Genomic DNA, 50,267 nt, shown 5'->3' with positions numbered 1-50,267 from the left:
CCCCCCAAGTGGGGGAGATGTCCGGCAGGACAGAGGGGGGCGCTGTCCCTCCAGCCTCTCCTCAAAATGGCGACGCTAAGCGACCTCAATGCTTGATCCTATCCCGCATCGCGTACCACAGCATTCCCAGCACATAGAGCGGGCCGCGCAGCGCCGTTCCACCCGGGAACGGCATCGGCGTGAGCATCGAAAACAGGTCGAGCCGCGAGGCGTCGCCGGTGATCGCTTCGGCGAGCAGCTTGCCCGACAGCGTCGACAGGATGACGCCCTTGCCAGAATAGCCGTGCGCGAAATAGACCTCGCCATAGTGCCCGACATGCGGCAGGCGCGATGTCGTCACCGACACCAGTCCGCCCCAGGCATGATCGATGCGGCAGCCCTTGAGCTGCGGAAAGGTGCCTTCCACATGCGGCCGCACGAAGCCGGCAATGTCGGCCGGCGGTGACGGCGTATAACGCTCGCCGCCGCCGAACAGCAGGCGGCCGTCCGCCGACATGCGGTAATAGTTGACGACAAAGCGCGTGTCGGACACCGCGACGTTGGCCGGGATGACGTTGCGCTTGCCTTCCAGCGGCTCGGTGGCGACGATGTAGTTTCCGACCGGCATGATGCGGCTGTTGACGCGCGGCTCCAGCCCGTGGAGCAACGCGTCGCCCGCCAGCACGACATGTTTTGCGCGCACCGAGCCGTTTGCTGTCGAGACCCGGATCGAAGGCTCACGCTCCAGTTTCACCGCCACGGAATTTTCATGGATGGTGACGCCGGCGGTCACCGCCGCGCGGGCAAGGCCGAGCGTAAAGTTCAACGGATGCATGTGGCCGCCAAGCGGCTCGTACATCGCGCCATGATAGGGTGTGTCGACCTTGGCCCGAGCTTCCGCCGCCGACAATATCTCGACGTCGCGGAATTTCATCACGCTCTCGAGGCACCCGGCCTCCTCTTCCAAATCCCTGAGATCGGAGCCGTTGACGGCGCCGACCAGATGGCCGGTCAGCCTGAGGTCGCAATCGATGGCGTTGCGCTCGATGATGTCGAGCACCAGCCCGCGCGCCTCGAAGGCCAGGTCGAACAGCATCTTCGCCCGCTCTGGCCCGTAGAGCTTGACCAGGCCCTTAGCGCCCTTGCGCAGGCCGGGGATCATCTGGCCGCCATTGCGCCCCGACGCCCCCCAGCCGATCTTGCCGCCTTCGAGCAGCATCACTTTCAGGCCGCGCTCGGCGGCGTGAAGGGCGGCGGACAGGCCGGTGCAGCCGCCGCCGACGACGACCAGGTCGGCGTCGACATCGCCCACGAGCGCTGCATGATCCGGCGCCGGATTGGCGGTGGCGACATAGTAGGATTTGCCGATATCGAGACCGGAATTGAAACCCGTCGAAGATGCCATGATCACACCTTCAACAGCAGGTGGTCGCGTTCCCAGCTCGTCACCACGCTCTGGAACAGGTCGAGCTCGACGCTCTTGACGCGCAGATAGGTCTGGAAGAAATCCTCGCCGAGCAGCGTCCGCACCGGCTCGCAAGCCGTGAAGCGGTCGAGCGCCTCCTCCATGGTCTTCGGCAGCGTGCTCTTGATCTTGTAGGCATTGCCCGACGCCTCGGCCGAGCGCGCCAGTTTCTGTTCGACGCCGAGATAGCCGGCGAGCAGCGAACCGGCGATCGCCAGATAGGGATTGCAATCCGCGCCCGGCAGGCGGTTCTCGACTCGCCGCGCGGCACGGCCACCGGCGGGCACGCGCAAGCCGCAGGAGCGGTTGTCATGCGACCACTCGATGTTGGCTGGCGCGCTGTGGTTCGGCCGGATGCGGCGATACGAATTCACGTTCGGCGCGAACAGCGGCATGATTTCGGGGACATATTTCTGCAGCCCGCCGATGAAGTGTCCGAACATCTCGGTGTCGGCGTCATCGGTGCCGGCAAACAGCGCGTTGCCAACCTCGTCGACGATCGACATGTGCAGGTGCATCGAGCTTCCTGCCTGCGCGGCGATCGGCTTGGCCATGAAGGTGGCGTGCATGCCGCATTGCTGCGCGGCCTGGCGCGTCAGCCGCTTGAACAGCAGCACCTGGTCGGCCAGCGGCAGCGCGTCGCCATGCAGCAGGTTGATCTCCAGCTGCGCCGTGCCCGATTCGTGGATCAGCGTGTCGAGCGGCAGCCCGGCGGCCGCGGCATAGTCATAGACGCGCCTGATCACCGGCTCGAACTCCTCGAGTGCCGCCATGTCATAGGGGTGCTGCACGCCCTCGGCGCGGCCATTGGCGCCGACCGGGGCGGTCAGCGGTTTGTCCGGATCGGGATTGGGCGCGGTGAGGTAGAATTCAAGCTCCGGCGCCACGACGGCCCGCCAGCCACGCTGCCGGTAGAGGTCGAGCACGGCCCTGAGCACATGGCGCGGCGAGGCCATCCATGGCCTGCCATCCATGTGGAAGGCGTCGGCGAAGACATAGGCCTTGCCAGGCCCGGCGCCGGGCGCCAGGCACAGCGTCGAGACATCGGGCACCATGCGCATGTCCGGGTCCGAATAGGCGAAACCCTCGTCGATCGAGCCGGAATAGCGGCCGTCGATGCTGACCAGGAAGGCGCTGCTCGGCAGATAGAGCGCGCGGTCCTCCAGCGCCTTCAGGAATTTCGCCGTCGGCAGCGCCTTGCCGCGCAGCACGCCGTTCATGTCGGGCACCAGGCATTCGACTTCATTGATGCCATGCTGCGCCAGCCAGGCCTTGGGATCGTTGCCGCCGGAGAGCGAGGTGTTGGTGTTCTTGTCAAGCATTTCGTTCAATTCCGTATCAGAGAGAGTATGGCTTGCGCGGCCAAATCCGTTCCGGGTTCCAGCGCCATCCGGGCTGCATTGTCCCTCAGGGGCGCGCATGGCGTCGTCGGCCAGGAGGCCGACAATGGCTCTCTCCATACTCCTTCTGTCCAGCCGTCACGGCCGATATGGTCGCCGACGCCGGTCTCTCCGGCGCGCCACGCATTGTCATGGCCGTCCCTGCAATAGAGCATGATCAGCGACGGCATGCCGAAGCGTAGCGCCTCGCAAAAGCGCGCGCCCCGCGCACGCAACGACCGCGCAATGCCGACGCAATTCAACGCCGCGCCGAAACTGGCTTCGGGAAACAGCGCGATGGTCGGACTGGCTTTGCGCGTCAATTATTTCCTCTTCAATCGGGCCGGCTGATCATGCCGAACAGCGCGGGGGCGCCGCGGCTGGCCGCTTGCGATCGCTGGCTGCGGGAGAGCCGCAGGTGGATACGAAGCAGATCGGCAGCCATCTCATACTGCCGGTTTTCGAGATGGTCGAGTATGTTCAGGTGTTCGCGCAAAGATTGCTTCAGGCGGAACACATTGACCCCGGCATAATGCCCGGCAGCCGGCGCAACCTTAGATGATCCGACAGCGCATCGGTGAGGAAACGATTGGCACAGCCCTCGGCGATCATGCCGTGAAAATCGATGTCCAGCCACTGGAATTCGCGCATCGAACGCGGCGTCCGGCAGCGCGGCCTGCGCCTCCACGCCCTGGCGCAACGCCACGGCCCGCGTCCCGCCCAGCCGGAAGCCGGGCGTCAGGATCGCCGCCGCCTCGAGGAGCAGGCGGAACTCATAGCTTGGGCTTCCGGATCGTCTGGTGCGCGGCGGAACAGCCAGGATTGCCCGGCGCGCGGTCGAGCAGATTCTCCTCCGTCAGTCTGTTAATCCCCTGATCGACAATGACGCGCTACCCCTCGGCGACTGGAAAGCATCCGGACTCGGCCATGAACTCGGCCGCCAGGGCTGGATGCCTTCCGCCGCCCGAAGGTGGTGATCGAGCACAAGCCGGCGATCCAGGAATGGTGGTATCCCTATCCCGACAGCTGGCTCCGCGCGACCGGCGGCCGCAAGCACGTCCAGGCCACACCGGCTTTCCTTTCGAAGGCAAGCAACAGGAACCTCGGCCAGCGAGGATGGTTGTTCCGTTGGTCGACACGGGGCTGGCGGTCTTACAATCGGAGCGACGAGATGGACGGCAGGATTGAAACGGGCGCCTGTTTTTGCGGGGCAATTGCCGCCGAGATGCGAGGCGAGCCGTTCTGGGTCTGCACCGACCATGACGACGATTGCCGCCGGGCAATCGGCAGCCCATTGACCGTATGGGTCGGCTACCGTCCGCATCAGGTGCGGCTCACTCGTGGCCGGCCGAAGGAATTCTCCAAGACCAAGGGCATTGTGCGAACATTCTGCGGAGATTGCGGTTCCTCGATCGCCTATCGCGATGAAGGGCTGAGCGACGAAGTCTACGTCACGATAGGCTTTTTCGACCATCCGGAGCGGTTCAGTCCGCAAGCGCACGCCTATTGGCGCCTGAGACTGCCTTGGGTGGAATTCTCGGACGACCTGCCGCGTATCGATACCTATTCGCGGCCACGCGATCCCGCGTTCGGAAATCCTGCCGACCGTAAATAAGTGTCCTTTTACGCCTGGATCGCTTCGATCAAAGCGCGCGAGACGGAAGCAATAGGCCGTCGCTGAGAGCGAGGCGGCGATGCAAATCGTTGGAAACGAGCTCAGCCCGCCGCGCCACCGTCCCAGGAGCCGGTTTCGGCCATTCGCTTCAGCAGCGGCGCAGGCTCGAAAACTGGCCCGCCGGTCCGCTGGTGCCAGTACTCAAGCCTTTCGACGATCCGCGCCGGCCCTTCTAGCCCGGCCCAGAACATCGGGCCGCCCTTGCCGACAGGGAAGCCGTAGCCGTTAATCCAGACGACATCGATATCGGAGGCGCGGGCCGCGATCCCTTCCTCCAGAATTTTCGCTCCCTCGTTGACCAGGGGATAGAGCGTGCGCTCGATGATTTCTTCGGCGCTTATCGCACGCGGCGCAATGCCTTGCTCGGCCGCCTTGCCGCGGATCAACGCCTCCACTTCGGGGTCGGCAACGCCCGCCCGTGCGCCGGCCTCGTAGAGGTAGAAGCCACGGCCGGTCTTCTGGCCGAAACGGCCCCGTTCGCACAGCGTGTCGGCGATCACGGCCGTCTGGCCGCGCGCCTTGCGATTGCGCCAGCCGATGTCGAGGCCGGCGAGATCGCCCATCTGGAACGGCCCCATCGGCCAGCCGAAATCGGTGAAGGCCTTGTCGATCTGGCTGGGTGTCGCGCCTTCCAGCAGAAGCGCTTCGGATTCCGAGCCACGCGCGGCCAGCATGCGGTTGCCGACGAAACCATGGCAGACGCCGACGACGACAGCCACCTTGCCGATCCGCCGTGCCAGATCGACGGATGTCGCCAGCGCGTCGGGCGCGGTCTTTTCCGCCCGCACGATTTCCAAGAGCTTCATCACATTGGCCGGCGAGAAGAAATGCAGGCCGAGCACATCGTGCGGGCGCGAGATCGAGGCGGCGATTTCGTTGATGTCGAGATAGGAGGTGTTGGTGGCGAGAATCGCGCCCGCCTTGGCCACCGCGTCGAGCTTGCCGAAGATTTCTTTCTTGACCGCCATGTCTTCGAACGCCGCCTCGATGATCAGGTCGCAATCGGCGAGATCGGCGTAGTCGGTGGAACCCTTGAACTGGGCGAGGCGCTGCCGCTTGGCCTCTTCACTCAGCGAACCACGCGAGACGGAGACGGTGTAGTTCTTCTCGATCGTGCCCAAGCCGCGCTGCAAGGCTTCATGGCTGGCTTCCAGCAAGGTGACGGGAAAACCGCCATTGGCGAAGGCCATGGCGATGCCGCCGCCCATCGTGCCGGCGCCGATGACACCGACGCGGGCAATCCTGCGCTTGACGATGTCCTTGCCCGGAAGCTTTGCCGCCTCGCGTTCGGCGAAGAACAGATGGCGCTGCGCCCGCGACTGGTCGCTCGCCACGAGTTTTACGAACAGCGCCCGCTCCGCCGCAAGCGCCTCGTCGAAGGACAACGTGACGGCATTGCGCACCGCCTGCGCGCAGGCGACCGGCGCTTCCAGACCCCGCGCTTTCCTGGCGAGGTTCGCCGCCTCGGTATCGAATGTCGCCAAGTCGGTTTCCCTGAGCAGATCATCGCGATCGCGCACCGGCGTGAACGGACCACCCTTGCGGGCGATTTCCCGGGCGAAATTCACCGCATGCGTGGTCAGGTCACCTTCGAAGACCGCATCGACGAGACCGGCGGCATGCGCCTCATCGGCACCGATCGGCGTACCGGAAACGATCATCCCCAGCGCCTTCACCGCCCCGACCAGCCGCGGCAGCCGCACCGTGCCGCCGCCGCCCGGGAGCAGGCCGAGCTTCACTTCGGGAAGGCCAAGCTTGGACCCAGCGTCGGCGACACGGAAATGGCAGCCGAGCGCGAGTTCCAGCCCGCCGCCGAGCGCGGTGCCGTGGATGGCGGCGACCGTCGGTTTGGCGATGGTTTCTAGCAAGGCCACGATGGCGCGCAGGTCTGGTTGCTGCAGCGGCTTGCCGAATTCGGTAATGTCGGCGCCGGCTACGAAAGTCCGCCCGGCGCAGGCGAGCACGATCGCGGCAACCGAAGCGTCGTCGCGCAAGGCAACCAACGCCTGCATCAGCGGCTCGCGGACATGAAAACTCAGCGCGTTGACCGGCGGGTTGTCGATGGTGACGATCGCGACATCGCCGTCGCGGCTGACCTTCAGGGAATCGGACACGCAAAAACCTCCCAGCAACGGTGAGCGGCTGGCCGCCGCTTGAACGGGATTTATAGCGCCATGACGCGGATGGGAACCGGCCTCCAGTCTGGCACAACGATTAGTGCCGACCGGCGGCCTCCGTTGCCATCATCTCCGGCATGGCGTCGCTGGCGGTGCGCCCGCCGCGCCAAGAGGCAAAAGCCGCGACCAGATAGAGGATCGCCGAGAAGGTGAAGGCGAAGACCAGCCCGTGCTTAAATGGTCCCGACATCAGCTCCGGGAAGAAGGCGTGGCCGGTCAGCGTGTCGATGCTCTGCTGCGGCAGCGCATGCAGCACATCGGCCGGGATCAGCTCGCCCATCGGATTGTAGCCCAGGAAAGCGGCAAACAGGCTGGCGACCGGCGGCATGTTGGCGATCTGGTGCGCCACCGCCTCCGGCACATGCTGCGCCAGAAGGCCGGCTTCCATGCTCTGCGGCAGGCTGGCGGCAAGGCCCAGGATCATCAGGCTGAAGAACAGGCCGATCGACAGCACTTGTCCGGCATTCGTCGTCGTCGCACGCATGCCCGAGGCCTGGCCACGTTCGCGCGCCGGCACGGAATTCATGATCTGCGTAGAGTTCGGCGCCACGAACAGGCCGGAGCCAAGGCCGTTGAGGAACAGGAGCGCGGCAAAGACCGTATAGGAGAAGTCGGCCGGCAAGGCCATCAACGCGATAAAACTCGCCGCGCCCACGACCATGCCGCCGACCGCGAAGGGCACGCCGCCGACCCGGTCGGAGAAATAGCCGGACACCGGGCCGGCGATGAGGAAGCCGACCGTCAGCGGCAGCATGAAGATCGCCGACCACAGCGGCGTCTCCTCGAAGGAATAGCCATGCAGCGGCAGCCAGATGCCCTGCAGCCAGACGATCAGCATGAACTGCAGCCCGCCGCGCGCGATGCCCGAGGCGAGGTTGGCGATGTTGCCATAGGCGAAGCCTGGAATGCGGAACAGCTTCAGGTCGAGCATGGGCTTCGTCACACGCTGCTCGATGAAGATGAAGGCGATCAGCGAGATCAAGCCGATGGCAAACAGGACAAGCACTTTCGGGCTGGTCCAGGCCATTACCTGGTCGCCATAGGGTTGCAGCCCATAGGTGATGGCGGTGAGGATGAGCACCAGGCCGAGGCCGAAGCTGATATTGCCGAGCCAGTCGATCGTATGCGTCGAGCGGTTGGGCGCGTCGTGCAGCTTCATGTACGCCCAGATCGTGCCGACGAGGCCGAACGGCACGTTGATCCAGAACACCAGCCGCCAGTCCGTGTCGGCCAGAAGGCCGCCGATCAGCAGACCGACGAACTGGCCGCCAATGGCCGCCACCACATTGATGCCGAGCGCGAAACCGCGTTCGTTTTCCGGAAAGGCATCGGTGAGCAGCGCCGTGGAGTTGGCCATGATCAGCGCGCCGCCTATGCCTTGGATGATGCGCACGGATATCAGGTACATCGCGGCGAAGTCGCCCTGGCCGGGCAGCAGGCTGAGCGCGATCGAGGCGGCGGTGAAGATGGCGAAGCCGAGATTGTACATCCTCGCCCGGCCGAACTGGTCGCCAAGCCGGCCGAAGGCAACGACCAGCACCGCCGTGGCGATCATGTAGCCGATGATCGCCCACAGGAGGTAATTGATGTTGCCCGGGTCGAGCGCCTTGAGGCCGATGCCGCGAAACACCGCCGGCAGGCTGATCAGCAGAATCGACCCGTTGATGGCGGCGGCGAGCATGCCGAGCGTGGTGTTGCTCAGAACCATCCATTTGTGGCTCTGCGGGCGCCTGTCAACGGTGGTATTCATGATGGTAACTCTCGACGGTGCTGGCGCGGTTGCCGCCAGTGCTATATATGAGGATAGTCTCAGGTTTGGAAATATGAGGATGGCCTCGGAAAAAGCAAGAGCCTTATGCATGTCGCCCAAAAGTGAGCTCGGTTTTGGGATAACGACATGCATCAAAACAAAGACCGGAAGCGCGTTGCATGAATTCGGGTAGACGCGACGCGCTTTCGGTCGCGAATCCGCGTGCACCGCAGCAAAAAAGAGGGCGCGAACGGGTCGCGGCACTGATGGCGAGCGCGGCAGCGCTGTTCGTCGAGAAGGGTTTCGACGCCACGACGATGACCGAGATTGCCGCACGCGCGGGCGCGGCCATCGGCACGCTCTATCTGTTCTTCCCGACCAAGGAGGCCCTGGCGCAAGCCATTCTGGCCGAGAACGCGGAAAGCCTGTCCACGCAGCTTGACGCCTTGCAGGAACGCGCCATGGGCCTGGCGCCGGCAGCCATCGCCGATGCGCTGTTCGAATTGCTTGGCGATTTTCTCGCCACGCACCCGGCCTATTCCGCGCTGCTCGATCTTCCCGGCGACGAAGCCTGGCGGCGCAAGATGCGGGCCCGTCGGCGTGAGCAGATCGCCGCCCTGTTCGCGCAGGCCGAACCGCCGCTCCCCTTGGGTCAGGCCGAGCGGCTCGCCGTCATCGTGCCGCAGTTGATGCGCATCCCGCTGGCACTGGTTGGCGAAAAAAGACTGCGTGACGGCGTGCTGGAGGAATTGCGGCTAATGCTGGCGCGGCATTTGCGGGTGAGCGGTGAAGTGTGAGCAGTTCGATACGTTGCCGTTTTGCCGAACCTCCCATACTTCGTCATCCTAGGGCGGAGCAAGGAGCGCAGCGACGCGGCGTAGACCCTAGGATCCATGCCGCGACCTCAAGGCGTCACGGCGCTGCAGAGTTTTGTTCCGCTGCGTTCCGTAGCGATGTAGCCGCATGGATCCTCGGGTCAAGCCCGAGGATGACGAAGGCGCGGTTCAGCGCACCGCCTTCTCGCCACCTGCCACCGTTATGACGCCGACGATGATCAGCCCCGTCAGTAGCAGCCGCACGCCGGCACTCACGCCGAACGTGTTGAGCATTGTGAGCAGCAGCACCAGGAACAGTGCGGCGCCCCAGACCCCGGGCACGTTGGCCTTGCCACCCGCCACCGACGTGCCGCCGATGACGACGACGGCGATCGAGGCGAGCAGGTACTCATTGCCGATATCGACATTGGCGCCGCGGAAATAGCCGGCGAGCAGCGCGCCATCGATGCCGCCGAGCGCGCCCGACAGAGTGTAGGTGAGGAAGCGGATGCGGCCGACATTGATGCCGGCCAGCCAGGCGGCGCGGATATTCTGCCCGATCGCCAGCACGGAGCGACCATAGATCATGCGCTGCAAAGCTATGCCGGCGCCGATGGTGAACAGCACGGTCAGCATTGCCAGCACCGGAATGCCGAGAATTTGCCAATTGGTGAAATCGGCGAAGCCTGGCGGCGGCTTGATCTGCAGCCCGCGCCCATAGCTGATGTCGACCGACTGGATGATGAAGCTGGCCGACAGCGTGGCGATGATCGGCGGGATGCGCAACGCCCAGATCAACAGGTAGTTCACCGCGCCGATTGCGGCACCGCAAGCCAGCGCGGCAATCAGCCCGACCACGATCATGGAATCGCTGCCGCCCATCACCTTCATGGCGACGGCACTGGCAAGGCCGATATTGGCCGGCAGCGACAGGTCGACATTGCCCGGCCCGAGCGTGATGACGAACATCTGGCCAATGCCGACGATGACCGTGAACACGGCAAGCGACAGGGCAGCCGTGACCATGCCGCCGGCGCCATAGCCGCCGGTGAAGGCGATCGTCGCCAGCCACACCAGCAGCGCGCCGAGAAAGGACCAGATCCAGGGCTTGGCGGCCAGCGACTTCACCAATGTCATCGCTCACCTCTCCCTGCGGCTGATCAGCACCCGCGCCGCCAGCACGATGATGAGGATGGCGCCGTTTGCGGCCACTTGCCAGTCGGGTGGGATGTGCATGAAGGTGAGCAGCGGAGATGCGGCCAACGCCAGCGTCAGCGCACCGATCACGGCACCGATCGGCGAGACCCGGCCGCCGACGAATTCACCGCCGCCGAGGATGACGCCGGCGATCGAAAGCAGCGTGTAGCCATTGCCGATATTGGCGTCGGCCGACGTGGTGATGCCGATCAGCGCCATGCCGGACAGCACACCGAACGCGCCGGCGAGCGCAAACAGCACGACCTTGGTCTTGAGCAGCGACCAGCCGGCGCGCCGAAGGGCTGCCGCATTGCCGCCGGAGCCGCGCAGGATCACACCGTAGGAGGTACGCATCAGGTCGAAATGGACGATGAGCCCAATCAGCAGCGCGGCGATGATCGGGAAAGGAACGAAGGGCGGTTTGAACGACAGGATCGCCAGCAGCCAATCCGGCGCCTTTCCGCCTGGTTTGGGCAGCACCAGGATCGCCAACCCTTGCCAGACGAAGCTCATGCCCAGCGTCACCACGATCGACGGCAGATTGCGTAGATGGATCAACGCGCCGAGCAGCGCATAGATGCCGATCGACCCGAGCAGGATGGCGACACCTATCAGCGGCGCGTCCTTCAGCCATGTCGCGGTGACACAGCCGGCAAATCCGACGAAGGTGCCGATCGACAGGTCGAGTTCGTTGCCGGCGATGACGAACATCTGCGCTATCGTTGCCAGCGCGATCGGGATCGCCAGGTTCAGCATCAGGCTGAAGCCGAAATAGCTGATCGCACGCGGGTTGAGCCAGGCGATGGCGAGCAGCACAAGCACCAGCGACAGCGCTGGCAGAAGCCCGCGCAGCAGTCGGGCACGTGCCGCGCTCCCGCGCGCCGCGGATGGTTTGAGACCGGTTTCCACAGTTGCCGCCGTCATCTCAGGCCGCGTCGCCGAAGGAGGACTGGATGATCTTCTCTTCGCTCAGTTCGTCGCGCGTGAGATTGGCGACGATGCGGCCGTTCTTGAAGACATAGATGTGGTCGCAATTGTCCAGCTCTTCGGTTTCCGTTGTGTACCAGAGGAAGGTGCGGCCGCGCCGGGCTTCCTCGCGCACCAGATCGTAGACTTCGAGCTTGGTGCCGATGTCGACGCCGCGCATCGGATCGTCCATCAGCACGATCCCGGCATCGGAGCCCAGCGCGCGCGCGAACAGCGCCTTCTGCTGGTTGCCGCCCGAAAGCGAAAAGATGTTGTTGTTCATGTCTGGCGTACGGATGCCGATCTTCTTCTGCCACGACGCGGCGAGCTCGGCCTCGCGTCGCGGCGAGATCAGCAGCCCGTTGCGCAGGCGGGCCAGCGAGCGGATGCCGATGTTCTGCGCGATCGACCATTGCGGGAAGATGCCGTCCGACTGGCGATCGCCGGCGACCAGCGCCACTGGTGCCGTTACCTCGACGCCGGCCCTGGCGTGTGATGCGGCATTGAAGATCGCCAGCAGCAGGTCGGTCTGGCCGTGGCCGGCCAGCCCGGCAAGGCCGATGATCTCGCCGGCGCGGGCTACGAGGTCAACGCCGTCCTTCTGCACGGCGGGACGCGCCCGAACCCGCAGCGGACCGGCCCCTGGCTTGGCCACTATTTCGGCCGCCATCTTCTGGCGGGCTTCCGCCCCGCCCATGACCGCCACCAGCCGGTCGCGGTCGAAGGCACCCGCGGCTTCCGACGCCACCACCTTGCCGTCGCGCATCACCACGATGCGGTCGGCATTTCTCAATACCTCGCCCAGCACGTGCGAGATGAGAATGCAGCTTTTGCCGCTGGCGACGAAGCGGCGCACGAAGGCCAGAAGTTGGCCAGCGGTATGGGCGTCGAGAGACGACGTCGGCTCGTCGAGGATGACGAGGTCGAGCCGGTCCTGCGTGACCGTGAAGGCGCGCGCCACCTCGACCATCTGGCGCCGACCGATCGAAAGGTCGCCGACAATGTCGGACGCGGAGATGCCGTGGCCGGGAAAGATCTCGTCGAGCTTGCCGGCGATCAGCTCCGCCGCCCTGCGGCGCCAGCCGAAGCCGGCGAGTGAGGCGTGGTTGATGCGCGTGTTTTCGGCGACGTCGAGATTGGGGCACAGCGACAGTTCCTGGAATACGCAGCGTATGCCGAGCTGCTGTGCCCTCGACACCGAGTAGTTCTCCTCGATGCCGCCATGCACGCCGATCCTGCCGCTGTCGGGCGTCGAGGTGCCGGCCACCATGTGCATCAAGGTCGACTTGCCGGCGCCGTTGTGGCCGACAAGGCCGACGCACTCGCCAAGGCCGACATGGAAATCCACCCCGCTGAGCGCCCTGACGGCGCCGAAATGCTTTTCGGCACCGTCAAGTCTTACAATGTCAATATTGGCGGCGCCGAAATGTTTTTCGGCGCCGTTCAGTCTGATGATGTCGGCGTTGCTTTCGGCCATGCTCAACGATATCCGCTCGGCGATATGGACGGCAACGCTGCCGCGATTTCACTTGATGTTGGCCTTGATGGCCGCGATGGCGTCTTCCTGGCTGTATTCGTGGGTGGCGACGCCGCCCTCCTTGATCTTCGGCAGGGCTGCCTCGAAATCGTCCTGGGTGAAGGCCAGATACGGCACCAGAAGGTCATGCGGAATGTCCTTGCGGCCGTCGAGCACCTGTTGTGCCACCCAGAAGGCGAGCGACGACACGCCGGGCGCGATGGATGCCGACCAGGTTTTGTAGCCGTCCTTGTCCTTCTGCTCCTTCCACCACTTCAGCTCGTCCTGCCTGTTGCCCATGATGATGGTCGGGCGCGGCTTGCCGGCTGCGGCGAAGGCCTGTGCGGCGCCATAGCCGTCGCCCCCCTGGTCGACGATGCCGACGACGTCGGGCAGCGACGGCAGGACGGTCGCCACCGCCTTCTGGGCGGTGGTCTGGTCCCAGTCGCCGGTGACCGAACCGACAATCTTGAATTCGGGATGAGCGGCGACACCTTCGAGGATGCCGGCGTGAATGGCATCGTCGATCGAAGTGCCGGCAAGGCCACGGATTTCAAGCAGGTTGCCGCCCTTCGGCTGGAACTTGGCCATGTGCTCGACTTCCTGCTTGCCCATGTCCTTGAAGTCGACGACGACGCGGTAGGCGCAGGGTTCGGTGACGATGCCATCAAAAGAGACGACCACGATGCCGGCATCGCAGGCCTGCTTGATGGCGCCGTTGAGCGCGTCCGGCGAGGCGGCGTTGATGACGATGGCGTCATAGCCCTGCAGGATCAGGTTCTGCACCTGTGCCGCCTGCGTCGGCACTTCCTTGTCGGCGGTGGTGAAGACATCGGCGGCAGCGACGATCTTGTCGTCCACCGCCTTCTTGGTGACGATGCCATAGCTGTCGAGCATCGCCTGCCGCCATGAATTGCCGGCATAATTGTTGGAGAATGCGATTTTCTTGCCGCTGGTATCGGCCAAAGCCGTACCGGCTGCGAGCACCGCTGCCAGGGTGCCCAAGACGAACAGTTTCTTCATGTCATGCTCCTCCCAAGGTTTGTGGTCGTGGCTGATTTCGATGACGTCGTGCCTGCGTTCCTGTTTTTTATCTATTGTCAGACAAATGTAGTTGGGCGCGCTTGTCAACTGCGATCGGTAGCTGTCTGGCGATCAACTTGCGGTGCGGCGGTTGAAAAGGCTTCGGCGGATGGCTAGTCCTGCATGCATGAGGGTGAAAGCATGACGCCGACCGTCCCCCCGGGCGCACCGGGAATCCCGGCGCGCTGGACGTCCAGCGCCAAGAGCGGTGTCGGGTCGGCGCTTTCCCGGGACAGCCAAGTCTGGTTCACCATCAGCCATGGCGTCCTGAACGAGATCTACTATCCGCGCCTCGACAGCGCCTGCACGCGCGACCTTGGCCTGATCGTCACTCGCCCCGGCGGCTATTTCTGTGAAGAAAAGCGCGACGCCACGCACGCCATCGAACCGTTCGAGGCCGGCGTGCCGGCCTACAGGCTGGTCAACACGGCTAGTGACGGCGCCTGCCGCATCGAGAAGCGCATCCTTGCCGATCCGGCCCGCCCGACCTTGCTGCAGGAGATCACTTTCATCCCGCTCAAGGGCGCTGTCGCCGACTACCGGGTCTACGTCCTCCTGGCGCCGCATCTGGTCAATGCCGGCATGGGCAACACCGCTTGGGTCGGCGACCATGAGGGGAAGCCCGTGCTGTTCGCCACGGGACGTGGCACCAGCCTGGCGCTGGCCTCGTCGCTGTCGTGGCGAGACTGTTCGGCCGGCTATGTCGGCTTCTCCGATGGCTGGGAGCAGCTTCACAACACCGGCGCACTCGATCCGGCCTGCCAGCGCGCCGAGGACGGCAATGTCGCGCTGACCGGCGAGATCGGTTTTACCGCTGCCAGGACAAAGGCCGTGCTGGCCTTGGGATTTGGCGCAACACCCGAAGAGGCCGCCGAAAATGCCTTCGGCAGCCTGAAGCGGGGCTTTGAGCCCGCGGCGAAATCCTGCGTCAAGACGTGGCGTAAATGGCAGGCGGGACTGCTGCCGCTGGACCGGCATGGCGAGGTCAACAGCTATCGCGTCTCCACAGCTGTCCTGGCAACGCACCGCTCGATCGCCATTCCGGGTGCGGCGGTCGCCAGCCTCTCCATCCCCTGGGGCTTCAACAAGGGCGATGACGATCTTGGCGGCTATCATCTGGTCTGGCCGCGCGATCTGGTCGAGACGGCGGGCGGCTTCCTTGCCGCCGGCGATGCCGCTTCGGCGTTGCAGATCCTCGGCTATCTCCGCTCCATCCAACAGCCCGACGGCCACTGGCCGCAAAATGCCTGGCTCGACGGGTCGGCCTACTGGCCCGGCATCCAGATGGATGAATGCGCCTTTCCGCTGCTGCTCGCCGACGCCTTGCATCGCGCCGGCCACTTGCCGCGCGCCAGGCTGAAAACCTTCCTGCCGATGATCGAAAGCGCCGCCGCTTACGTCGTGCGCAACGGACCGGTCACTGGCGAGGATCGCTGGGAAGAGGACGCCGGCTACAGCCCGTTCACACTGGCCGTCGAGATCGCCGCCCTGCTTGCCGGCGCCGACCTGGTCGACGCCTGCGGCGAGAAGGCGGCCGCCGCCTATCTGCGCGAGACCGCCGATGGCTGGAACGACCAGGTCGAGCGCTGGACCTATGTCACCGCCACGGGCATCTGCAAGGCGGTCGGCGTCGAAGGCTACTACGTCCGCATCGCACCGCCCGACAGCGCCGATGCCGGTTCGCCGAAGGACGGCTATGTGCCAATCAAGAACCGGCCGCCAGGCGACACCGACAGGCCCGCCCAGGAAATCGTCAGCCCGGACGCGCTGGCGTTGGTGCGCTTTGGCCTGAGGGCCGCCGACGATCCCCGCATCGTCGATACGGTCAAGGTCATCGACGCGCGATTGCGCTGCGAGCTGCCGCAAGGGCCGCTCTGGTACCGCTACACCAGCGACGGCTATGGCGAGCACGAAGATGGCGCGCCCTTCGACGGCACCGGACAGGGCCGCCCCTGGCCGCTTCTGGCCGGCGAACGCGCCCATTACGAGCTGGCGGCAAGGCGCAAGGACAAAGCGGCCGAGCTGCTGGCGGCAATGGAACGATCGGCCGGGCCAGGCGGCCTGTTGCCGGAGCAGGTCTGGGACGGCACCGACCTGCCCGAGCGCGAATTGCTGCGTGGTGGCCCCTCGGGCAGCGCCATGCCCCTGGTCTGGGCGCATTCCGAGCACATCAAGCTTCTGCGCTCGCTACGCGACGGGGCGGTCTTCGACATGCCGCCGCAAGGCGTGAAGCGCTACATCGAGGACGAGACCGTATCGCCGTTCCGGACCTGGCGCTTCAACAACAAGATCCGCGCGCTGTCCGCCGGCAAGACGCTGCGCGTCGAATTGCTGGCAGCCGCGACCGTCCGCTGGAGCACCGACAATTGGGCAACCGCCCGTGACAGCCAGACAGCGGAAAATGCTTTCGGCATCCATCTTGTCGATCTGCCCACGGCAAGCCTACCCAACGGCAGCATGCTGATCTTCACTTTTTTCTGGCCCGGGACCGGCGATTGGGAGAATGTCGATTTCTCCGTCATGTCAGGCGCTCAGGGCAGCCAATAGACCCTTCCTCGATAAATCCAGCAAATCCTCCAAGAAACAGGGACGAAAACCATGCAGATCGGAATGATGGGACTGGGCCGGATGGGCGCCAACATGGTCCGGCGCCTGATGCGCGACGGCCATGAATGCATCGTCTACGACATCAACCCGGCCAGCGTCGCCGCCCTGGTGGCCGACGGCGCCTTGGGAGCGGCATCCCTGACGGAATTCGTCGGCAAACTCGCCAAGCCGCGCTGTGTGTGGCTGATGCTGCCGGCAGCGATCACCGGCAAGGTCATCGATCAGGTCGCGGCCCTGATGGAGCCCGGCGACATCGTCATCGACGGTGGCAATTCCTACTATCACAACGCCGTCGACCAGGCCGCGAAACTCGCCCCCAAGGGTATCCATCTCGTCGATGTCGGCACCAGTGGCGGTGTCTGGGGGCTGGATCGCGGCTACTGCCTGATGATCGGCGGTCCCGACGTGGCGGTGCAGCACCTGGATTCGGTCTTTGCCACGCTGGCGCCGGGCGCCGATGCCGGTTCCAATCCGCCCAAGGATACCGGCACCGCGCCCTTCGGCTACCTGCATTGCGGGCCGAGCGGGGCCGGCCACTTCGTCAAGATGGTGCACAACGGCATCGAATATGGCGTCATGGCCGCCTATGCCGAAGGCATGAACATCCTGAAATCGGCCAATGCCGGCAAGCGGCAGCGCACGGCGGACGCCGAGACCAGCCCGCTGGAAAATCCGCAATACTACCAGTTCGACATCGACCTTCCCCAGGTGGCCGAGGTCTGGCGGCATGGCAGCGTCATCGGCTCCTGGCTGCTCGACCTCACCGCCGGCGCGCTGAAGAGCGACCCGGCGCTGGCGCAGTTCGGCGGCCGGGTTTCGGATTCCGGCGAAGGCCGCTGGACACTGAAGGCGGCGATCGACACCGGCGTGCCGGCGCCGGTTCTGTCCTCGGCCCTGTTCGACCGCTTCTCCTCGCAGGGCGAATCCGAATTCGCCGACAAGCTGTTGTCGGCCATGCGCTACGCGTTCGGCGGCCACGTCGAGAAGCCGAAGGCAGGCAAGTGACGCCAAAGCGGGAGACGCACGCATGAGTCAGGAACGATCCGATACGCTGGTGCTCTTCGGGGCGACCGGCGACCTCGCCCACAAGAAGATATTTCCAGCCCTTTACCAGATGGTCGCCAAGGGTACGCTCACCGAGCCGGTGATCGGCGTTGCCTTCGACGCCTGGGACTTGAAGCAGTTGCAGGACCGCGCCCGCGACGGCATCGTCAACACGCTGGGCAAGGTCGACGAGAGGGTGTTCGCCAAGCTGGCGTCGCTGCTGCGCTATGTCAGCGGCGATTATCGCGATCCGGCGACGTTCGAGAAGCTGAAGACGGCGCTCGGCAGCGCCCAGCGGCCGCTGCACTACATGGCCGTTCCGCCGACGATGTTCGAGACTGTCGTGCAAGGGCTTGAACAATCCGGCACCGCACATGGCGCCCGACTGATGGTGGAAAAGCCGTTCGGCCACGATTTGCAGTCGGCGCGCTGGCTGAACCGGGTGCTCCATCTTGTATTCGACGAACAGTCGATCTTCCGCATCGATCACTATCTCGGCAAGGAAGCGATCCAGAACCTGCTCTATTTTCGCTTCGCCAATTCCCTGCTCGAGCCGATCTGGAACCGAAATTTCGTCGAGAGCGTGCAGATCACCATGGCCGAGGATTTCGGCATCGAGGGGCGGGGCCGCTTCTATGACGATGTCGGTGCCATCCGCGACGTGATCGAGAACCATCTGCTCAACATCCTGCTGCTGTTGGCCATGGAGCCGCCGGTCGGCCGCTCCGCCGACGACCTCATCGACGAGAAAGTGCAGGTGCTGCGGGCGATCCGGACCTTGACCAGGGACGATGTCGTGCGCGGCCAGTTCAAGGGTTATCTTGCCGAGCCCGGCGTCAAGCCGAACTCGCCGGTCGAAACCTTCGCGGCGGTGCGCTTCTTCGTCGACACCTGGCGCTGGCAGGACGTGCCGTTCTTCATCCGCGCCGGCAAGAACATGCCGGTGCATGTCACCGAGGTGGTGGTGCGGCTGAAGCGGCCGCCGCTCGACGTTTTCGATCCGATCAAGCCCGCCGACCAGAATTACGTGCGCTTCCGCATCGACCCGCAGGTGATGATCGCCATCGGCGCCCAGCGCAAGGCTTCCGGCGACGACATGATCGGCGAGCAGGTCGAGTTGACGGCGCTCGACGACAGCAAGGGCGACATGCCTCCCTACGAACGGCTGATCGGCGACGCCATGAACGGCAACGGCCAGCTCTTCACCCGCCAGGACGCGGCCGAGCTTGCCTGGCGCATCGTCGGTCCGGTGCTGGGCGACACCACGCCGCCGCATCTTTACGAGCCGAAGACCTGGGGGCCGGCGGACGCCATGGCCGGCTTCGGGCCGCCCAATGGCTGGATCGACCCGGTGGCGTGAGTGGAGCGGACACGGATGGGCAAGGCGGTGAAGCAACCAGCATCGGGCACGGACAGGGTCGTGCTGGCGATCGACATCGGCGGCTCGCATGTCAAGATCCTGACCAGCGCCGGTGGTGCGGAGCGCCGGGCCGATTCCGGCCCGGGCCTGACGCCACGGCAGATGATCGAAACGGTGAGAAAGCTGGCCGAGGGCCTGTCCTACGACGTGGTATCGATGGGCTATCCCGGCCCGGTCCGTCACGACAAGCCGACGCGTGATCCCATGAATCTCGGCAAGGGCTGGACCGGCTTCGACTTCGCCGCGCAGTTCGGCAAGCCGGTCAAGATGGTCAACGACGCGCTGATGCAGGCCATCGGCAGCTATGAGGGCGGCCGGATGCTGTTTCTCGGTCTCGGGACAGGCCTTGGTGCGGCGATGATCCTCGACAACGTCGCCCAGCCGATGGAACTCGCTCATCTTCCCTACAGGAAAGGCGGCAGTTTCGAGGACTATATCGGCGAGCGCGGCCTGCAAAAGCGCGGCAAGAAGAAGTGGCGCGGCTACGTCTTCGATATCGTCGACCGGCTCCGCGCCGCCATGCAGCCCGACTATATCGTCATCGGTGGCGGCAATGTCGACAAGCTCGACCAACTGCCCGCCAACAGCAGGCGCGGCGACAACACACGGGCCTTCGAAGGCGGCTTTCGTCTATGGCGAGACAAGGCCTTGATCGTCTGATATTATTACAGTTTAGTATAGTCGTTCAAAATAACGTGTGATGCCGCGCTAAATCATTGCCTTGGGCAGATTTGCCGACTAGGAATTCCGCCGTACTGCCGGCGTGCTCCCACGGATACACCAAAGACGATTCGGCATTTTTGATTCCGTGCCTCGTCCTTTCGAAACCGATCCCGATTTTCGAGGCCGTGCGCCATAGACGGAGGAAAGATTGAACGACGATAGCAACGACGCTCGCAAGGACATCGACCTTCTCGAGCTCACCACCCATATCGTGTCCGCTTACGTCGAGAAGAATCGCCTGCCCGCCTCCGGCCTGGCCGACCTCATCGCCAGCGTCGCCACCTCGATCGGCGGGCTCGGCAAGCCGGCCGTTCCGGTGGCCGCGCCGCTGGTTCCAGCGGTCAATCCCAAGAAGTCGGTGACGCCGGATTTCATCATCTGCCTTGAAGACGGCAAGAAGTTCAAATCGTTGAAGCGTCATCTGGGCGTTCATTTCGGCCTGACGCCGGATGCCTATCGCGCCAAATGGGGCCTGCCGGCGGACTATCCGATGGTCGCTCCCAACTACGCGGCCTCGCGCTCGCAATTGGCGAAGTCGATCGGCCTCGGTCGCAAGGCAGCCGCGCCGGCACCCGCCAAGGCCAAGGGCCGGAAGGCCAAGGTTTCGGCCTGAGCAATTCAGCGCTGAGCCGATATTTAGGAAGACCGGAACAGAAGCCTGCCGGCGAAACCGCCTTGGCAGGCTTCCTGTTTTTGTGGCTTGGATAGACCAGACAAGATGATCTGGGGGAAGCCATGAACTACACCAGGATGGTGATCGAGAAGGAAGCGCCGGAGGAGTACGGCTATGACCGTATCCGCTACAATCTCTCCGAAAGCTCGATCGCCGACCAGAAGCTCTCCGACATCGGCCTGTCGCTGCCTGACCTGACGCTCTTTTATGGCGAGCATCGCGGCGACAAGGAATTGCGTGCGCTGATCGCGGCGCAAGATGCCGGCATTTCGCCCGATGACGTGCTGGTCACCGCCGGGGCCGCCGGGGCGCTCTTCATCATCTCGACTTCGCTTTTGTCGGCGAGCGACCACCTCGTCGTCATCAGGCCCAACTATGCCACCAACATCGAAACCCCACGGGCGATCGGCTGCGCCATCAGCTTTGTCGATCTGGCCTTCGAGGACGGCTTTGCCATCGATGTCGAGGCCATCAAGGCGGCGATACGGCCGGACACCAGGCTGATCAGCGTCACCTGCCCGCACAACCCGACCGGCACGATGATGTCGCGCGCCGATCTCGATGCGCTGGTGGCGCTCGCCGACGCCAGCGCCTGCCATCTGCTGGTCGACGAGACTTATCGCGATTTGTCCTATGGCACGAGGCTGCCTTCGGCGGCCTCGCTCAGCCCGCGCGCCATCAGCGTCTCGTCGCTGTCGAAGGCCTTCGGCATTCCCGGCATCCGCATCTGCTGGCTGGTCACCAGGGATGCGGCACTTCAGGAGACGTTCCTCGCCGCCAAGGAGCAGATCGGCATCTGCGGCAGCGTCATCGACGAAGCCATTGCGCGTGGCATGCTGGAGCGGCGCGATACCTTCCTGGCGACGCTGCTGCCCGAAATGGCGAAGCGGCGCGACATCGTCCAGGTCTGGATCGACCGCGAACCGCTGGTCGACTGGGTGCGGCCAGAGGGCGGCGGCGTCGGCTTCCCGCGCCTCAATGTCGAGCCCGACTTCGACCTCGACCGATTCTATGCGAAGCTGCTGGAAAGCCACGGCACCTATGTCGGATCAGGCCATTGGTTCGAGATGCCGAAGCGCTTCTTCCGCGTCGGCTTCGGCTGGCCCGCGGAGGCGGAGCTGCGAGGCGGGCTCGATGCCATTTCGGCTGCCTTGCGTGGATGAACATGACGTGCGATCCGCCGGACAGGCCGGAAAATCCTTGATCCGGGATTGATTTTAACGCACATCCCGCTGCGAACTTTGCTAAAAGTTCCATTGGTCGGACCAGCGCCCGTCGTGCAAGTGCCCCGCCGGCATCGCATCGGCGCGAAAATCTGTTCCGATTTTCGGAAAAGCACGATGCGGGAACCAACAGTGCTGGAGCGTACTTTGTGCGTTCGATTGGATGCACGTCGCTCCAGTGCCATCGCAATGGGGCTCTATTCATGACTGCCGCACAAACTTCGCCGGACCAGCGCTACGCCGCGTTTCGGCACCGTCCGTTCCTCAGCTACTGGACGGCACGCTTCCTCACCACCTTCGCGACCATGATCGTGTCGGTCGCCGTTGGCTGGCAGATTTATGACCTGACGCGCGATCCATTCGACCTCGGCATCGTCGGCATTGTCCAGTTCCTGCCGTCACTGCTTTTGGTGCTGGTCACCGGCGTCGTTGCCGACCGCTTCGGCCGTCGGCTGATCATGACGCTGTCGACGCTGATCGAGGCTGGCTGCGCATTGGCTCTGCTGTTCCTGACGCTGAACGTCCTTACCAGCCCGTTGCCGATCTTCGCCGTGCTCGTCGTGTTCGGAATTGCCCGCGCCTTCTACGGGCCGGCATCGTCGTCGCTGTTCGCCAATCTCGTGCCGCAGGAGGATTTCGCCAACGCGATCGCCTGGAATTCGTCCGCCTGGCAGACGGCGACCATCATCGGTCCGGTTGCCGGCGGCCTGCTCTATGGCGTCTCGGCCGAAGTGGCTTATGCCACAGCGGCGATCCTGATGCTCGCTGCGGCGTTGCTCATCTTCACCATCCCGAAGCCCGCCCAGCAGACGTCGACCGACAAGCCCACCATGCAGACATTGTTTGCCGGCTTCCGTTATATATGGGGCGAGAAGATCGTGCTCGGCGCCATCTCGCTCGACCTTTTTGCCGTGCTTCTGTCCGGCGCCTCGGCGCTGCTGCCGGTCTATGCCCGCGACATTCTGGAACTTGGCCCCTGGGGGCTCGGCTTGCTGCGTTCCGCGCCAGGCATTGGGGCCATTTGCGTCGCGGTGTGGCTGGCCGGGCACCCGATCCGCAACCATGCCGGCAAGATCATGCTCGGCTTCGTGGCGGCGTTCGGCGCCTTCACCGTGCTGTTTGGTCTGTCGACCCTCACATCGCTGTCGATCGTGGCGCTTGCCTTCCTCGGCGCCACCGACATGTTCAGCGTCTACATCCGGGAGACGCTGATCCAGCTATGGACCCCGGACGCGGTGCGCGGGCGCGTCAACGCCGTCAACCAGGTTTTCGTCGGCGCTTCCAACGAGCTCGGCGAATTCCGCGCCGGCACCATGGCGGCGCTGATCGGCACCGTTCCGGCAGTCGTGATCGGCGGCGTCGGCGCCATCGCGGTAGCCGGCCTGTGGGCTTACCTGTTCCCTCAGCTGCGCAAGGTTCGTCACCTCAACGGCCGCAACTGACGCGCAACGCCGTAATCCTACGGCACCGCCGGTCTGCCGAAGACCATGCGCAGGAACTCATCCAGCCAGCGCTTCAAATGCATGTCCCAGATCAGCCGGCCGCCGAGATGATCGCGGCCGGGCTGCGCGCCTGGCAGCTCGAAGCGGTGCGCGCCGCGCACCACCCAGCGCTGCATCATCACCCTTGTGAGTTCGCCGTGGAACTGGATGCCCCAGGCATTGTCGCCGTAGCGGAAGGCCTGGTTGGGATAGGTTTCCGCCGTCGCCAGCAAGGTCGCGTCCCTGGGCAGCGAAAAACCTTCGCGATGGAACTGGTAGACCATTTCGGGCCAGTGCATCAGCTTCTTGCCAGCCTCGGTGGCCGTGAGCGGATACCAGCCGATCTCGACCAGCCCTTCGCCGTGACCCTCGACCTTGCCGCCGAGATGATTGACCAGCATCTGCGCGCCAAGGCAGATGCCCAGCAGCGGCCGGTTTTCCCGGAGCGGAACTTCGAGCCAACTGGTTTCGCGGCGGACGAACTCGTCCTCGTCATTGGCGCTCATCGGCCCGCCGAACACCACGGTGCCGGCATGATGGTCCAGTGTTTCCGGCAGAACATCGCCCAGCGGCGGGCGGCGGATGTCGAGGTCAAAGCCCTCTTCGAGCAGCATATGGCCGACGCGTCCGGGGCTCGAATTCTCCTGATGCAGCACGATCAGGATTTTTGGATTCGACCTCGTTGTGCGCGGCATCGGCAGGCGAATTCCCGTCTATTCGTCGCTCGATGTCCCACGGGCGCCCGGCGCCTGCGCCGCCGCCTTGCGGCGCGTCTCGATCCGGTCGTGGCGCTCGACGCCGATCAGCTCGGCGACGCGCCAGACCGTATTGTCCTCGAGCTCGTGCAGTTCGCCATCGGCATAGACGATCTCCCACATCAGGCCGATGAACGCCTTGCGTCCCTCGGCGTCGAGATGCCGCTTGAGCACGCTGGTGAAGGCATAGAGGTCGATTGCCTCATTGTCGGCGCGTTCGCCGGCGGCGGCGAGCGCTTCGAGTTCGGCGCCGCTGATCGAATAGGTCTGCGCCAGCACCGCCTTGAAGCGCTCCCATTCGACATCCTGGCGCACGCCGTCGGCATTCATCACATGATAGAGCAGTGCCGATGCGGCGACGCGCGGATCATCCGCGCTCGGGCGGATCCCGGCGCCGGTCGGCAATTCCCTGAGAAACGACAGCACGCGCTCGAACATCAATCCATTCCCAAACGGCCAGACGACTGGCCCAGATCAAAACAGCCGGAAGCGGCGCGGTGACTTTCCCGCCTCGTCGTCCGGATCGACGCCCGGATCGTCCGGCAACCGCGTCAGCTCTTCCGCCGGCTCGACGGCCTCGGCACCGGCCGGCACCGCCGCGAACGCCGCGGCGGTGACAGGGGTGACATGGTCGTCGCGGCTTTCGGTTTCCTTGCTTGTCGCCTCGTTGGCCTGGGCGACATGATCGATGACGTCGATCGGCTTTTCCGGCACCGGTTTGGCTGGCGCCTCGATTGCCGCGACCGCTCCATCCGGCGCGTCGTCGTGGCTGTCGATCAGCTGGCCGAGGCGCTCCATCGGGGCGCGCCACTCGAAGGCGTCGAGCCGGCCGGTGATGGGCGATACCGGCGCCCAACGTTCCGAAACCACGCCATCCGCCACCCAGGCCGGGTCGCGCGGCGCCCGCACTGCCTTGGAGAGCAGCTGCCTGACCTTGCCCTGGTCACCGGTCTCGGCTTCCTCGATATCGGCGAGGAGCAGATACGCGCCCTCGCGCCGGTCCATCCGGATCGCGGCCTCGGCCTCGCGGCGGGCGGTGGCGAAATCCTGCGCATCGAGTGCCGCGCGCGCCACAGTCATCGACGATTCGGCGTGGTTCCTCTTCATCTCCTGCAGTTTCTTGGCCCGGTTGAGCCGGTCGAGCACGGCGTCACCCGGCCGCGCATGGGTGTAGAGCTCGGCGATCTCGGGATGCGGCTCGGTCCGCCAGGCCGTTTCCAGGATCTTCGATCCCTTGCGCACGTCGTTCTGCTTGAACAGCGCGGCGGCGGCGGCGACGGCGGCAGGCGCGAAATCCGGCCGCAGTCTGTTGGCCTCGATTGCCGCTGTCCTGGCGGCGGCGGGATCGCTGTCGGCAAGCGATTGCGCCTTGGCGGTCAACAGCACGGCGCGGCGGCGGGCGGCGGCGTCGCGTTCGATCTGCCGCGTCGACTTCTGCGCCTCGACCAGCTTCAGGGCGCCGTCCCAGTCGCCGCGCGCGGTCAGCTCCTCCAGCGTCGATTCGGCCGCCCAGGCCAGTTGCGGCGCCATCACCGCGGCACGGCCGGCATAGTGCCGGGCGGCGTTGCGGTCGCCCAGGCGTTCAGCTTCCAGATAAAGCCCACGCAGGCCGAGCAGCCGCATTTCGGGATCGTCGAGCATGCTCTCGAATTTCTGCCGCGCGCCTTCATGGTCGCCTTCGAGCAGCGACGCCTGTGCCTCGAGCAGATGGATCAACGGTTCCTGGTCGGAGCGGATCAGCTTGGCCGCTTCCTTGGTCTTCTTGCGGGCCAGCGCGCCGTCGCCGGCGCCGGCGGCGATCATGCCGGTCGACAGCGCCTGATAGCCACGGTCGCGGCGGCGCACGCGGAAATAGCGCGAGATGGTGTAAGGGCTGTTCCACAGCGACCTGATCAGCCACCACAGGATCATCATCGCGGCGACGACAGCGACGACGGCCACCGCCGCCACCATCAGGCTGACCTGGTACTGATAGCCGTTGAAGGTGACGACCATGTCGCCCGGCCGGTCGGCAAGCCAGGCGAAGCCCAGCCCAAGCGCGAAAACGACGATGAGGAAGGCGAGCAGGCGGATCATCGTGTTGCCCTCATGCCTTCATCGCGCCGGAGATCAGCGTGTCGACCTGGGTTTCGACCTCGATGCGCGCCTTCAGTTTGCCGGCAAAGCCGGCGCCGGCGGCCTTCGCGGCTTCCGGCAGTGCGTCGTATTCGCTGAGCGCCTTGGCATAGTCGCCCTGCTTGACCGCCACTTCCATGCGCGCCACGGTTTCCGGCGCGCCGGGACCTTGGACGGCGCCGATCGGCCGGACCTTGACCAGCGATTCGGCGCTCGACATCAGGCTCTGCAAAAAGCCGGCGTTCTGGTCGACAGGCGTCGCGGCGGCGACCATGGCATTGGCGGCGGCGTCCATCTGCGAGGCGATCTCGGTGCGGGTCGGAACCCCCTTTTCGGCATAGGGCCGCAAGGTCGCCAGTTGCGACGCATTGGGCGAAATCGCGGCCAGCGTATCGAGTTCGGTCGCGAACGGCGCGCCACGGTCGAGCGCTGCCTTCAGCGCCGAGGCGGCGATGGCGAGCGCGATCTTCGGCTGTCCCGCCTGCGCCTCGACCTTGCCGGAAAGCTGCGACACCGACTGCTCCAGCGCGGCGAGCCGGCCTTCCTGCGCCTTCGCCGCCTCGTCGGTCGACTTCACCAGCGCATCGAGACCCGCCAGCTTTTCGTTGAGCGGGCCGAGATCGACCGGCGCCGCATTGCCGGCCTTGCCTAGGGCGGCGACCGCCGTTTCGATCTGCTTGACCTTGTCGCCGAGTGCGGCAAGCCCGGCGCTGTCACCCGAGCCGCCCTGTGCGACCGTCGATTTCAACGTCGCGACATCCTTCTTGACCTGATCGAGTGCGGCCGACAGGCCGTCAACCTTGGCCGAGGCGTCGCCACCGCCCGCTTCCTTCATGCCGGCGATTTCAGACTTCAGCGAGGCGATCTGGCCGTTGACTCCGTCGCGTGAAACACCGGCGCCTGAACCCGGCGCGCCGAGCAGGCCGGCGAACTGCAGGCCGCCGGCGCCGACCAGTGCGATGACACCCCCGATGATGCCGGCAGCGATGCCGTTGACGCCGCCACGCTTCGGCTGTGCCGCCATCGATTCGCTCCTTGCCTCGGTTTTTCCGGCAGCCGCGTTGGTCTCGCCGGCCTTCGTGCTTGCGTCCTCAAAGCTGTAGTCGAAGGGCTTGGCGGGCGGCGCCTCCGAACCGGGGTAAGGCATCTCCGGTTCCGCGGCCTTGGTCGCCGCATTCGCCGGCGCATCTGCTCCAGCCTGCCCCGTGGCGTCGGCATGCTCCCAAGGTTCGAGATCGGTCTGGTCAGCATGCACCGGCTCTTCCGGAGCTTCCGGCTGCGAGGCGTTCGCGGCTTCCTCGGCCTTCGCCTCGTCGGTCTGGGCCGCGTCCTTGGCGGCATCCTCGTCGACGATGCGGGACACGGGCTCGAGATCGATGGTCACCGGCTCGCGGCGGCTTTTCGAGTGTCGCATCTTCGGCGTCTTGACCATGCCTGGGCTCCGCAAAATTCGCTTCGTCTCAACGCCTGGTGGCGCGTGATGGTTCAGAAGGGTCTAGCACATCACCAAGCGGTGAAAAGGGGCGGTGTGATGACGCGGGTCACGGCCGCTCCGGCAAAAGCGCCAGCATTGCCTCCTCGTCGGGTCGTGCGGCAATGCGAATTGACTTGCCGGCGCTGTCGGCGAAGGCAGCGGCGATGCGCGCGGAAAGCGCGAAAACCCTTGTTTTTTCAAAGAGCCCTTTCAATGCGGATCTTGCGGCCAGCACCTGCAACGCGACAGCCGCCTTGGCCGAATAAAGCAGCACCGCGTCGACCGGCTCGCCGGACAGCCGCGCCAGAATGGTCGCGTCCGAATACGGCACCGGGAACGTGTCGTACGTTTCGACCGCGCGAACCCGCACTCCAGCCGCCTCCAGCCGCTGTTCGAACATTGGAAACCGCACGCGTCCGCAGAGATAGACGACGGTTTTGCCGGGAAATGCCGCCACAATGCCGTCGGCAAGCGACTCGGCATCGCCGGAACCCTCAAAGACCGACAGGAGCCCCGCCTTGCGTGCGGCTTCCGCCGTCCTCGTTCCGACGGCATGGCACGGCAGAGCGGCAAGCGCAGCCATCATCTCCTTTGGGGCATGGCGCACGGCATTGGCGCTGGTCACGGCAACGGCGACAGCGTCATCTGCAACCAGCCGGGCATCGCCAGGCAAAGCCACCGTTTCGGTCAGGGGCAGGAGAACCGGCTGAAAACCTTTATCCTGAAGCCGCCGCGCCGTGCGCGATGCGCCCGGTTCCGGTCTGGTCACCAGGACGCGAAGCATTTTCAGAGCCAGCCGTCGAAGAACTTTTCGCCGGCCTTGGCCCGCACCGTCCGCGCCGCCTCTTCGCCGATGCGGACGGCATCCTGCGCTGCCCCCTGCAGCTCGACCGCGTGCGACTGGGTACCGTCGGGCGAAATGATCAGACCGGAAAAGGAGAGTTTTCCGGCCGTGATAGCCGCGTAGCCGGCGATCGGCGTGCGGCAGGAGCCGTCGAGCGCCGCCAGGAAAGAGCGTTCGCAGGCCAGCGCCTGACCGGTCGGCACGTCATGGATGGCCAGCAGCATCTTCTCGACCTCGCGGTCGCCGATGCGCGTCTCGACGCCGATCGCGCCCTGGCCGGGCGCCGGCGGAAAGATGTCGAGCGGCATCAGGTCGGTGATCACATGGTCGAGGCCGAGCCGCTTCAGCCCGGCATAGGCAAGGATGGTGCCTGCGGCGACGCCTTCATCGAGCTTGCGCAGCCGCGTCTGCACATTGCCGCGGAACATCACCACGTCTAAATCCGGCCGCATGCGGCGGATCAGCGCCTGCCGCCTGAGCGACGACGAGCCGACCGTCGCGCCGCGCGGCAGCTCTGCGATACTCCTCGCCGCCTTGCCGACAAAGGCGTCGCGCGCATCCTCGCGCGGCAGGAAGGCGGAGAGTTCCAGACCTTCGGGCAGTTGCGTCGGCATGTCCTTCGACGAATGCACGGCGATGTCGATCGCGCCGGCGAGCAGCGCCTCCTCGATCTCCTTGGTGAACAGGCCCTTGCCGCCGGCTTCCGACAGTGGCCGGTCCTGGATGCGGTCGCCGCTGGTCGAGATGACGACGACCTCGAAGGCTTCCGCCGGCAGGCCATGCGCTGCCATCAGCCGCGCCTGTGTCTCATGCGCCTGCGCCAGGGCCAGCGGGCTGCCGCGTGTTCCGATTTTCAAGATTGTTTGCATGGCGCGCGGTCCGTGATAACCCCCGGCTGGCTTTGCGTTTCCGGGCACTCTCCTAACGAGGAACGCCCGGACATACAATCTCTGGAGACAGCGACGAATTGATCCGCGTTCTGGGCATTGAGACGAGTTGCGACGAGACCGCCGCCAGCGTCGTGGCGCTGGAAGGCGACGCCGCGCCGAAAATCCTCTCCAACGTGGTGCTCAGCCAGATCGAGGAACATGCCGCCTTTGGCGGTGTCGTGCCCGAGATCGCCGCCCGCGCCCATGTCGAGGCGCTGGACGGCATCATCGAGGCAGCCCTTGCCGATTCGGCCACGGCGCTTGCCGATATTGATGCGGTCGCCGCCACCGCTGGCCCCGGCCTGGTCGGCGGCCTCATCGTCGGGCTGATGACGGCCAAGGCGATCGCCGCAGCGGCAGGCAAGCCGCTGATCGCCGTCAATCACCTCGAAGGCCATGCCTTGACGGCCCGGCTGACCGACGGGCTCGAGTTTCCCTACCTGCTGCTGCTGGTCTCCGGCGGCCACACGCAGATCCTGGCCGTGCGCGGTGTCGGCGACTACCAGCGCTGGGCCACCACCATCGACGATGCGCTCGGCGAAGCCTTCGACAAGACGGCCAAGATGCTCGGCCTGCCCTATCCCGGTGGGCCGAATGTCGAGAAGGCGGCGGTATCGGGCGACGCGACACGCTTTGCCTTCCCCCGTCCGATGAAGGGCTCGGCGCAGCCCGACTTTTCCTTCTCCGGGCTGAAAACCGCCGTGCGCCAGGCCGCGACGGCGATCGAGCCGCTCAGCGACCAGGATGTCGCCGACATCTGCGCCTCGTTCCAGGCGGCGGTCGCCGATGCGCTGGCCGACCGCGTTTCTCGCGCACTGAAGCGGTTCGGCGAAACATTTCCCGGCACCAAGCAGCCCGCATTAGTTGTTGCCGGCGGCGTCGCGGCCAACCGCACGATCAAGGCGACGCTGCAGCGGCTTTGCGCGGAGGCCGGTTTCGCCTTCGTCGCGCCGCCGCTGCAGCTGTGCACCGACAATGCGGCGATGATCGCCTGGGCCGGCATCGAACGGCTGCGCGAGGGCCTGGCGCAGGAGAACGGCTTCGATTTCGTGCCGCGCTCGCGCTGGCCGCTGGACAGCATCTCGGCTCCGATGGTCGGCTCCGGCCGGCGCGGAGCCAAGGCATGAGCGGTGAAGCCATGGGCGGCCAGCAGATGGGCAATGAAGGCGCAGGCAATCCGGCCAAAAGTGGCTGGCGTGTCACGGTGCTCGGCGGCGGTGCTTGGGGCACTGCGCTGGCGCTGGCCATGCTGCGCGCCGGCCATTCGGTGCGCCTGTACGCGCGCGACCCGCAAACCGTCGCCGCGATCGGCCGTGGCGAGAACCCGCGCTATTTACCCGGTATAGCCATCGCGCCCGGCATCGAGGCGACGAGCGACATCGAGACGGCACTCGCCGGCGCCGATTGCGTGCTGGCGGTGACGCCGGCGCAGTCGCTGCGAGCGACGCTGGCGGCGGCGAAAGACCATATGCCGGACGGCATCCCGCTTGTGCTCTGCGCCAAGGGCATCGAGCGCGACACTGGCGCCCTGCTGTCGGCAATTGTCGAAGAAATCCTGCCGCGAAATCCGGTCGCGGCATTGTCCGGCCCGAGCTTCGCAACCGACGTCGCCCGTGGCCTGCCGACAGCGGTGGTTGTCGCCGCCCGTGACGAGATGCTGGCCGCCGACCTTGCCGCCCGCTTTTCCGCCGAGAACCTGCGCTGCTATTCGAGCAGCGACCTGATCGGCGTCGAGATCGGCGGCGCCTTGAAGAATGTCTTCGCCATTGCCGCCGGCGCGGTGACCGGGGCCGGGCTCGGCGCCAGCGCCCAGGCCGCCATGGTGACGCGCGGCTTCGTCGAACTGCGCCGTATCGGTGCCGCCTTCGGCGCCAGGCCCGAGACCTTGATGGGGCTTTCCGGCCTTGGCGACCTGCTGCTCACCTGCTCGTCGGCGCAATCGCGCAATTTCGCCTACGGGCTGGCGCTTGGGCAAGGCAAGACGCTTTCCGGATTGCCGCTGGCCGAGGGCGTGCCGACGGCGGCGATCGCCGCCCGCATCGCCGTCGGGCGTGGCATCGACGCGCCGATCATTTCCGCCGTCGCCGCCATACTGGACGGCAAGGTGACCATAGACCAGGCCGTGACGGCGCTGATGACACGGCCGCTGAAAACCGAAACCAAGGACTGAACCATCCGGAGTTAGAGAGCATGCTGTTTGCGTTGATTTGCAAGGACAAGCCTGGCAGCCTGCAGCTGCGCGTCGATACAAGGCCGGCGCACGCGGCGTTTCTGGAAGGCCTGATCAGCGAAGGGAGGCTTGCCTTTGCGGGCCCCTTCCTCGACTCCGACGGCAAGCCGGACGGCAGCTTGGTGATGATCGAAGCGCCTGATATGGCCGGCGCGCAAGCCCTCGCGGCAACCGACCCCTATGCCAAGGCCGGTCTGTTCGAAAGCGTCGAGATCCGTGCGTGGAACTGGGTCTTCAAGAAGCCTGCGAGTGAATGATTGTTTGGTCGCGCAACCCCTCGTCGGGCAGGGTGCGGGGGCAGCGCCGACGCTATGGCGATATACTGTGACAACGGTAAGGAACCCCTGAGATGAACTACTGGCTGTTCAAGTCCGAACCCTCGGTCTTCTCCTTCGAGGCGCTGAAGGCCAAGGGCAAGGCCGGCACGCAATGGGACGGCGTGCGCAACTACGCCGCCCGCAACAACATGAAGGCCATGCAGATCGGCGATCTCGGCTTCTTCTACCATTCCAATGAAGGGCTGAACGTGGTCGGCATTGCCGAGGTCTGCGCGCTGGCCCACCCAGACACCACATCGGACGACCCGCGCTGGGAGTGTGTCGACATCCGGGCCTTCAAGGACGTGCCGACCCCGCCGACGCTGGCGGAGATCAAGGCCAATCCGAAGCTTGCCGACATGGCGCTGGTGCGGCTTGGACGGCTTTCCGTGCAGCCGGTGACCCCGGTGGAATGGAAGGAAGTCTGCCGCATGGGCGGCCTGACACCTGCCCCGTGACGGTGCTCACCCCGCACAGCGCCAGGCAGTTCATCCTCGACAACACGGCGCTGATGGCGCCGCCGCACGTGCCCGAGATCCTGCTTCATCTTGCCGATGAGGCGCACGATCTGTGGCTGCGGACCGAGGACGAGCTGGTCGAGATCGGACTGCCGCCGCCCTTCTGGGCCTTCGCCTGGGCCGGCGGCCAAGGCCTTGCCCGCTATGTCATCGACAGTCCCGGCGCGGTGCGGGGCAAGCGCGTGCTCGACTTCGCCTCGGGATCAGGCCTCGTCGCCATCGCCGCCGCCAAGGCAGGCGCGGCCGGGGTAACCGCCGCCGACATCGATCCGTTCAGCGAGACCGCGGTCCGCCTCAATGCACAGGCCAATGGCATCGAAATCGAATTCCTCGACACCGACTGCATCGGCGCCGATATGGGTTGGGACGTCGTGCTGGCCGGCGACGTCTTCTACGACAAGCCTTTCGCCGACCGGCTGATGCCTTGGTTTTCGGCGCTCAAACAGCGTGGCGCCGAGATTCTGGTCGGCGATCCCGGGCGGTCCTATCTGCCACGATCGGGACTGGAGCCGCTCGGTGTCTACGAAGTTCCGGTGACGCGGGCGCTCGAGGACGCCGAGATCAAGCGCACGACCGTCTGGCGACTTGCTTGACGCCGTCGCCGAACAGGCGTTTCCATAAAATCCGTATCGGAGGGGAATTCATGGATTTTTCCGCAGTGAACTGGCTGGCGGTGATTGCCGCCGCCATCCTCGCATGGCTGTTCGGCGCAGCCTGGTACATGGCTTTGAGCAAGCCCTGGCTGAAGGCTGCCAAACTCGACCCGGCGACGATGAAGAGATCGCCGCTGCCTTTCGTCATCAGCTTCATCGCCGAACTTGTCATGGCCTGCATCATGGCGCTGGTTGTCGGAGCGATGACCGGAGGCGAGCCGACATTGCTGGCCGGGCTTGTCTTCGGCTTCGTACTTTGGCTCGGTTTCGTCGCCACGACGCTTTCGGTCAACCACCGCTACGAGAATTTCGGCTGGGACCTGACCCTTATCGATGGCGGCCACTGGCTGGGCGTGCTGTTGATCATCGGCGCGGTGATCGGTTGGTTCGGCGCCGCGGCAGGCTGAACGGATGACGGTACATTGACGATGGCAGACGAGTCCGGATTTCCGCGCGACTTGGTGTTCACCCGGATCTGCCACGTCAAGCAGGGCTATGACGACCGGCGCCGCCACATCGTCCGCGAGTTCGAGCGGCGCGGCGTGCCCGTCTACTTCTACACGGACTGGGACCGGCCGGATATCACACCGGAGATACGCGACGAGTTGATCGCCCCAACCTTTACCCACCCGGCGGCCGTCTCGCTGGCGCTGAAACATGTCGGCATCTGGCGCGATTTTCTCGAGACCGACCTGCCCTATTGCCTGGTCTTCGAGGATGACGTCTTCCTCGCTCGCGGCTTCGTCGCCAAATTCCGGCAGGGGCTGGCCGAGCTCGGCGACCCCGCGCGCAAGGCCGTCATCTATCTCGGCAATGGCAGCAACTACTACACGCCGAGCTGGAAATTGCGCAGAGGTCAAAGGCTCTATCCCGCATTGCATGCCAGATGCGCCGATTCCTACCTCATCACCCGCCCAGTCGCCGAAGCCCGTTGCGCCTGGATCGCCCGCAATAAGATATCTACGGGAATCGACCACCAGATCGAACGGATGGACGAAGAACTGGGGATCGAAATGTTGTGGTTTGAGCGGCCTATCGCCGAACAGGGCAGCGAGAACGGCACCTTCCACACTTCCGTTGCCGGCAAACCACACCCGCTTCTGTATAAGAAATTGCAGTGGAACTGGAAAAAATACACCCGCATGATCTTCGGCCACAACGCCCGGTCGTGAGCGAAGGGTTGGTCGGCCGGCCTACGCCTTGTCCGTGGCGCGCGTCCTGGCCACCTCATCGAGGATCCATTCGCGGAAGGCGACGATGCGGGGATCGTCAGCCGTCGCCTTGGGATAGACAAGGAAGTAGGCGTATTCAGGGGCAACCTTGATGCTGAGCTCGAAGGGCCGCACCAGCCGGCCCTCGGAAAGGTCGTTTGCAACCATGGCGAAATCGGCGAGCGCGACGGCATTGCCGTCGAGCGCTGCCTGGACCGCATCCGTGGATGTGCCGAAGACGACAGTGCGGCTGTCGTCGAAATCGTTGATGCCGGCCGCAGCCATCCACATGCGCCAGTTCGGCCATGTCACGCCCTGACGCGTCCATTCGATATGGGCAAGCGTGTGCTGGAAGAGGTCGCGCGGCTCGCGCAGGGGCGGCCCCGACGTCAAAAGGCCCGGGCTGCACACCGGAATGATGATGTTGTCGAACAGGCGGTGCGCGCAAAGCCCGGGATATTTGCCGGCGCCGAAGCGGATGCCGACATCGACATCGTCGAGATCGAAATCGCGCAGCCCGTAGGCGATGTCGAACCTGAGCTCGATGCCTGGCCTTTGCTTGCGGAAATCCTCGACACGCCGCATCAGCCATTTCGCCGCGAACTGCGCGTCCAGCGTCACCTTCAGAAATTCCGTTCCGCGCGCCATCTTGCGCGCCCGCATGGCGGCCCTGCCGAGCAGGTCGAGCGCATCGGTCGCGGCTTCGAACAGCACCGTGCCCGCCTCCGTCAGCCGGATGGTGCGGCTGGTGCGCGTGAAAAGCACGATGCCGAGCTGATCCTCGATTTCCTTGATCTGATGGCTGACGGCGGCCGGCGTCAGGCCGAGTTCGTCGGCGGCGCGGGTGAAATTGAGGTGGCGGGCCGCCGCCTCCAGCGTCCTCAGCGCCCGCGTCCCCGGCAGCAGGGCCGCCATCAGCGCGTAAGCTCCGCGAAGCGGCCCATAGCGCCCCTCCCATCCTCAAAGAAAACTTGATAATCGGGAAAAAACTACTCGTTTCCTCCCCGGATTTCAATCAGGCATGATGTGAACATCGGAACACTGTCAAACCGGATTTGAAGCCCGGAAGAACGGATCACATCATGTCCCACATCGCTCTCCACCCTGCTTATGCCGCCCGGCCGGGCTGGCTATCGGCGGTCCGTGACTGGCTGCGTCAGGCCAGAGTGGCGGTCAGCCTTCCGCACCAGAATGTCGAGGACCTGTCCGACCGCCAGCTGCGCGACATCGGCGCTGGCCGCAAGGACATCGCCCGGGCCATGGACCGCGAGATCGGCCGGCTCGGCCTTCTCGACATCGGCTGGCAGCAGCCAAGAAGATAAGAGAGTAGGGCAGTAAGGCAATACGGCAGTAGGGAAAGCCAGGCCAGCAACGAAGACCCTTCTACTGCCCTACTGCCCTACTGCCCTACTGCCCTACTTGCCCTACCTCACCACCCGCATCACCGTACGATCCGACAGCAGCGGCAGCAGCCGCGCCATCGTGCGCGCGGTGACGGCGACGCAGCCTTGCGTCGGCGTGAAATCGGCGCGCGCCAGGTGGAAGAAGATGGCGCTGCCGCGTCCCCTGCGGCGCGGCGCGATGTTCCAGTCGAGCACGAGGCAGGCGTCATAGAGCCGATCGTCACGCCGCATGCGTTCATGGCTGGCGCAATAGGGAATCCTGACCGGACGGTTGTAGTTGCGGTCGTCTGGTACCTCGCACCAGCCGAGATCGGGGCCGATCGGCGCCATAGCCAGGCGGGTCTTGCGGCCGGCGGCAAACTGATCCCCCCGGAAATAGCCCGCCAGGATGCGCATCGAGCCAAGCGGCGTGGCGCCATCGCCTTCGCGCTTGTCAGCCGTGATGCCGCCGCGCCCCAATGCGCACGCAAACACCGTTTTTCCGGCCTGCAGCAGGCCCTGAGTTGGATGACCGGGCCTTGGCCGCACGGTCAGCACACGCAGCCCTTTCGGCAAAATTGCGCCAGCTGCATTGCGCGCGCGTTTTTTCTTGTATGATCGTGCCACGGAACAAATCACTGTGATCGGCTGTTGTGCCGATCAGCTTCCGCATAAATAGGCAGCGGTCAACAGAATTTCTTTTCAAAACAACGGATTGATCCATGACTTCACGCACCATCCTGATCGTCGACGACGATGACGACCTGCGCGGCACACTGGTCGAGCAATTGTCCCTCTACGAGGAATTCGACGTGCTGCAGGAATCGACTGCGGCAAAAGGCGTCACCGCGGCGCGCGGCGGCCTCGTCGACCTGCTCATCATGGATGTCGGCCTGCCTGACATGGATGGCCGCGAGGCGGTGAAGATCCTGCGCAAGGGCGGCTACAAGGCGCCGATCATCATGCTGACCGGCCACGACACCGATTCGGACACGATTCTCGGTCTCGAGGCCGGCGCCAACGACTATGTGACCAAGCCGTTCCGCTTCGCGGTGCTTCTGGCGCGCATCCGTGCGCAGCTGCGCCAGCATGAGCAGAGCGAGGATGCCACCTTCTCGGTCGGCCCCTACACATTCAAGCCCAGCCAGAAACTGCTCATCGACCCGCGCGGCGGCAAGGTGCGGCTGACGGAAAAGGAGGCATCGATCATCAAATATCTCTACCGCGCCGACCAGAAGGTGGTGACGCGCGACGTGCTGCTGGAGGAAGTGTGGGGATACAACTCCGGCGTCACCACGCACACGCTGGAAACCCATGTCTATCGCTTGCGCCAGAAGATCGAGCGCGATCCTTCCAATGCCGAAATTCTTGTGACAGAAAGCGGCGGCTACAAGCTGGTTCCTTAAACATTTCACTATCCAATAGGCGGTCTGGGCGGAGCCGCTTTCGGATACGATCCGGTTGGAGGGGGATTCTGGATCGTACCGCAGAGGAGGGACTGGACTGACCGTTCGGGGACACAGCTAGATGGCGCTGGATGACGACATCCGCATCCTGTCCGCCGTGAGGCTTTTCGAAGGCTTCACGCAGGAACAGTTGCGCCTGCTCGCCTTCGGCGCCGAAACCACTTTCTTGCAGGCCGACCACAAGCTTTATCGCGAGGACGACGTGGCCGACTCGGCCTATCTCGTCGTCAGCGGGCGTATCGTGCTCTATCGCGAGCAGAACGGTGGCGAGCGCATCCCGCTAGGCACAGTCGGCCCCGGCACGATGCTCAGCGAACTGGCATTGATCGCCGACACCAACCGGCTGACCAGCGCTTCGGCCGAAATCGACTCGGAAGTGATCCGGCTCAGCCGCAAGATGTTCCGCCGCATCCTGGAGGAATATCCGGAAGTGGCGGTGAAACTTCACCAGCGCATCCTGGAGGATTTTCAGGCCATGATCCGCCGCATCGAGCAACTGGCGCCGCGATTTACCGGCGATTGAAGGCGCGGCAAAGACAAAATCCTATCGAGCCAGCAGGACAGAGGCGCGTGGAGGATCGCTGTCTTCGGCAAGTCAATCCAGATCGAAGCGCGCGATGACAGGCACATGGTCCGACGGCCGATCCCAGCCACGTGCCGCCCTCAGGATCTCGTAGCCGGCGAAATCAGGCACCAGGTTTGGCGACGACCAGACATGGTCGAGCCGCCGGCCGCGATTGGAAAGCTCCCAGTCCTGCGCGCGATAACTCCACCAGGTGTAGAGCTTCTGTTCGAGCGGCACGTTGAGCCGCATGAGGTCGACCCAGTTGCCGGCCAGCCGCATCGCTTCGAAGTTCTCGGTCTCGACCGGCGTATGGCTGACCACGTTGAGCAGTTGCTTGTGCGACCAGACATCGTGTTCGAGCGGCGCGATGTTGAGATCGCCGACCAGGATCGAGCCCGACACCTCGTTGTGCTCGGCGCGGATGGCGTTCATCTCGGCGACGAAATCGAGCTTGTGCCTGAACTTCTTGTTGATCTCCGGGTCTGGTTCGTCGCCGCCCGCCGGAACGTAGAAATTGTGCAGCAGGATCGCTTTGCCGCCGGCCCGCACCGTCACCGACAGATGCCGGCTGTCCTCGATCTCGCAGAAGCGGCGCTTCTCGACCACCTCGATCGGCCGCCGCGCCACCGTCGCAACACCATGATAGCCCTTCTGGCCATGGAAGGCGATGTGCTGGTAGCCGAGCCTGCGAAAGGCCTTTTCGGGAAACAGTTCATCGGGGACTTTCGTCTCCTGCAGGCAAAGCACATCGGGCGCGTATTCATCCAGCAGGCGCTCGACGATCGGCATTCGCAGACGAACGGAGTTGATGTTCCAGGTGGCGATGGAAAAGGGCATGCGGCGGGTCCGACAAAGATCGAACTACTGCCAGCCGCGCGTCACAAAGACAAGTACTGCAACATCAGAGGCCAGCGCGGCCCTCATTGCCCTGCCGGGCATTTCTCCCCGTGAACGGCGAGCAGGAGGCTGGCCGCGACCTCGGCATCTTTCTGGCAGTGCCGGCAATTAAGCGAAACTGTCGGCGACTTCTCCTCGTTTACGGGAGAAGATGGAGGCAGCCAGATGAGGGGCAGCGCCGACGTCCAAAAGCTTTCCGCAGAGATTGCAGATTACCTGGTCTTGGTGTTGAGCTCGCGGTTCGCGGTATAGTCGATGGCGAAGGTGTCGGGGGCGAAACTGACGCCTTCCTTGGTGTTGAAGATCATCACCGTCGTGTCCTTGCCTTGCGCATCGGTAATCGTCCACTGGCGCAGGTCAAAGGTTTTCGGGTCGAACATCATGGTGATCCGCGCATTGCCGAACACCGATTTGTCGGCGAGTTGGATGGTGGTGAGGTCGTCCTCTTCCTTGACGCTCTTGACGCGGTCGCCCGACAGGTCGATCCGGTCGTCGAGCAGCAGTTTCAGCGGCGTTTTCGACAGCGGATAAAGGTCTGACGTGTTCAGTTTCTTGTTGAGGATGACCACCGACTTGCCGTCCGAAATCACCCGGAAATTCGACGCTCCGTCATAGTTGAAGCGAATCTTGCCCGGCCGTTCCAGAAAGAACTTGCCGCCGGTCTGCTCGCCCTTTGGGCCGAACTGGACAAATTCGCCGCTCATCGATTTGACCGCGGAAAAATGGTCGGCGATCTTCTGCGCGGCCGCCGGCACGGCAGCCTGCGCCGAGGCCAGCAACTCGAATCCAGGCACCACATTGAGGACTGCGGCACCCGCGAACACCAGGCCAAGGCCAAGCAGCCGGCGTCGGGTCGTGGCAAGATCGCTGAGCGCTGAAAGATCATTTTTCATATCGGTCACTCTCATCTGATTCCTGATTTAGTCGCTGTCCTGGACCCCCAGTTGGGCTGAAGTTTGGCGGGCCGAACGCTGCCCAGTCGCTTGAACGCGCCAGAGGGTTCAAAGTTGCTGTGGGTTTCCCGCCGTCAGAACTTATCCTCTTCGGTCGGCACCAGGATTTCGCGTTTTCCCGCATGGTTGGCCGGGCCGACAATGCCTTCCTTCTCCATCTTTTCTATGATCGAGGCGGCGCGGTTGTAGCCGATGCCGAGACGGCGCTGGATGTAGCTGGTGGACGCCTTGCCGTCGCGCAACACCACCCCGACGGCCTGATCGTAGGGGTCGTCGGAATCCTCGAAATTGCCGCCGCTACCGCCGCCGGAACCGCCCTTGCCGGACGGCTCGTCGTCATCTTCGCCGTCGTCCTCGGTGATGGCGTCGAGATATTCCGGCACGCCCTGCAGCTTCAGGTGCCCGACGATCTTCTCGACCTCGTCGTCGGAGACGAAGGGTCCGTGCACGCGCTGGATGCGGCCGCCGCCGGCCATGTAGAGCATGTCGCCCATGCCGAGCAGCTGTTCGGCGCCCTGCTCGCCGAGGATGGTGCGGCTGTCGATCTTCGACGTCACCTGGAAGGAGATGCGGGTCGGGAAATTGGCCTTGATCGTGCCCGTGATGACGTCGACCGAGGGGCGTTGCGTGGCCATGATGACGTGGATCCCGGCGGCACGCGCCATCTGCGCAAGGCGCTGCACCGCGCCCTCGATGTCCTTGCCCGCGACCATCATCAGGTCGGCCATTTCGTCGATGATGACGACGATATAGGGCATCGGCTCGAGATCGAGATCCTCGGTCTCATAGATCGCCTCGCCAGTCTGGCGGTCGAAGCCGGTCTGCACCGTGCGTGAAATCTTCTCGCCTTTTTTCTCCGCCTGTTGGACGCGTGCGTTAAAACCGTCGATATTGCGCACGCCAACCTTGGACATCTTGCGGTAGCGGTCCTCCATCTCCCGCACAGTCCATTTCAGCGCCACCACCGCCTTCTTCGGATCGGTGACGACCGGCGTCAGAAGATGCGGGATGCCGTCATAGACGGAAAGTTCCAGCATTTTCGGATCGATCATGATCAGCCGGCATTCCTGCGGTGTGAGCCGGTAGAGCAGCGACAGGATCATGGTGTTGATGGCGACCGACTTGCCCGAGCCGGTGGTGCCGGCGACCAGCACGTGCGGCATCTTGGCGATATCGACGATAACCGCCTCGCCATTGATGGTCTTGCCCAGCGCCAGAGCCAGCTTGGCCTTGGTCGTCTCGAAATCGCGGCTGGCCATGATCTCCCTGAGATAGACCGTCTCGCGCTTCGCATTCGGCAGTTCGATGCCGATGGCGTTGCGACCGGGCACGACCGCGACGCGGCAGGCGATCGCGCTCATCGAGCGGGCGATGTCGTCGGAGAGGCCGATGACGCGCGACGACTTGATGCCGGGCGCCGGTTCGAGCTCGTAGAGGGTGACGACCGGGCCGGGGCGAACGGCAATGATCTCGCCCTTGACGCCGAAATCCTCCAGCACGCCTTCGAGCAGCCGCGCATTCTGTTCCAGCGCATCCTTCGACAGGCTCGGGTCGCGCGCCACGTTCTTCGGTTCCGACAGGAAGTGCAGCGACGGCATCTCGAACTTGTCCGAGCCGATCAGCGACGTCTGCGCCTCGCGCTGGACGCGCGCGCCGGGCGCCGGGCGCGGCGCCGGCGCCTCGACGCGGGTGGCGGCGTCGGAACGGAACTGCTGCACCCTGGCCGTGGGGGCCGCACGGCGCTGGGCGACAGGCTCGTCGTCGAAATCCATGTCTTCGCCGTCGCGGCCGAAGACGTCGTCATCGTCCGGATCGACGGAAACGCTGCGGTCGTTGACCATGGCGGCGAAGAATTCCGGCTCGACGCGGGCGCGGCCGTCCTGGCTCATCCGCTGCTCGGCGAACTCGGCCGATTCGACCCGTTCGGCGGCGCGGCGCCAGGCGCTGGCGCGCGGCTGCATCTCCGGCTCGTATTCGTCCCGCTCCTGTCTGCGGCGCACCGCGCGCCGGTGCATCCAGGCGCGGAACGAGAGCCACCAATGGGTGATGGCGCCGAGCGCCAATATGCCTTCGTCGCCCTCATCCTCGTCATTGTCGAACAAAAGCTCGTCCTCGCGCGGATCGGCCGCCGGCTCCTCCATGACGGCGAAGCCGTTCTTGCGTCCGATCAGCGCCGAGCCATAGGCGAACAGCCAGAGCGCCGGTGCTGCCAGCAACACGGCGAGCACGCTGGCGATCAGCCCGGTCGGATAACCGCCGGTGAGGATGCCCGGAATCTTGAGCACCATGTCGCCGAACACGCCGCCGAGGCCGGTGGGCAGCGGCCAGGTCTTGGGTGGAACGATGCAGCCGGCGATCGCGGCGGCGAGCAGCGCGAAGCCGAACCAGAACAGCCCGCGCTTGGGCAGCCTGTCGACGCCGCGCGCCGAAAACAGGAGGTATCCCCAGATCACCGCCGGAACCAGCGCGGCAACCGCGGCGAGGCCGAAGAACTGCATGGCAAGGTCGGAGAACACCGCGCCGGCATAGCCCATGGCGTTGGTGACGGTGTTGTTCGTGGCGTGCGAGAAGCTTGGATCGGCAACGTTCCAGGTGGCGAGGCTGGCGACCCCGAAGACCACAGCCAGGAACAGGCCGGCGCCGACCAGCCGGCCGACCTGGCGCCGCGCGAAAGCCTGGATGCCGTGCCCCGTATCGGTCAGCGCGAGCGGTGCTGAAGCCCCTGAACGCATGCTCTTCCCCGTCAGTGATTGCCTGGCCCGGGCGCATGACGCACTCCGGCAGATTCGAGGGCCAGACTATGCGTGGGAAGGTTAAGGGCGCATTAACTATAAGGCCGCCGATGGTTACCCCTTACAGAGAACTTCTGGGCCTGGCACCCGCAGAAAGTGGCGGGCGCCCTGGCCCGCCATCCGTTCGGGTGGATCAGGCGGCGCTTACTTGCTGGCGCCGCCAAGGGCGCGCACATTGGCGCAGAACTCGGCATGCGGCTTGCTCATCGCCGCGTCGTTGCACTCCTTCATCATGGCGTCCTGCTTTTCCTTCGGCATGGCCATGAAGGCCGCCTTGAATTCTTCCATGGGCTTCATGGTTTTCATGCTGGAATCGGTAAAGAAAGGCGACATGTCGACCGGACTGTCGAGAGCGCCGCCAGCCAAAGCCACGCCGCTGATCATGGAAAGTGCCAGTGCCCCGAGGCAGATATTCTTGAGGTTCATGAAAAATTCCTTCCCTGTGTTGTACAGACGAACGCCAGGACGACGATCGCCTCCACAGTTCGAGCCGAAGCAGTGGATGTTTCTTTCAAAAAATCTTTCTCACGCCAACGTGATTGCGCGAATCCAGGCGCGGCCGGAACGAATTTCTCAAAAAAGAGGCCCGGATGCGATCCGGGCCTCAAGGCGTGAGTTCCTTGCGGAGCGTCACGACGGGATTCTTTTTCAGGCAATTCCGGGAAAAGCATGCAGCGCTTCATCGCCCGGAAATGCGCTGAGATATGGCCGGCGGGAGGAGGATCCGTCGGCCCTTTGGCGAGGCGGGCCTTACGGCACCACCTCGCCATGCTGGGTGACGTCGAGGCCTTCGATTTCTTCCTGGCTCGATGGACGCAGGCCGACGAGCGCCTTGACGATGTAGAGGATCACGAAGGTGACGATCGCAGTCCACAGAATGGTGAAGACGATGCCATAGAGTTGGGTGGCGACCGATGCGCCCTTGCCGAGCGCGTTGATGGCCGGATCGGCGAGCGCGCCGGTGAGCAGCGCACCCACGATACCGCCGACGCCATGCACGCCGAAGGCGTCGAGCGAGTCGTCATAGCCGAAAATATGCTTCACCTTGACCGCCGAGATGTAGCAGACGACGCCTGCGACGATGCCGACGACGAAGGCGCCCGTCGGGTTGACGAAGCCGGAAGCGGGCGTCACCGCGACCAAGCCGGCGACGGCACCCGAGATGATGCCGAGCACCGATGGCTTCTTGGCGACGAACCATTCGGCGAACATCCAGGCAAGCGCCGCCGCCGCGGTCGCGACCTGCGTGTTCATCATGGCCGCGCCGGCAAGCCCGTCCGCAGCCAGTTCCGAGCCGGCGTTGAAGCCGAACCAGCCCACCCACAGCAGTGAAGCGCCGATCACCGAATAGACCAGATTGTGCGGCGCCATGTTGGTGGTGCCGTAGCCTTCACGCTTGCCCAGCACCAGTGCGCAGACCAGGCCCGCGACACCGGCGTTGATGTGGACGACCGTGCCGCCGGCAAAGTCGAGCACGCCCGCCGTGCCAAGGAAGCCGCCGCCCCACACCCAATGCGCGATCGGCGCGTAGACGAACACCAACCACAGCGCCATGAAGATCAGCAGCGCCGAGAACTTCATACGCTCGGCGAAGGCGCCGGCGATCAGCGCCGGCGTGATGATGGCGAACGTCATCTGGAACATCGAGAAGACGAATTCGGGAATGTTGGCCACACCCGGCGCCCACAGCGTCGCGGTGGTGATGCCGTGATGGAAGAACTTCGAGAAGCCGCCGAGATAGGCATTCATGCCGCCACCGTCGGAGAAGGCCAGCGAGTAGCCGAACATGAACCAAAGCACCGTCACCAAACAGGTGATGGCGAAGCTTTGCATGATCGTGGCGAGCACGTTCTTCTTGCGCACCATGCCGCCGTAGAACAGCGCCAGGCCTGGAATCGTCATCATCAGCACGAGCGCCGTCGAGGTCAGCATCCAGGCGGTGTTGCCGGTGTCGAGCACCGGGGTCGGGGCGGCGGCCGGCGCGGCCGCCGCGGCGGCGGGAGCGGCCTCTTGGGCGAAGGCGGCGACCGTGCCCAAGGCTGCGAGAGTGAGCGTACCCAAAAGGGCCGCCCGTCCCGTCGTCTTTAAGGTGGAAGAAATATTCATTGAACTCTCCATTGGAATACGTGTCCGGCGCTTAGAGTGCGTCGCTGTCTGTTTCGCCGGTGCGGATGCGCACCGCCTGGTCGATGCCGAAAACGAAGATCTTGCCGTCGCCGATCTGGCCGGTCTTGGCGGCTGCGGTGATGGCCTCGACGGCCTTGTCGGCCATGTCGGCGCTGACCGCGACCTCGATCTTGATCTTCGGCAGGAAGCTGACCGCGTATTCCGCCCCGCGATAGATTTCCGTATGCCCCTTCTGACGCCCGTAGCCTTTGACTTCGGTGACGGTCAGGCCCTGGATGCCGACGGCGGTAAGCGCTTCGCGCACCTCGTCGAGCTTAAACGGCTTGATGATTGCCATCACGATTTTCATAAGGTTTCACCCTTTGCTGTTGCGGTGCCCCGCGTTTGCACGACTGCACCGATCCCGAGGAGCCGGAGAGTGCCCCTAGGGATTCAAGCTCCGTGCCAAGTGCCGAAGCAGCATGTTAACCTGTTGTAAACAAAGGAAATGGATGGGCCGCATCCAGCAGGTGCCGGAGCCTGCGGCATGCCGCATGCTTAAAATTTATGCAATTTTTTGGAAATGCCTATTTCGCCGGCTTCCGATCAACGCTTGAGCCGGATCAAACCTTCCTGGGCCATCGAGGCGATCAGCGTGCCGTCGCGTGCATAGAGCATGCCGCGGCTGAAGCCGCGCGATCCCGAGCTCGACGGGCTGTCCTGCGCATAGAGCAGCCACCCGTCGAGCGAATGCGGCCGGTGGAACCACATCGAATGGTCGAGGCTCGCCGCCTGGATGTCGGGATCGAACAGGCCGCGCCCATGCGCGAAAGTCGAGGTATCGAGCAGCGTCATGTCCGAGAGATAGGCGAGCAGCACCGATTGCAGCGCGCGGTCGTCGGGAACCGGTCCCGCGAGACGGATCCAGACATTCTGCCGGGGCGGCAGCTTGTCGCGGCTCTCATAGTGTTCGAGGTTGACCGGCCGCAGCTCCAGCGGCCGCTCACGCGCCCAGAACCGTCGAACGGCTTCCGGCACCCGGTCGGCCGTTTCGAGCAGCTGACGCTGCGTCTTCAGTCCTTCCGGGGGCGGCACGTCGTCGGGCAGCGCGAATTGATGCTCCAGTCCCTTCTCGTCGACCTGGAATGAGGCTTCCAGCGAAAAGATCGCCTGTCCGTGCTGGATCGCAAGCACGCGGCGAGTGGTGAAGGAGCCGCCATCGCGGATGCGGTCGACTTCGTAGATGATCGGCACCTTGATGTCGCCCGGCCGCATGAAATAGCCGTGCAGCGAATGCACGAAGCGGTCGGGCTCCACCGTCCGCTGCGCCGCCACCAGCGCCTGGGCGATGGTCTGGCCGCCGAACACGCGCTGCCACTCCACCTGGGGGCTGCGACCACGGTACAGATTGTGTTCCAGCCTCTCGAGGTCGAGAATGCGTAGAAGCTCGTCCATGGCCGCCGTCATGTTTTGTGACCTCGCCTCAAAATTGCTATGGCGGTTTCCGACAGGAACAACGAGCCGTCAAGGGCGCAAGCCCAGGTCGGAGCGCAAGGAGCCAAGATGATGGAACGCAAGGCCGACGCCAAGACCCGATCGGGGCTCGACGTTCTCGTCGCCGGCGCCGGCTATGTCGGGCTGGCCGCCGCCGTCTCGGTCAAGCAGGCGCGGCCCCACCTTGCCGTGGCACTGGTCGACGCCGCGCCCGCCGGTGCCTGGCAGCGGGATGGCCGTGCCTCGGCCATCGCCGCGGCCGCCTGCCGCATGCTCGACCAGCTTGGCGTCTGGGCCGTGATCGCCCCCCAGGCGCAGGCGATCACCGAGATGATCATCACGGATTCGCGCAGTTCCGATCCGGTGCGCCCGGTCTTCCTGACCTTCGGCGGCGAGGTGGCGCCGGGCGAACCCTTCGCGCATATGGTGGCCAACAGGGCGCTGAACGGCGCCTTGCGCGCCAGCGCCGAAAAACTCGGCATCGACATCATAGAAGGCGTCGCGGTGCAGGGTTTCGAAACCAGTGGCCCCGGCATATCCGTGCATCTGGCCGACGGTGCCATGCTGACGGCGCGGTTGCTGGTCGCCGCCGACGGCGTCAATTCCAGATTGCGCGACATGGCCGGCATCAAGACGGTGAAGTGGGAATACGGCCAGTCCGGCATCGTCTGCACCGTGGCGCATGAACGCCCACACCATGGACGCGCCGAAGAACATTTCCTGCCCGCCGGCCCCTTTGCCACGCTGCCGCTCAAGCCGGACGAGGACGGCACCAACCGCTCGTCGATCGTCTGGGTCGAGCGCACGCCCGATGCCGCGGCGCTGGTGTCCGGCGACGATCTCGTCTTCGAGCAAGAGCTCGAGCGGCGCTTCGGCCTGAAGCTCGGAGAAATCCGCGTTGCCGACAAGCCGCGCGCCTGGCCGCTCGGCCTCACGCTTGCGCGCGCCTTCGTGGCGCCCCGCATCGCGCTCGCCGGCGACGCCGCCCATGGTATCCACCCGATCGCCGGCCAGGGCCTGAACCTCGGCTTCAAGGATGTGGCGGCACTTGCCGAGGTGATCGTCGAGGCGGACCGGCTCGGCCAGGACATCGGCGCGCTCGACGTGCTGGAGCGCTACCAGCAGTGGCGCCGTTTCGATACGGTGCAGATGGGCGTCACGACAGATGTGCTGAACCGGCTGTTTTCCAACGACATCAGCCCGCTGCGCACCGCCCGCGACATCGGCCTCGGCCTGGTCGAGCGCATGCCGCGCTTGAAGGATTTCTTCATCCGCCAGGCATCGGGGCTATCGGCCAACACGCCGAGGCTGTTGCGAGGCGAGCCGATCTGATCGCCTGGCAATTGGCCGAGGCCTACACGACGCCGTCATCCACGGGCGAAGCGGACGTGCAGACCCGAGGATCCGTTCCGTGACATTGGTCGAAGAATGCAGCCGAGCACAATTCTGCACCGCTGCACCGCTTATAGGTAACGGAATGGATTCTATGGTCTGCGCCGCATCGCTTCGCTCCTTGCTCCGCCATGGAATGACGAGAAGGTGGGCCCTCAGTTCACCTCGAACCCAAGCTTCTGCCGCAACCTCAACATCCGCTGGTCGGCGACCTTCACGCTTTGCCCGCCGCCCTGGGCGACGCGGTTCAGCATCCTGAGCAGGTCTTCCCGTTCATTCGGGTCGAGACGCTCACGCAGGAACGGCGCCAGCTTGTCGATGACGAGTGTGGTGTCGTCGATCTGTGACGCCGCCCATTTGGCGTATATCACCGCTTCGTCCGCCTTCTTCTTGTCGGCGATGCCAGAGATGACTTCGCGGATGACGGCCTCGCGCTGCGGCAGGACAGGCTCGTTCTCCGAGACGATCGATGTGATCAGCGTCGCGGCGGCCACTACTGGATCGTCGATCGCCGTCAGCGGCGACAGCGCCGCCTGCTTGCGCAGCTTCTTGCGCCGGATGTTGCCTTGCACGCGCCCGACGACATCGGCAACCTCGCGCGCGGCGTCGTTCATGGCCTTCATCCGGTAATACCACAATGCCGCCGCTCCCAGCACGCCAAGGATAGCAATCAGGAAAGGCATGCCGAAATCCCCCAAAATCCCGGCGACGATAGGAGAACTCGAGACTTGCTTCAACACGCAAAAGTTGCGTCAGGTGAAGAAATTTCGTGTCCGCGCTGGCAGTGCCGTCAGGGCTCAAGGCTGCTTCGCCGAGTTCCTTCCCAACTTCCGGACGGCAGGACAGAGGGGATGCTGTCGCCAGCATCCGGCATCTCCTATGATCCCGGTATGTCGTAGATCGCCCGCACCTCGATCGTACCGATCTCCGCCAACGGAATCCCGGCGGCGATGTCCAGCGCTTCATCGAGATTGTCGGCCTCGACCATGACGAAGCCGAGCAATTGTTCCTTGGTTTCAGCGAATGGTCCGTCAGTGACCAGCCTCTTGCCTTTGCGCCGCCGGACCGCCTTCGATGTCTGCACCGATTGCAGCGCCTGCGCGACGATCAGCTTGCCCTCTTGGTCCAGGGACCTGTCATAGGCGAGCGAATCGGCGTTGAGCTTGGCCCCACGCTCCGGGGTCAGCGCATGGAGGTCCTTTTCCTCACCATAGACCAGACAGACATATTTCATTTCCGGCTCCCGTGCTGCGACGAATCATAGGACGCCGTGGCGGGCGTGTCAGCCTTGCCCTCGACCGCCGCTGCTTGGTCGAGAAGGCAGGCTGCGGCCGCGATGATGGCGACGGCCGCAAGCAGCCGGCCGAAACCGGACGCCGGCGGGTCCAGCCAGAAGCCGTCTTGTCGCCAGGGCCTGCGGCGCCGTTCGTGCCAAAGCGCGAAAACCAGATTGTCCATGTGAACCTCCATCCGGCCACAAGCTTCGCGGCCGCCCGCAGGACGGCGGGACCGGATGGAAGCCGACATTTTCGCACGCGCATTTTTCAGAAAAAATTTTGCCACGGGCGCCGATGCCGCGGTTTCCGCCGCGATGGCGCGATGGCCTTCCCATGCGTCCGCGCTATAGTTGGAAGGAACGCTGGCGCCGGGCCGGCGCAAACGAGGCCAAGGAGACCACCATGGACCGCACCGCAACCGCCGTCTGGAAAGGCAATCTGAAAGAGGGAAAGGGCACGCTCGACAGCCAGAGCGGGACGCTCAAGGGCACGCCCTATTCGTTCAAGGCGCGCTTCGAGGATGAAAGCGGCAAATCCGGCACCAATCCGGAAGAGCTGATCGCGGCCGCCCACGCCGGTTGCTACGCCATGCAGCTTTCGCATTTCCTGGCGGAGAACGGCACGCCCGCCGACGAACTCGATGCCAAGGCCGTGGTGACGCTGGTTCCAGGCACCGGCATCACCGGCAGCGCCATCACACTGGTCGGCAAGGTGCCGGGCATCGATGCGGCGAAGTTCAAGGAATTGGCCGAGAAGGCCAAGGCCGAATGCCCGGTCTCCAAGGCGCTCGGCGCCATAAAAGTGTCGCTCGACGCCAGGCTGGAGTGATTTGCGTTCTATTTGCCGAGATCGCGTTCCTTCGCACCCCCCTCTGCCCTGCCGGGCATCTCCCCCACGAGGGGGGAGATTAGCGGCTCGGTCGCTGGCGCTTCTCTTTCAACGTCGGCGATTGGCGAAAGCCGGCGTACATCTGATCTCCCCCCTCGTGGGGAGATGCCCGGCAGGACAGGCGCCTCGCGCCAACCTCCAGTGAACTAGCCGCCCAGCGCCTCTATCTTGGCCCGCAGCGTCGCGACCTCTTCCTCAAGCGCCCGCACGCGGGGTTCGAGATCGGTATCTTGCACCGGCGGTTGCCAGGGCGTGGCGGCGGCCTGCATCTCGACCGGCCCGCTCATGAGATGCACGTAGCGATCTTCGCGCTGTCCCGGCCCGCGCGGGATTTCCTGGACCAGCGGCGGCCTGCGGCTGATCAGCATGTCGAGCTCAGCGCGCAAATCCTCGATCGACGAAAACCGCGCCATGCGCTCGGCTCGCGCCAGGAGCTCATGCGCAGTCTGGGGTCCGCGCAGCAAGAGCAGGCCGAGCAACGCGGTCTGCGGCGTGGTCAGCGAGAAGCGCTGCGCCATCTGATGCTCGTAGCGCTCGACGCGCGAGCCGAACATCTGCCGCACCAACCCCTTTTGCTCAAGCAGCTTCAGCGCCCGGTGTACCTCGGTCTGCTCCAATGCCATCACCGGCTCGCGTGCCGTCTTCTGGTTGGCGGCGGCCAATGCCGCGTTCAACGTCAGCGGATAGACATCCGGCGTCAGTTCCTTCTTCTCGATCAGGCAGCCGAGCACGCGGGCTTCGCTGGCTGAGAGGATGGGGAGATCGGTCATTGGGTTGCTATCCTTGCTAAGGTCGGAGGGACAGCGCCCCCCTCTGTCCTGCCGGACATCTCCCCC

50 protein-coding genes and 2 pseudogenes are annotated in these 50,267 nt (G+C 64.7%); 22 read left to right on the top strand and 30 right to left on the bottom strand.

From position 1 onward, the window contains the following. Nucleotides 1-85 precede the first annotated feature (85 nt). From FJ934_RS22460 to FJ934_RS22445, 4 genes and pseudogenes are all read right to left on the bottom strand, one after another. The gene (locus FJ934_RS22460) at nt 86-1,384 is read right to left on the bottom strand and encodes an FAD-binding oxidoreductase (RefSeq protein WP_181165725.1); all 1,299 of its coding nucleotides are present in this window, start codon (nt 1,382-1,384) and stop codon (nt 86-88) included. 2 nt (nt 1,385-1,386) lie between these two features. Then, nucleotides 1,387-2,766, bottom strand: coding sequence for a glutamine synthetase family protein (locus tag FJ934_RS22455; RefSeq protein ID WP_140612533.1), 1,380 nt, complete (start codon nt 2,764-2,766; stop codon nt 1,387-1,389). A 5-nt stretch (nt 2,767-2,771) separates the two neighbouring features. Next, nucleotides 2,772-3,038, bottom strand: a pseudogene (locus FJ934_RS22450) (glycosyl transferase family 1); the annotation flags it as partial. A 119-nt stretch (nt 3,039-3,157) separates the two neighbouring features. Further along, nucleotides 3,158-3,529: a hypothetical protein gene (locus FJ934_RS22445; protein WP_246671596.1), complete on the bottom strand. Its 372-nt coding sequence runs from the start codon at nt 3,527-3,529 to the stop codon at nt 3,158-3,160. Nucleotides 3,530-3,689: 160 nt separating this feature from the next. Here FJ934_RS22445 and FJ934_RS28510 point away from each other — a divergent pair. Then, nucleotides 3,690-3,883, top strand: a pseudogene (locus FJ934_RS28510) (aldehyde dehydrogenase); the annotation flags it as partial. A gap of 111 nt (nt 3,884-3,994) precedes the next feature. After that, nucleotides 3,995-4,438: a GFA family protein gene (locus FJ934_RS22435; protein WP_140612544.1), complete on the top strand. Its 444-nt coding sequence runs from the start codon at nt 3,995-3,997 to the stop codon at nt 4,436-4,438. Between the two features lie 101 nt (nt 4,439-4,539). On the opposite strand, the gene FJ934_RS22430 is transcribed toward FJ934_RS22435, so the two are convergent. Then, the gene (locus FJ934_RS22430) at nt 4,540-6,612 is read right to left on the bottom strand and encodes a 3-hydroxyacyl-CoA dehydrogenase NAD-binding domain-containing protein (RefSeq protein WP_140612531.1); all 2,073 of its coding nucleotides are present in this window, start codon (nt 6,610-6,612) and stop codon (nt 4,540-4,542) included. 100 nt (nt 6,613-6,712) lie between these two features. Continuing rightward, the gene (locus FJ934_RS22425) at nt 6,713-8,425 is read right to left on the bottom strand and encodes an MFS transporter (RefSeq protein WP_140612529.1); all 1,713 of its coding nucleotides are present in this window, start codon (nt 8,423-8,425) and stop codon (nt 6,713-6,715) included. A 179-nt stretch (nt 8,426-8,604) separates the two neighbouring features. Between FJ934_RS22425 and FJ934_RS22415 the strand changes: the two genes are divergently transcribed. Beyond that, a complete protein-coding gene (locus FJ934_RS22415; protein WP_140612527.1) occupies nt 8,605-9,222 on the top strand; it encodes a TetR/AcrR family transcriptional regulator in 618 nt (205 codons plus the stop codon). Nucleotides 9,223-9,429: 207 nt separating this feature from the next. Here FJ934_RS22415 and FJ934_RS22410 read toward each other — a convergent pair whose 3' ends face one another. From FJ934_RS22410 to FJ934_RS22395, 4 genes are read right to left on the bottom strand one after another with little or no spacing between them, the layout of a single operon-like run. Next, entirely contained in the window at nt 9,430-10,377 is a 948-nt protein-coding gene (locus FJ934_RS22410; protein WP_140612525.1) for an ABC transporter permease, read from the bottom strand. 3 nt (nt 10,378-10,380) lie between these two features. Then, entirely contained in the window at nt 10,381-11,361 is a 981-nt protein-coding gene (locus FJ934_RS22405; protein ID WP_140612523.1) for an ABC transporter permease, read from the bottom strand. Between the two features lies 1 nt (nt 11,362). Beyond that, on the bottom strand, nt 11,363-12,880 hold the full coding sequence (locus FJ934_RS22400; protein WP_246671595.1) for a sugar ABC transporter ATP-binding protein: 1,518 nt from the start codon (nt 12,878-12,880) through the stop codon (nt 11,363-11,365). Nucleotides 12,881-12,928: 48 nt separating this feature from the next. Continuing rightward, entirely contained in the window at nt 12,929-13,942 is a 1,014-nt protein-coding gene (locus FJ934_RS22395; protein WP_140612521.1) for an ABC transporter substrate-binding protein, read from the bottom strand. A gap of 201 nt (nt 13,943-14,143) precedes the next feature. On the opposite strand from FJ934_RS22395, the gene FJ934_RS22390 reads away from it, so the two are divergent. The 7 genes from FJ934_RS22390 to FJ934_RS22360 all read left to right on the top strand — a co-directional run bounded on the left by FJ934_RS22390 (nt 14,144) and on the right by FJ934_RS22360 (nt 23,134). Continuing rightward, nucleotides 14,144-16,549, top strand: a complete 2,406-nt coding sequence (locus tag FJ934_RS22390; RefSeq protein ID WP_140612519.1) for a glucan 1,4-alpha-glucosidase — start codon at nt 14,144-14,146, stop codon at nt 16,547-16,549. Nucleotides 16,550-16,600: 51 nt separating this feature from the next. After that, nucleotides 16,601-17,614, top strand: coding sequence for a phosphogluconate dehydrogenase (NAD(+)-dependent, decarboxylating) (gene gnd, locus FJ934_RS22385; RefSeq protein ID WP_140612517.1), 1,014 nt, complete (start codon nt 16,601-16,603; stop codon nt 17,612-17,614). A gap of 22 nt (nt 17,615-17,636) precedes the next feature. Further along, entirely contained in the window at nt 17,637-19,013 is a 1,377-nt protein-coding gene (gene zwf / locus FJ934_RS22380; protein ID WP_140612515.1) for a glucose-6-phosphate dehydrogenase, read from the top strand. Between the two features lie 15 nt (nt 19,014-19,028). Then, a complete protein-coding gene (locus FJ934_RS22375) occupies nt 19,029-19,733 on the top strand; it encodes an ROK family protein (RefSeq protein WP_140612540.1) in 705 nt (234 codons plus the stop codon). Nucleotides 19,734-19,944: 211 nt separating this feature from the next. After that, the gene (locus tag FJ934_RS22370; RefSeq protein ID WP_140612513.1) at nt 19,945-20,409 is read left to right on the top strand and encodes a MucR family transcriptional regulator; all 465 of its coding nucleotides are present in this window, start codon (nt 19,945-19,947) and stop codon (nt 20,407-20,409) included. Between the two features lie 122 nt (nt 20,410-20,531). Next, nucleotides 20,532-21,632 (top strand): pyridoxal phosphate-dependent aminotransferase, encoded by a 1,101-nt coding sequence (locus tag FJ934_RS22365; RefSeq protein WP_140612511.1) that lies wholly within the window; start codon nt 20,532-20,534, stop codon nt 21,630-21,632. A gap of 263 nt (nt 21,633-21,895) precedes the next feature. Then, complete coding sequence (locus FJ934_RS22360) at nt 21,896-23,134, top strand: MFS transporter (RefSeq protein ID WP_140612509.1); 1,239 nt, start codon at nt 21,896-21,898, stop codon at nt 23,132-23,134. Between the two features lie 17 nt (nt 23,135-23,151). Here the strand turns inward: FJ934_RS22360 and FJ934_RS22355 are convergent, their stop codons facing one another. The 6 genes from FJ934_RS22355 to hemC form a co-directional block, all read right to left on the bottom strand. Then, nucleotides 23,152-23,868, bottom strand: coding sequence for a glutamine amidotransferase (locus FJ934_RS22355; RefSeq protein ID WP_140612507.1), 717 nt, complete (start codon nt 23,866-23,868; stop codon nt 23,152-23,154). 18 nt (nt 23,869-23,886) lie between these two features. Continuing rightward, nucleotides 23,887-24,366 (bottom strand): TerB family tellurite resistance protein, encoded by a 480-nt coding sequence (locus FJ934_RS22350; RefSeq protein ID WP_140612505.1) that lies wholly within the window; start codon nt 24,364-24,366, stop codon nt 23,887-23,889. 36 nt (nt 24,367-24,402) lie between these two features. Then, nucleotides 24,403-26,004, bottom strand: a complete 1,602-nt coding sequence (locus tag FJ934_RS22345) for a heme biosynthesis protein HemY (RefSeq protein ID WP_140612503.1) — start codon at nt 26,002-26,004, stop codon at nt 24,403-24,405. A gap of 10 nt (nt 26,005-26,014) precedes the next feature. Further along, nucleotides 26,015-27,475, bottom strand: coding sequence for a COG4223 family protein (locus tag FJ934_RS22340; protein ID WP_140612501.1), 1,461 nt, complete (start codon nt 27,473-27,475; stop codon nt 26,015-26,017). A 109-nt stretch (nt 27,476-27,584) separates the two neighbouring features. Further along, nucleotides 27,585-28,301, bottom strand: coding sequence for a uroporphyrinogen-III synthase (locus tag FJ934_RS22335; RefSeq protein ID WP_140612499.1), 717 nt, complete (start codon nt 28,299-28,301; stop codon nt 27,585-27,587). A 2-nt stretch (nt 28,302-28,303) separates the two neighbouring features. Then, complete coding sequence (gene hemC / locus FJ934_RS22330; RefSeq protein WP_140612497.1) at nt 28,304-29,230, bottom strand: hydroxymethylbilane synthase; 927 nt, start codon at nt 29,228-29,230, stop codon at nt 28,304-28,306. A 101-nt stretch (nt 29,231-29,331) separates the two neighbouring features. On the opposite strand from hemC, the gene tsaD reads away from it, so the two are divergent. From tsaD to FJ934_RS22295, 7 genes are all read left to right on the top strand, one after another. Beyond that, complete coding sequence (tsaD, locus tag FJ934_RS22325) at nt 29,332-30,417, top strand: tRNA (adenosine(37)-N6)-threonylcarbamoyltransferase complex transferase subunit TsaD (RefSeq protein ID WP_181165728.1); 1,086 nt, start codon at nt 29,332-29,334, stop codon at nt 30,415-30,417. Nucleotides 30,418-30,443: 26 nt separating this feature from the next. After that, nucleotides 30,444-31,460, top strand: a complete 1,017-nt coding sequence (locus FJ934_RS22320; protein WP_140612538.1) for an NAD(P)H-dependent glycerol-3-phosphate dehydrogenase — start codon at nt 30,444-30,446, stop codon at nt 31,458-31,460. A 20-nt stretch (nt 31,461-31,480) separates the two neighbouring features. Then, nucleotides 31,481-31,777 carry a YciI-like protein gene (locus FJ934_RS22315; protein WP_140612493.1) on the top strand — a complete coding sequence of 99 codons (297 nt, stop codon included), beginning with the start codon at nt 31,481-31,483 and terminating at the stop codon, nt 31,775-31,777. Between the two features lie 92 nt (nt 31,778-31,869). Beyond that, the gene (locus FJ934_RS22310) at nt 31,870-32,295 is read left to right on the top strand and encodes an EVE domain-containing protein (protein ID WP_140612491.1); all 426 of its coding nucleotides are present in this window, start codon (nt 31,870-31,872) and stop codon (nt 32,293-32,295) included. Then, a complete protein-coding gene (locus tag FJ934_RS22305) occupies nt 32,250-32,948 on the top strand; it encodes a methyltransferase (RefSeq protein WP_181165723.1) in 699 nt (232 codons plus the stop codon). Before FJ934_RS22310 ends, FJ934_RS22305 begins: the two co-directional genes overlap by 46 nt. A 50-nt stretch (nt 32,949-32,998) precedes the next feature. Continuing rightward, nucleotides 32,999-33,415 (top strand): DUF1761 domain-containing protein, encoded by a 417-nt coding sequence (locus FJ934_RS22300; protein ID WP_140612487.1) that lies wholly within the window; start codon nt 32,999-33,001, stop codon nt 33,413-33,415. A 21-nt stretch (nt 33,416-33,436) separates the two neighbouring features. Next, complete coding sequence (locus FJ934_RS22295) at nt 33,437-34,180, top strand: glycosyltransferase family 25 protein (protein ID WP_140612485.1); 744 nt, start codon at nt 33,437-33,439, stop codon at nt 34,178-34,180. A gap of 21 nt (nt 34,181-34,201) precedes the next feature. On the opposite strand, the gene gcvA is transcribed toward FJ934_RS22295, so the two are convergent. Then, nucleotides 34,202-35,134 carry a transcriptional regulator GcvA gene (gcvA, locus tag FJ934_RS22290; protein ID WP_140612483.1) on the bottom strand — a complete coding sequence of 311 codons (933 nt, stop codon included), beginning with the start codon at nt 35,132-35,134 and terminating at the stop codon, nt 34,202-34,204. A 167-nt stretch (nt 35,135-35,301) separates the two neighbouring features. Between gcvA and FJ934_RS22285 the strand changes: the two genes are divergently transcribed. After that, a complete protein-coding gene (locus tag FJ934_RS22285; RefSeq protein ID WP_140612481.1) occupies nt 35,302-35,541 on the top strand; it encodes a hypothetical protein in 240 nt (79 codons plus the stop codon). Nucleotides 35,542-35,643: 102 nt separating this feature from the next. On the opposite strand, the gene FJ934_RS22280 is transcribed toward FJ934_RS22285, so the two are convergent. Beyond that, nucleotides 35,644-36,180, bottom strand: a complete 537-nt coding sequence (locus tag FJ934_RS22280; RefSeq protein ID WP_181165727.1) for a L,D-transpeptidase — start codon at nt 36,178-36,180, stop codon at nt 35,644-35,646. A gap of 143 nt (nt 36,181-36,323) precedes the next feature. Between FJ934_RS22280 and FJ934_RS22275 the strand changes: the two genes are divergently transcribed. Both FJ934_RS22275 and FJ934_RS22270 read left to right on the top strand, forming a co-directional pair. Further along, nucleotides 36,324-37,007: a response regulator transcription factor gene (locus FJ934_RS22275; RefSeq protein WP_140612477.1), complete on the top strand. Its 684-nt coding sequence runs from the start codon at nt 36,324-36,326 to the stop codon at nt 37,005-37,007. Nucleotides 37,008-37,128: 121 nt separating this feature from the next. Continuing rightward, nucleotides 37,129-37,590 (top strand): cyclic nucleotide-binding domain-containing protein, encoded by a 462-nt coding sequence (locus FJ934_RS22270; RefSeq protein WP_140612475.1) that lies wholly within the window; start codon nt 37,129-37,131, stop codon nt 37,588-37,590. 72 nt (nt 37,591-37,662) lie between these two features. Here the strand turns inward: FJ934_RS22270 and FJ934_RS22265 are convergent, their stop codons facing one another. The 8 genes from FJ934_RS22265 to tesB all read right to left on the bottom strand — a co-directional run bounded on the left by FJ934_RS22265 (nt 37,663) and on the right by tesB (nt 45,847). Further along, nucleotides 37,663-38,469, bottom strand: a complete 807-nt coding sequence (locus FJ934_RS22265; RefSeq protein WP_140612473.1) for an exodeoxyribonuclease III — start codon at nt 38,467-38,469, stop codon at nt 37,663-37,665. 272 nt (nt 38,470-38,741) lie between these two features. After that, on the bottom strand, nt 38,742-39,422 hold the full coding sequence (locus FJ934_RS22260; protein ID WP_140612535.1) for an outer membrane lipoprotein carrier protein LolA: 681 nt from the start codon (nt 39,420-39,422) through the stop codon (nt 38,742-38,744). 134 nt (nt 39,423-39,556) lie between these two features. After that, on the bottom strand, nt 39,557-42,214 hold the full coding sequence (locus FJ934_RS22255; protein ID WP_140612471.1) for a DNA translocase FtsK: 2,658 nt from the start codon (nt 42,212-42,214) through the stop codon (nt 39,557-39,559). Between the two features lie 204 nt (nt 42,215-42,418). Next, nucleotides 42,419-42,700 (bottom strand): hypothetical protein, encoded by a 282-nt coding sequence (locus tag FJ934_RS22250; protein ID WP_140612469.1) that lies wholly within the window; start codon nt 42,698-42,700, stop codon nt 42,419-42,421. Beyond that, a complete protein-coding gene (locus tag FJ934_RS22245; protein WP_140612467.1) occupies nt 42,697-42,945 on the bottom strand; it encodes a hypothetical protein in 249 nt (82 codons plus the stop codon). Before FJ934_RS22245 ends, FJ934_RS22250 begins: the two co-directional genes overlap by 4 nt. Before the next feature lie 79 nt (nt 42,946-43,024). After that, on the bottom strand, nt 43,025-44,206 hold the full coding sequence (locus FJ934_RS22240) for an ammonium transporter (RefSeq protein WP_246671598.1): 1,182 nt from the start codon (nt 44,204-44,206) through the stop codon (nt 43,025-43,027). A gap of 205 nt (nt 44,207-44,411) precedes the next feature. Further along, a complete protein-coding gene (locus tag FJ934_RS22235) occupies nt 44,412-44,750 on the bottom strand; it encodes a P-II family nitrogen regulator (protein ID WP_140612463.1) in 339 nt (112 codons plus the stop codon). A 236-nt stretch (nt 44,751-44,986) separates the two neighbouring features. Continuing rightward, a complete protein-coding gene (gene tesB, locus FJ934_RS22230; RefSeq protein ID WP_140612461.1) occupies nt 44,987-45,847 on the bottom strand; it encodes an acyl-CoA thioesterase II in 861 nt (286 codons plus the stop codon). Nucleotides 45,848-45,946: 99 nt separating this feature from the next. Between tesB and FJ934_RS22225 the strand changes: the two genes are divergently transcribed. Further along, the gene (locus FJ934_RS22225; protein WP_181165726.1) at nt 45,947-47,206 is read left to right on the top strand and encodes a ubiquinone biosynthesis hydroxylase; all 1,260 of its coding nucleotides are present in this window, start codon (nt 45,947-45,949) and stop codon (nt 47,204-47,206) included. Nucleotides 47,207-47,421: 215 nt separating this feature from the next. Here FJ934_RS22225 and FJ934_RS22220 read toward each other — a convergent pair whose 3' ends face one another. From FJ934_RS22220 to FJ934_RS22210, 3 genes are all read right to left on the bottom strand, one after another. After that, nucleotides 47,422-47,949, bottom strand: coding sequence for a hypothetical protein (locus FJ934_RS22220; RefSeq protein WP_140612457.1), 528 nt, complete (start codon nt 47,947-47,949; stop codon nt 47,422-47,424). A gap of 194 nt (nt 47,950-48,143) precedes the next feature. Next, a complete protein-coding gene (locus tag FJ934_RS22215; protein ID WP_140612455.1) occupies nt 48,144-48,500 on the bottom strand; it encodes a YciI family protein in 357 nt (118 codons plus the stop codon). Further along, a complete protein-coding gene (locus FJ934_RS22210; RefSeq protein WP_140612453.1) occupies nt 48,497-48,724 on the bottom strand; it encodes a hypothetical protein in 228 nt (75 codons plus the stop codon). Before FJ934_RS22210 ends, FJ934_RS22215 begins: the two co-directional genes overlap by 4 nt. A gap of 221 nt (nt 48,725-48,945) precedes the next feature. Between FJ934_RS22210 and FJ934_RS22205 the strand changes: the two genes are divergently transcribed. Further along, the gene (locus FJ934_RS22205) at nt 48,946-49,371 is read left to right on the top strand and encodes an OsmC family protein (protein ID WP_140612451.1); all 426 of its coding nucleotides are present in this window, start codon (nt 48,946-48,948) and stop codon (nt 49,369-49,371) included. A 206-nt stretch (nt 49,372-49,577) separates the two neighbouring features. Here the strand turns inward: FJ934_RS22205 and FJ934_RS22200 are convergent, their stop codons facing one another. Next, nucleotides 49,578-50,201: a DUF480 domain-containing protein gene (locus tag FJ934_RS22200; RefSeq protein WP_140612449.1), complete on the bottom strand. Its 624-nt coding sequence runs from the start codon at nt 50,199-50,201 to the stop codon at nt 49,578-49,580. Nucleotides 50,202-50,267 lie beyond the last annotated feature (66 nt).

The sequence above is a fragment of the Mesorhizobium sp. B2-4-12 genome, assembly GCF_006441575.1.
Lineage (GTDB): Bacteria > Pseudomonadota > Alphaproteobacteria > Rhizobiales > Rhizobiaceae > Mesorhizobium.
This window is presented reverse-complemented; position numbering and strand designations above follow the sequence as displayed.

Coding starts and splice junctions, on each gene's coding strand:
- FJ934_RS22205 (WP_140612451.1), top strand. CDS start 48,946: ATGGACCGCACCGCAACCGCCGTCTGGAAAGGCAATCTGAAAGAGGGA.
- FJ934_RS22275 (WP_140612477.1), top strand. CDS start 36,324: ATGACTTCACGCACCATCCTGATCGTCGACGACGATGACGACCTGCGC.
- FJ934_RS22355 (WP_140612507.1), bottom strand. CDS start 23,868: ATGCCGCGCACAACGAGGTCGAATCCAAAAATCCTGATCGTGCTGCAT.
- FJ934_RS22435 (WP_140612544.1), top strand. CDS start 3,995: ATGGACGGCAGGATTGAAACGGGCGCCTGTTTTTGCGGGGCAATTGCC.
- FJ934_RS22320 (WP_140612538.1), top strand. CDS start 30,444: ATGGGCAATGAAGGCGCAGGCAATCCGGCCAAAAGTGGCTGGCGTGTC.
- FJ934_RS22410 (WP_140612525.1), bottom strand. CDS start 10,377: ATGACATTGGTGAAGTCGCTGGCCGCCAAGCCCTGGATCTGGTCCTTT.
- FJ934_RS22310 (WP_140612491.1), top strand. CDS start 31,870: ATGAACTACTGGCTGTTCAAGTCCGAACCCTCGGTCTTCTCCTTCGAG.
- FJ934_RS22395 (WP_140612521.1), bottom strand. CDS start 13,942: ATGAAGAAACTGTTCGTCTTGGGCACCCTGGCAGCGGTGCTCGCAGCC.
- FJ934_RS22200 (WP_140612449.1), bottom strand. CDS start 50,201: ATGACCGATCTCCCCATCCTCTCAGCCAGCGAAGCCCGCGTGCTCGGC.
- FJ934_RS22455 (WP_140612533.1), bottom strand. CDS start 2,766: ATGCTTGACAAGAACACCAACACCTCGCTCTCCGGCGGCAACGATCCC.
- FJ934_RS22415 (WP_140612527.1), top strand. CDS start 8,605: ATGAATTCGGGTAGACGCGACGCGCTTTCGGTCGCGAATCCGCGTGCA.
- gnd (WP_140612517.1), top strand. CDS start 16,601: ATGCAGATCGGAATGATGGGACTGGGCCGGATGGGCGCCAACATGGTC.
- hemC (WP_140612497.1), bottom strand. CDS start 29,230: ATGCAAACAATCTTGAAAATCGGAACACGCGGCAGCCCGCTGGCCCTG.
- FJ934_RS22350 (WP_140612505.1), bottom strand. CDS start 24,366: ATGTTCGAGCGCGTGCTGTCGTTTCTCAGGGAATTGCCGACCGGCGCC.
- FJ934_RS22315 (WP_140612493.1), top strand. CDS start 31,481: ATGCTGTTTGCGTTGATTTGCAAGGACAAGCCTGGCAGCCTGCAGCTG.
- FJ934_RS22250 (WP_140612469.1), bottom strand. CDS start 42,700: ATGAACCTCAAGAATATCTGCCTCGGGGCACTGGCACTTTCCATGATC.
- zwf (WP_140612515.1), top strand. CDS start 17,637: ATGAGTCAGGAACGATCCGATACGCTGGTGCTCTTCGGGGCGACCGGC.
- FJ934_RS22360 (WP_140612509.1), top strand. CDS start 21,896: ATGACTGCCGCACAAACTTCGCCGGACCAGCGCTACGCCGCGTTTCGG.
- FJ934_RS22225 (WP_181165726.1), top strand. CDS start 45,947: ATGGAACGCAAGGCCGACGCCAAGACCCGATCGGGGCTCGACGTTCTC.
- FJ934_RS22345 (WP_140612503.1), bottom strand. CDS start 26,004: ATGATCCGCCTGCTCGCCTTCCTCATCGTCGTTTTCGCGCTTGGGCTG.
- FJ934_RS22300 (WP_140612487.1), top strand. CDS start 32,999: ATGGATTTTTCCGCAGTGAACTGGCTGGCGGTGATTGCCGCCGCCATC.
- FJ934_RS22390 (WP_140612519.1), top strand. CDS start 14,144: ATGACGCCGACCGTCCCCCCGGGCGCACCGGGAATCCCGGCGCGCTGG.
- FJ934_RS22235 (WP_140612463.1), bottom strand. CDS start 44,750: ATGAAAATCGTGATGGCAATCATCAAGCCGTTTAAGCTCGACGAGGTG.
- FJ934_RS22305 (WP_181165723.1), top strand. CDS start 32,250: ATGGAAGGAAGTCTGCCGCATGGGCGGCCTGACACCTGCCCCGTGACG.
- FJ934_RS22400 (WP_246671595.1), bottom strand. CDS start 12,880: ATGGCCGAAAGCAACGCCGACATCATCAGACTGAACGGCGCCGAAAAA.
- FJ934_RS22295 (WP_140612485.1), top strand. CDS start 33,437: ATGGCAGACGAGTCCGGATTTCCGCGCGACTTGGTGTTCACCCGGATC.
- FJ934_RS22460 (WP_181165725.1), bottom strand. CDS start 1,384: ATGGCATCTTCGACGGGTTTCAATTCCGGTCTCGATATCGGCAAATCC.
- FJ934_RS22260 (WP_140612535.1), bottom strand. CDS start 39,422: ATGAAAAATGATCTTTCAGCGCTCAGCGATCTTGCCACGACCCGACGC.
- FJ934_RS22245 (WP_140612467.1), bottom strand. CDS start 42,945: ATGCTTTTCCCGGAATTGCCTGAAAAAGAATCCCGTCGTGACGCTCCG.
- FJ934_RS22365 (WP_140612511.1), top strand. CDS start 20,532: ATGAACTACACCAGGATGGTGATCGAGAAGGAAGCGCCGGAGGAGTAC.
- FJ934_RS22255 (WP_140612471.1), bottom strand. CDS start 42,214: ATGCGTTCAGGGGCTTCAGCACCGCTCGCGCTGACCGATACGGGGCAC.
- FJ934_RS22340 (WP_140612501.1), bottom strand. CDS start 27,475: ATGGTCAAGACGCCGAAGATGCGACACTCGAAAAGCCGCCGCGAGCCG.
- tesB (WP_140612461.1), bottom strand. CDS start 45,847: ATGACGGCGGCCATGGACGAGCTTCTACGCATTCTCGACCTCGAGAGG.
- gcvA (WP_140612483.1), bottom strand. CDS start 35,134: ATGGCGGCCCTGCTGCCGGGGACGCGGGCGCTGAGGACGCTGGAGGCG.
- FJ934_RS22270 (WP_140612475.1), top strand. CDS start 37,129: ATGGCGCTGGATGACGACATCCGCATCCTGTCCGCCGTGAGGCTTTTC.
- FJ934_RS22240 (WP_246671598.1), bottom strand. CDS start 44,206: ATGCTGACCTCGACGGCGCTCGTGCTGATGATGACGATTCCAGGCCTG.
- FJ934_RS22285 (WP_140612481.1), top strand. CDS start 35,302: ATGTCCCACATCGCTCTCCACCCTGCTTATGCCGCCCGGCCGGGCTGG.
- FJ934_RS22335 (WP_140612499.1), bottom strand. CDS start 28,301: ATGCTTCGCGTCCTGGTGACCAGACCGGAACCGGGCGCATCGCGCACG.
- FJ934_RS22265 (WP_140612473.1), bottom strand. CDS start 38,469: ATGCCCTTTTCCATCGCCACCTGGAACATCAACTCCGTTCGTCTGCGA.
- FJ934_RS22220 (WP_140612457.1), bottom strand. CDS start 47,949: ATGCCTTTCCTGATTGCTATCCTTGGCGTGCTGGGAGCGGCGGCATTG.
- FJ934_RS22375 (WP_140612540.1), top strand. CDS start 19,029: ATGGGCAAGGCGGTGAAGCAACCAGCATCGGGCACGGACAGGGTCGTG.
- FJ934_RS22425 (WP_140612529.1), bottom strand. CDS start 8,425: ATGAATACCACCGTTGACAGGCGCCCGCAGAGCCACAAATGGATGGTT.
- FJ934_RS22210 (WP_140612453.1), bottom strand. CDS start 48,724: ATGGACAATCTGGTTTTCGCGCTTTGGCACGAACGGCGCCGCAGGCCC.
- FJ934_RS22215 (WP_140612455.1), bottom strand. CDS start 48,500: ATGAAATATGTCTGTCTGGTCTATGGTGAGGAAAAGGACCTCCATGCG.
- FJ934_RS22405 (WP_140612523.1), bottom strand. CDS start 11,361: ATGACGGCGGCAACTGTGGAAACCGGTCTCAAACCATCCGCGGCGCGC.